The 57,671-nt window shown below is 43.1% G+C and carries 40 protein-coding genes and 1 tRNA gene (2 of these 41 cut by a window edge); 9 read left to right on the forward strand and 32 right to left on the reverse strand.

Annotation, left to right across the window (positions count from 1 at the left end):
* Positions 1 to 255, forward strand: partial view of an aconitate hydratase AcnA gene (acnA, locus tag PLE34_RS07595; protein WP_324555534.1) — the 3' end only. 2,469 nt of this gene lie to the left of the window's left edge; the window shows 255 of its 2,724 coding nt (coding positions 2,470-2,724); its start codon lies beyond the left edge, outside the window; it ends in the stop codon at positions 253 to 255.
* Positions 256 to 368: 113 nt separating this feature from the next.
* Here the strand turns inward: acnA and PLE34_RS07600 are convergent, their stop codons facing one another.
* The 9 genes from PLE34_RS07600 to PLE34_RS07640 all read right to left on the reverse strand — a co-directional run bounded on the left by PLE34_RS07600 (position 369) and on the right by PLE34_RS07640 (position 14,615).
* A complete protein-coding gene (locus PLE34_RS07600) occupies positions 369 to 668 on the reverse strand; it encodes a GNAT family N-acetyltransferase (RefSeq protein WP_324555536.1) in 300 nt (99 codons plus the stop codon).
* Between the two features lies 1 nt (position 669).
* Positions 670 to 1,866, reverse strand: a complete 1,197-nt coding sequence (locus PLE34_RS07605) for an NAD(P)-binding domain-containing protein (RefSeq protein ID WP_324555538.1) — start codon at positions 1,864 to 1,866, stop codon at positions 670 to 672.
* Between the two features lie 36 nt (positions 1,867 to 1,902).
* Positions 1,903 to 2,883 carry a YVTN family beta-propeller repeat protein gene (locus PLE34_RS07610; protein ID WP_324555540.1) on the reverse strand — a complete coding sequence of 327 codons (981 nt, stop codon included), beginning with the start codon at positions 2,881 to 2,883 and terminating at the stop codon, positions 1,903 to 1,905.
* 475 nt (positions 2,884 to 3,358) lie between these two features.
* Entirely contained in the window at positions 3,359 to 5,506 is a 2,148-nt protein-coding gene (locus PLE34_RS07615; protein ID WP_324555542.1) for a pyrroloquinoline quinone-dependent dehydrogenase, read from the reverse strand.
* Positions 5,507 to 5,548: 42 nt separating this feature from the next.
* Positions 5,549 to 7,051, reverse strand: a complete 1,503-nt coding sequence (locus PLE34_RS07620) for a DUF6298 domain-containing protein (RefSeq protein ID WP_324555545.1) — start codon at positions 7,049 to 7,051, stop codon at positions 5,549 to 5,551.
* A 149-nt stretch (positions 7,052 to 7,200) separates the two neighbouring features.
* Positions 7,201 to 8,967, reverse strand: a complete 1,767-nt coding sequence (locus PLE34_RS07625; RefSeq protein ID WP_324555547.1) for a RagB/SusD family nutrient uptake outer membrane protein — start codon at positions 8,965 to 8,967, stop codon at positions 7,201 to 7,203.
* Positions 8,968 to 8,991: 24 nt separating this feature from the next.
* The gene (locus tag PLE34_RS07630; RefSeq protein ID WP_324555549.1) at positions 8,992 to 12,312 is read right to left on the reverse strand and encodes a TonB-dependent receptor; all 3,321 of its coding nucleotides are present in this window, start codon (positions 12,310 to 12,312) and stop codon (positions 8,992 to 8,994) included.
* A 342-nt stretch (positions 12,313 to 12,654) separates the two neighbouring features.
* Positions 12,655 to 13,959, reverse strand: coding sequence for a FecR family protein (locus PLE34_RS07635; protein WP_324555551.1), 1,305 nt, complete (start codon positions 13,957 to 13,959; stop codon positions 12,655 to 12,657).
* Between the two features lie 71 nt (positions 13,960 to 14,030).
* Positions 14,031 to 14,615, reverse strand: coding sequence for an RNA polymerase sigma-70 factor (locus PLE34_RS07640; RefSeq protein ID WP_324555553.1), 585 nt, complete (start codon positions 14,613 to 14,615; stop codon positions 14,031 to 14,033).
* A 271-nt stretch (positions 14,616 to 14,886) separates the two neighbouring features.
* Between PLE34_RS07640 and PLE34_RS07645 the strand changes: the two genes are divergently transcribed.
* The 3 genes from PLE34_RS07645 to PLE34_RS07655 all read left to right on the forward strand — a co-directional run bounded on the left by PLE34_RS07645 (position 14,887) and on the right by PLE34_RS07655 (position 16,126).
* Positions 14,887 to 14,957, forward strand: a tRNA-Gln gene (locus tag PLE34_RS07645).
* Positions 14,958 to 15,345: 388 nt separating this feature from the next.
* Positions 15,346 to 15,795 carry a pyridoxamine 5'-phosphate oxidase family protein gene (locus tag PLE34_RS07650; protein ID WP_324555555.1) on the forward strand — a complete coding sequence of 150 codons (450 nt, stop codon included), beginning with the start codon at positions 15,346 to 15,348 and terminating at the stop codon, positions 15,793 to 15,795.
* A gap of 28 nt (positions 15,796 to 15,823) precedes the next feature.
* Positions 15,824 to 16,126 (forward strand): hypothetical protein, encoded by a 303-nt coding sequence (locus PLE34_RS07655; protein ID WP_324555557.1) that lies wholly within the window; start codon positions 15,824 to 15,826, stop codon positions 16,124 to 16,126.
* 74 nt (positions 16,127 to 16,200) lie between these two features.
* Here the strand turns inward: PLE34_RS07655 and PLE34_RS07660 are convergent, their stop codons facing one another.
* Positions 16,201 to 16,692, reverse strand: a complete 492-nt coding sequence (locus tag PLE34_RS07660) for a hypothetical protein (protein ID WP_324555559.1) — start codon at positions 16,690 to 16,692, stop codon at positions 16,201 to 16,203.
* Between the two features lie 8 nt (positions 16,693 to 16,700).
* Positions 16,701 to 17,078: an SRPBCC domain-containing protein gene (locus tag PLE34_RS07665; protein WP_324555561.1), complete on the reverse strand. Its 378-nt coding sequence runs from the start codon at positions 17,076 to 17,078 to the stop codon at positions 16,701 to 16,703.
* A gap of 204 nt (positions 17,079 to 17,282) precedes the next feature.
* Between PLE34_RS07665 and PLE34_RS07670 the strand changes: the two genes are divergently transcribed.
* Positions 17,283 to 17,543: a hypothetical protein gene (locus tag PLE34_RS07670; RefSeq protein ID WP_324555563.1), complete on the forward strand. Its 261-nt coding sequence runs from the start codon at positions 17,283 to 17,285 to the stop codon at positions 17,541 to 17,543.
* 67 nt (positions 17,544 to 17,610) lie between these two features.
* On the opposite strand, the gene PLE34_RS07675 is transcribed toward PLE34_RS07670, so the two are convergent.
* Positions 17,611 to 18,777, reverse strand: coding sequence for a sialidase family protein (locus PLE34_RS07675; RefSeq protein ID WP_324555565.1), 1,167 nt, complete (start codon positions 18,775 to 18,777; stop codon positions 17,611 to 17,613).
* Between the two features lie 156 nt (positions 18,778 to 18,933).
* On the opposite strand from PLE34_RS07675, the gene PLE34_RS07680 reads away from it, so the two are divergent.
* Together PLE34_RS07680 and PLE34_RS07685 are read left to right on the forward strand one after the other, a co-directional pair.
* Positions 18,934 to 21,585 (forward strand): DUF7133 domain-containing protein, encoded by a 2,652-nt coding sequence (locus PLE34_RS07680; RefSeq protein WP_324555567.1) that lies wholly within the window; start codon positions 18,934 to 18,936, stop codon positions 21,583 to 21,585.
* A gap of 62 nt (positions 21,586 to 21,647) precedes the next feature.
* Complete coding sequence (locus PLE34_RS07685) at positions 21,648 to 24,017, forward strand: right-handed parallel beta-helix repeat-containing protein (protein ID WP_324555569.1); 2,370 nt, start codon at positions 21,648 to 21,650, stop codon at positions 24,015 to 24,017.
* A 30-nt stretch (positions 24,018 to 24,047) separates the two neighbouring features.
* Here the strand turns inward: PLE34_RS07685 and PLE34_RS07690 are convergent, their stop codons facing one another.
* From PLE34_RS07690 to PLE34_RS07745, 12 genes are all read right to left on the reverse strand, one after another.
* The gene (locus tag PLE34_RS07690) at positions 24,048 to 25,106 is read right to left on the reverse strand and encodes a Gfo/Idh/MocA family protein (RefSeq protein ID WP_324555571.1); all 1,059 of its coding nucleotides are present in this window, start codon (positions 25,104 to 25,106) and stop codon (positions 24,048 to 24,050) included.
* 10 nt (positions 25,107 to 25,116) lie between these two features.
* Complete coding sequence (locus PLE34_RS07695; protein WP_324555573.1) at positions 25,117 to 26,169, reverse strand: L-rhamnose/proton symporter RhaT; 1,053 nt, start codon at positions 26,167 to 26,169, stop codon at positions 25,117 to 25,119.
* A 48-nt stretch (positions 26,170 to 26,217) separates the two neighbouring features.
* Positions 26,218 to 27,063, reverse strand: a complete 846-nt coding sequence (locus PLE34_RS07700; RefSeq protein WP_324555575.1) for an amidohydrolase family protein — start codon at positions 27,061 to 27,063, stop codon at positions 26,218 to 26,220.
* Between the two features lie 61 nt (positions 27,064 to 27,124).
* Positions 27,125 to 28,303 (reverse strand): extracellular solute-binding protein, encoded by a 1,179-nt coding sequence (locus PLE34_RS07705; RefSeq protein WP_324555577.1) that lies wholly within the window; start codon positions 28,301 to 28,303, stop codon positions 27,125 to 27,127.
* A complete protein-coding gene (locus PLE34_RS07710; protein WP_324555579.1) occupies positions 28,303 to 28,746 on the reverse strand; it encodes a MaoC family dehydratase in 444 nt (147 codons plus the stop codon). The genes PLE34_RS07705 and PLE34_RS07710 overlap by 1 nt, the downstream gene beginning before the upstream one ends.
* 79 nt (positions 28,747 to 28,825) lie before the next feature.
* Positions 28,826 to 29,329 carry a MaoC family dehydratase gene (locus tag PLE34_RS07715; protein WP_324555581.1) on the reverse strand — a complete coding sequence of 168 codons (504 nt, stop codon included), beginning with the start codon at positions 29,327 to 29,329 and terminating at the stop codon, positions 28,826 to 28,828.
* An 18-nt stretch (positions 29,330 to 29,347) separates the two neighbouring features.
* The gene (locus tag PLE34_RS07720) at positions 29,348 to 31,579 is read right to left on the reverse strand and encodes a DUF5703 domain-containing protein (protein ID WP_324555583.1); all 2,232 of its coding nucleotides are present in this window, start codon (positions 31,577 to 31,579) and stop codon (positions 29,348 to 29,350) included.
* Positions 31,580 to 31,606: 27 nt separating this feature from the next.
* Complete coding sequence (locus PLE34_RS07725) at positions 31,607 to 32,752, reverse strand: CaiB/BaiF CoA transferase family protein (RefSeq protein WP_324555585.1); 1,146 nt, start codon at positions 32,750 to 32,752, stop codon at positions 31,607 to 31,609.
* Positions 32,749 to 33,891, reverse strand: a complete 1,143-nt coding sequence (locus PLE34_RS07730) for a CaiB/BaiF CoA transferase family protein (RefSeq protein ID WP_324555587.1) — start codon at positions 33,889 to 33,891, stop codon at positions 32,749 to 32,751. The genes PLE34_RS07725 and PLE34_RS07730 overlap by 4 nt, the downstream gene beginning before the upstream one ends.
* A gap of 52 nt (positions 33,892 to 33,943) precedes the next feature.
* Entirely contained in the window at positions 33,944 to 36,331 is a 2,388-nt protein-coding gene (locus tag PLE34_RS07735) for a glycosyl hydrolase family 95 catalytic domain-containing protein (RefSeq protein WP_324555589.1), read from the reverse strand.
* Between the two features lie 196 nt (positions 36,332 to 36,527).
* Positions 36,528 to 38,027 carry a RagB/SusD family nutrient uptake outer membrane protein gene (locus tag PLE34_RS07740; protein ID WP_324555591.1) on the reverse strand — a complete coding sequence of 500 codons (1,500 nt, stop codon included), beginning with the start codon at positions 38,025 to 38,027 and terminating at the stop codon, positions 36,528 to 36,530.
* Positions 38,028 to 38,047: 20 nt separating this feature from the next.
* Positions 38,048 to 41,173 (reverse strand): SusC/RagA family TonB-linked outer membrane protein, encoded by a 3,126-nt coding sequence (locus PLE34_RS07745; protein ID WP_324555593.1) that lies wholly within the window; start codon positions 41,171 to 41,173, stop codon positions 38,048 to 38,050.
* Between the two features lie 263 nt (positions 41,174 to 41,436).
* Between PLE34_RS07745 and PLE34_RS07750 the strand changes: the two genes are divergently transcribed.
* Entirely contained in the window at positions 41,437 to 42,312 is an 876-nt protein-coding gene (locus tag PLE34_RS07750) for an AraC family transcriptional regulator (protein ID WP_324555595.1), read from the forward strand.
* A gap of 113 nt (positions 42,313 to 42,425) precedes the next feature.
* Positions 42,426 to 43,649: an enolase C-terminal domain-like protein gene (locus PLE34_RS07755; protein WP_324555596.1), complete on the forward strand. Its 1,224-nt coding sequence runs from the start codon at positions 42,426 to 42,428 to the stop codon at positions 43,647 to 43,649.
* A 606-nt stretch (positions 43,650 to 44,255) separates the two neighbouring features.
* Here PLE34_RS07755 and PLE34_RS07760 read toward each other — a convergent pair.
* The 8 genes from PLE34_RS07760 to PLE34_RS07795 all read right to left on the reverse strand — a co-directional run.
* Entirely contained in the window at positions 44,256 to 47,525 is a 3,270-nt protein-coding gene (locus tag PLE34_RS07760; RefSeq protein WP_324555600.1) for a DUF8487 domain-containing protein, read from the reverse strand.
* A gap of 356 nt (positions 47,526 to 47,881) precedes the next feature.
* Entirely contained in the window at positions 47,882 to 48,604 is a 723-nt protein-coding gene (locus PLE34_RS07765) for a (Fe-S)-binding protein (RefSeq protein ID WP_324555602.1), read from the reverse strand.
* A gap of 64 nt (positions 48,605 to 48,668) precedes the next feature.
* Complete coding sequence (locus PLE34_RS07770) at positions 48,669 to 50,045, reverse strand: LutB/LldF family L-lactate oxidation iron-sulfur protein (RefSeq protein WP_324555603.1); 1,377 nt, start codon at positions 50,043 to 50,045, stop codon at positions 48,669 to 48,671.
* 29 nt (positions 50,046 to 50,074) lie between these two features.
* Positions 50,075 to 50,530, reverse strand: coding sequence for an L-rhamnose mutarotase (locus PLE34_RS07775; RefSeq protein WP_324555604.1), 456 nt, complete (start codon positions 50,528 to 50,530; stop codon positions 50,075 to 50,077).
* Positions 50,531 to 50,573: 43 nt separating this feature from the next.
* Positions 50,574 to 52,226, reverse strand: coding sequence for a sodium:solute symporter (locus PLE34_RS07780; RefSeq protein ID WP_324555605.1), 1,653 nt, complete (start codon positions 52,224 to 52,226; stop codon positions 50,574 to 50,576).
* A 65-nt stretch (positions 52,227 to 52,291) separates the two neighbouring features.
* Entirely contained in the window at positions 52,292 to 54,646 is a 2,355-nt protein-coding gene (locus PLE34_RS07785; RefSeq protein WP_324555606.1) for an alpha-L-fucosidase, read from the reverse strand.
* Between the two features lie 392 nt (positions 54,647 to 55,038).
* Positions 55,039 to 57,423, reverse strand: a complete 2,385-nt coding sequence (locus tag PLE34_RS07790) for an alpha-L-fucosidase (protein ID WP_324555608.1) — start codon at positions 57,421 to 57,423, stop codon at positions 55,039 to 55,041.
* Between the two features lie 160 nt (positions 57,424 to 57,583).
* Positions 57,584 to 57,671 carry the 3' end of a sulfatase gene (locus PLE34_RS07795; RefSeq protein ID WP_324555610.1) on the reverse strand. Its footprint extends 1,472 nt past the window's final position, so the window shows 88 of its 1,560 coding nt (coding positions 1,473-1,560); the start codon falls outside the window, past its right edge; it ends in the stop codon at positions 57,584 to 57,586.

Below are 57,671 nucleotides of genomic sequence, written 5' to 3' on the forward strand. Positions count from 1 at the left end.
ATGGGGATTTTGCCTTTGGAATTTCCCGAAGGAGAAACCGCGGAAACACTGGGCTTAACAGGAAAGGAAATATTTGATATAACAGGAATATCGGAGAACCTGTATCCCTTTAAAAAAATAAAGGTTACTGCCAAAAAAGATTCCGGTGAAGTAATAACATTTGAAGGAAAAGCCAGATTAGATTCTGCCATTGATGTGGCGTATTTTAAAAATGGGGGTATCCTGCAATATGTGCTGAGAGGGTTTTTGAAATAATTCGAAAAAGCACCAAAAGCCAAAAAGCAAGAACCAAATAAATCTGAAGGCTTAAATCCGAAGCTAATAGCTGATAGCTGTTCGCAGTAAAGGGCTTCACGCTTACATGGTCTTCACTTAAGAAATTCTTTGTTGAGCAATTCTTTTACTTGCGGATGTCGCTTTACATAGGCGCCTACAAACGGACAATAAACCATTACCAGTTTTTTGTTATCAAGGGCATATTGAAAAGCATGTGCGGCTAATGCAGAAGCAAGGCCTTTGCCACGTAGGTGACCGGGCACTACGGTATGCATCAAAGCAATATTAATGCGTTTATAAAACCGGTATTCGAGGTAAGCAGTGTTATCGCCTTCGCCGGTTTCGAACCGCATCAGGTCTTTGTTATCCCTGATATTTATTTTTGTGACCATTTTACAATTGAAGCGTTTCAATTAACTCTTTCGCAGCAATGCGCCCTGCCCGGTTGGCGCCAATGGTAGAAGCAGACGGACCGTAGCCGACTAAATGGATACGTGGATCCTTAGCTACCCGGGTGGCTAATTTCCCATCCATCTCAATTCCTTTTTTATCGTTCTTTAAATGTAAAGAAGCAAAATGATCCAAAGAATGGCGAAAACCGGTATTCCAAAAAATAACATCCGCATCGACGGTGGTGCCATCTTTCCACCGAACACCGGTTTCTGTAATTTCCTCAAACATAGGCTTCCTGTTCAGAACCCCACTATTCAGCATTCCTTCAATAGCGGGCGTTATGGGCAATCCCGTTACGGACACTACTGATTTTGGCGGTAAGCCCTCCCGTACTCTTTTTTCTACCATGGCTACCGCCTCCCGTCCTTTTTCCCGGGTAAATTCATATTTTCTAAAATCCGGGGAGCGGCGGGCTACCCACGTAGTTTGGGTTACTTTAGAAACCTCACCTAATAACTGAACAGCCGAAATTCCTCCACCCACAATAATGACGTGTTTTCCAATAAATTCCTCAGCATTTTTGTATTCGCCTGTATGCAATTGCCTGCCCCGGAATTTTTGCCATCCCGGGTATTTGGGGCAATTCGGTGTTTTCCAGGTACCGGTAGCATTGATAAGCCCGAGGGCGTTAAATTGAATTCCATTTGTTCTTATGATAAACCTTCCATTTCGCTCAATAACTTCATGCACCCGAATGGGACGGATAACAGGAAGTTCAAAAGTTTTCTCATATTGTTCGAAATATTTCGGAATAGCAATATTGGCCTGTAATTCTGTATCCTTTGTATTTATGGCATCCGCAAATTTCATTCCGGGCAGGTCGTTGATACCATTTACATTGCTAAGCCTTAAAGAATCCCAGCGATGTTGCCAGGCTCCACCGGGGCCGAACTCATCATCCAAAACCACAAAACCCTTGCCTGGCTCCAATCCAGCTTTTTTCAGGTGGTAAGCAGCAGACAAACCGGCCTGTCCCGCACCAATCACCACAATATTTACTTTATAAAAAATATCAGGGCGGGTTTGTGAGATTGAAGGCTCACTGTTTTTACTCAATTTTTTTTTATCCTCCATTAACAGATCATTCGGGCAATTTAAAGTCACATCAACGTCTACCAAAACAGCTACAGTCCTCATAAAAAATTATCTTTCCCGCAAGGCGGGGACCTCAAATTACCTTACCCATCCCATACCATCCGGCCCATTGCCGGTTTTAATATCGTCGGTGAACATTAGTGTATCCATATCAAAAACACTCACTATACCGGATCCGCTGCGTGCAACATAAGCTTTTTTACCACCCGGAAGAATGAGTATACCCACCGGTGAAGCCTCCGCTTTAATGCGTTTGATCACGTTGCGCGCGGCGGCGTCTATGATGATCAGCTCTCCGGCGCCATTATCGGACACCAGCACCCTTTTGCCATTGGGCGTAAACTTAACGCGGATAGGCACTTTCCCTACCGCGAAGCTTTGCTTTATGGTATTAGACGCCACATCTATGATATCAATGGTTCCGTCGCCGGTATTACCCACCCATACTTCTTTACCATCTGGTGAAACATCAATCCCTTCGGGCCTGCTGCCCGTTGCAATCTGCATCATTTTACCCGGCGATGAAGGAGTGCCAATATCAATGGAAGTAACGGTATGGGATACCCTGTTTGCCGTATACAAGCGCTTACCATCCGGCGTTAGTACCAGCATGTGCCCGCCATCCTGCCCCGTGCCCGTGAGCCAATCCACTTTATCAGCAGCAAAATCATAGCGGCCTACCGTTCGGGTAAGCTCTGAAATAAAATATATTTTATCACCCTTTGCTTCAATACCATGAGGGCGCAGCAAAGGGCCCAGCTCCACCCTCCGGATCTCTTTACGTGCCGCAATGTCAATAACCGAAAGGCTGTGCCCATGCGTTTGTGCACCATAATTGGCCACAAAGGCCAGTTTGCCATCGGCAGATACCGTCATTTCATGGGGACCTTCGCCGGTGGGTACGGTAGCTATTACTTTTAAGGTTGCCGCATCGGCAATTACCATCGTATTATCGTTCTTATTTAATACCAATAAGGAACCTGTTACCGCCTGCTGTCCTTTGGTATTACAGCAGCATATTAAACAGGTTAATACAGCAAGCGTGATTTTGATATGCATAGCAAAAGTATTGAAGGAGTAAGCAGGATTATTCTAAGATACAAATTTTAGAGGGAAGCGATCTTGATCATTTGCAAAAGGGTGCATTTAAAATTGTCGCCGGTTGGTGGGGACACCAACCGGGGCGGCCTGCCCTGGGCGGTGTCTCCACCGCCCACACGAAGCAAAGCGGTGGGACAATTTTAAATGCACCCTTTGCAAAAAGCAAAACCAACAACCCACTGCCTTTCACCCTAACGAAGCTTGCCTACCGGCAGGCTGGGAAGAGTTTAAGAAAAGAACCCGGAGATTTACTTATTGCCGCGTGATATTTTGAAGAGTCGAAGTAATCCCCCAATGGGAGGGGCGGATTATATTATTGATGGTTTATCGTTGCTTCGAATTTAGAATTTCCGACTTCGGATTTTATCCTGTTACTCCACTTCGCTTCAGGCGGCTTATTTCGGCGCGCATAGTTGTTCTAACTAAATTAATGCTATGGTAATGCAAAAGCCACATACGCATCGCCGGAAGCGGTACCCAGCTTTCCACCACCGCATGCAATAACTATAAACTGTTTGCCATTCACTTCGTACATGGCAGGCGTGGCAAAACCGGCAGCGGGCAAACTGGCTTCCCACAATAGCCGGCCGTTGCTTTTATTAAAAGCCCTGAACTTAGCATCTTTCGTAGCGGCTATGAACAAAAGCCCGGTTTTGGTAACAACAGGACCGCCATAGTTTTCCGTTCCGGTTTCTTTTACGCCCTGTTCCTTAAATACAGGATCTTCGCCGAGCACTGTTTTCCATACATGCTCACCTGTATTCAGGTCAATAGCGGTAAGCGTTCCCCACGGCGGCGCCAAGGCGGGCTTACCGGTTTTAGTTAAAAATTTATCATACCCTGTAAACCGGTAAGGCAACTGCCGGAAGAGATCAGCCGCTGTTTGCTGTATTTCAAATTTGCGTTGATATTCATTTTTCAGATTCAGTACTACCGACACAATGGCTTCTTTTTCTTCCTGTTTCAGATGGCCGAAAGCGGGCATCATCCGTCTTCCGTTATTCATAAATTCAATCAGCGAGGCCTTATCATATTTTTGGTATGCGTTGGTAATACCAGGATAATTACCACCGCCCTTCCGGTCTTTTCCATGACAGGCAGTACAATGTTGCTGGTACAGTCGCTGCCCGGCCTGCAAATAATTTTCGTTGCGGCTTTCTTTCTTTTTAACTTCTTCCATTTTCAATATCCAGGCCATTTCACTGGCATTTACATACAGTATGCCCGTTTCTGGGTCAACCGCCGGGCCGCCCCACTCACCACCACCGTCAAATCCCGGTAATACCACAGTACCCTGCAGGGAACCGGGCATAAACATTTTACCCGTTCGGTAAGACAGTAGGCGGGTTTGCACTTCTTCATATTCCGCTTCTGATAAATAGGGATTAATATCTTTTTCTAAAAAAGACTGCCGCACAAAGGGCGCCGGCTTTTGCGGAATGGGCTGGGTAGGCCACAAACGTTCCCCTGCCAGTTCCGTAGCCGTATCTACCGGTGTTTCCACTACTGGAAATAAAGGTTCGCCTGTATCGCGGTTGAATACAAATACAAAGCCTGTTTTGGTAGTTTGTGCCACGGCATCAATTTTTTTTTCGTTATGCGTTACCGTTAGCAACACCGGCGCTGAAGATGGATCATAATCCCAGGTATCATGATGAATATATTGAAAATGCCAGCGCAACTTTCCGGTTAATGCATCCAGGGCCAGTAAACAATCGGCATACAGGTTAGCACCCAGTCTTTTGCCCCCATAAAAATCCATAGCAGCCGACCCTGTAGGTGCATAGGCAATACCGCGTTCCTGGTCAATGGTCATGCCCATCCAGTTATTAGCGCCCCCGGTCATCTTCCAGGCATCTTTATCTTCCCATGTTTCATGGCCCGGCTCGCCCGGCTGTGGTATAGTATGAAAGATCCATTTCATTTGTCCTGTACGCACATCAAAAGCACGGATATGACCCGGCGCCGCATCCATACCTTCGGAAACCCGCGTACCTGTTAACAAAAGATCTTTATAAATGGTGGGAGCAGACGTTGCGGTAACAAAGAGACCGGCCGCCCGATCGCCCAATCCCTCATGCAAATCCACTTTGCCTTCATTACCAAATGCTGTGATTAGTTTACCCGTGCCGGCATCCACAGCGCAAATAAATTCGCCGACCGTATAAAATAGCCGCTTATCATCTTTGTCATCGCTCCAATATGCAACACCGCGGTTGTTGTTGAGATTGAAATTCGCTTTCTTATCTGAGCCCGCTGTATCGTAAGGAAGAAACGCCCATTTGAGTACGCCGGTTGCAGCATCAAGCGCTAACAATTTAAGTTGTGGCGATACGGCATACATTATACCGTCAACAATAATTGGATTGCATTGAATTTGCGAATGCGCAGCGGTATCCGCGTCCCCTGTGCGGTAAGTCCATGCCACCTGCAGCTGCTGCACATTGGTTGTATCTATTGCTGTAAGGGAAGAATATTTATTTCCGGTGTAATTGCCATTTACCATCGTCCAGCCGGCATATTGATCCGGAGCGTCATTGTTACAACCCGCAGAAGCCAATAAAAACAGACTTATGCTCATAGTATACCTAAAATTGTGCATGCTTGTTTCCATTTAAAACAGTCATTGTTTTTTCTTTAAGTAAAGTACCGCCGGTCCGGTATAAGGCGCTTCAAAATTAGTAAAATAACCACCCGCTACCGGAACCACTCCTTTTACCAGACGGTTCTGTGCAGGAATGAACCATTCTATGTCTACCTCTCCTTTCACGTGCCACAGGTTAATAGTTGCCTTGCCTCCCTGTGGAAAAAAAACCAGGTACTCTTCTCCCGGATTGGCAAGACAATATGTTGTTGTTGATAAATCACTGCGCGGAATCATTTTGGGCAGGTTCATTCTTTCTGCATAATTACGAATATACCCCATGCTTTCTCTCAGCGGTTGATTATCCGGGTAATCCTTATCGTCTTTGGTAATTCCTCCGGCTATAACAATGTAGCTTTCTTCCTTCGGATCGTAAGTTCCTTTCATCGGTCGCCAGGGATCCATAAAAATTACTTGTAATCCCCGGCAAAAACTTTTCCATGCCCAAATATAATTACCTCCATGCCCCCACAAATGATCGGAATCAACAATACACACTTTATCATAATTATTTGCCGGCGGGTTATCACCATAATCCTCTACAAAAGTTGAACCGGGCAGAGACCATCCAGCGGGTTCCCAGGTAGGTGATATATAATCGGCGGGGCTTTCCCATAATTCCTGGTTAAGCATAGGAGGGCTAACCCTGCTGCCTAAACCGATCATATGTTGCTTCGGCATTGTTTTCTCATACGCCCGGATGTAATTAACCATATGATACAACCATTCTGTTGTTCCACCTTCATTAATAATTTCATACAAAACATTATCCAGGTCGTTAACCGTTTCAATTACTTTCCGAACATATGCTTCTTGTCTTGCGAGTGCCTTTTTATTTCCAAGACTATGTAAGGTAGGTTTGCCTTCTTCATCCCTGGTAGTGTTCAATACATCAATACCATTAATGTTGTTGGCTTTATGAAAAGGGTGAGATAGAAAGGGATCTGTATATTTTCTGCCTAATTTATTTTGGCTCCACCCCTGAAACATCATTATTGAAACATATATTCCTCTGTTCCCTGCATCTATCACACGGTTTCTCATTCTCTCAAAATAAGCGTCATCCCATTGATCAAGATCAAACCTGGGTTTTCCGTCATTAGCCGGGCCTTTGCCTGTTCTTTTATATGGCATTGGGCTTATACGCGTCATTACCGGCGACCAGGCTACTTTTTCCGGATGTTCCCAAACCCAAAAACGCATAAAATTATGATTATGTTCCTGCATCATATCCAGATAACCATTCCAGTCAAACAACGGACGCCCGTCATCGGCCTCCATATCCTGGAAATTTTCCCAGGTATGGGAGCCCGTTAGGAGAATAGCCTTACCGGTTTGATTCGTAAAGTACCTGGGATTGGCCGGAAACACCTTTAAAGGTCCATTGAACTTTTTATTTAACTCGACGAACTGTTGCGAATTAACTTCCAGAAAAGAAAAGCAATGAAACAGAACAGCAACAATTACTATGTTTTTTTTCATATACATATGTTTATAAACTGGCGGTATGCCATATAAATCCAATACCATTACTGATGGCTGATAATAGCTGCATACTGTGGTAAAAATAATCAACAGCGCCGGCTCTTTAAACCGGAGTCAGCGCTGTTGAAAAAACGAATGGGAACCACTTAATATCCCGGATTTTCTATCAGATTGGGATTATTATTGATGATACTTTCGGAAAGCGGCTGGTAATAATGCTCCTGTTTGAATACCCGGGTATATCCGTCAGCACTACCTACTTCAAAGCTGAAACGCTGCGCGGCATAATCGTAATAGCCCCTTACACTTTTGAAATTTTTATTTAAGGCGGTCATAGATAATCTCCAGCGATTCAGGTCCCACCACCTGTGTGTTTCAAATGCTAACTCTATTTTACGTTCATGTCGTATATCATCAATAGTTACCGCGGCTAACGGCAGAACCCCGGCTCTTGCTCTTATCTGATTGATGGAGGTAAGCGCATCTCCGGTATGACCAAGTTCAAAAGCCGCTTCAGCATGGTTCAGCAATATCTCACCAAACCGAAAAAGTATCCAGTCCTGGTCAGACTGCAGCGCAGTGGCGCGAACCCTGCTTTCATCCAGGTATTTTTTCAAAAGAAATCCTGTTTTGGTGGCATCCGAACCATTGGCATCTTTACCCACCTGTGCCATGCCATTATATGATTGGCTGCCCGACGACAAACGTTCTTTGACCCCGTCACCATCCGTATCCACATCTATTCCCCAGTACAGCACAATGGAATCGCCCTGCCAGGGTTGTCCATGATAGAATACGCTGGCATGGAACCTTGGATCCTTGTTTTTTAATATCTCTTTCGGATAGCCTGTAATATTCGCCCAGTCAATTGTGCGCGGCGAGCCATCCACCATTTCATAGTCATCAACCATCTCAACAGTTACATTTACCAGATTTCCCCAATCGGTTTTGAAGCTTTCGGGAGAATGGAACATATCCAATGAATGTCCCTGCAGTACACTCACAAATTTTCTCGCCCAGATGATCTCTGCATTGTCTTTTTGAAGAAAGAGCATCTGGTAATTTTTTGCTTTATCGTCAAGATATTCATTAAAGAGCAGAAACTTACCTGATTGAATGAGGGCATTCGATGCATCGAGCGAGGCCTGCCAGTATGCCTGGGCCTCGGCTGAAGGAATGCCTACCAGCCCGTTCAACTGAACCTGTCCGTATTTTGCGATACTTGCAGCATATAACATCGCACGGCTCTTTAATGCAAGCGCCGCATACTTTGTAGCCCGGCCTCTCATTTCTGCCTGATGCTCTTCGGGCAGCATACCAGCAATGGCGTTACATTCATTCAAAATGAAATCATAAATTTCCTTTTCCGTATTACGGGTTACAAAAAGGGCTTCGCCTTCTTCTGCCTTCTGGGGCTCTGTGATCAAAGGGACGCCGCCATAACGTTTGACCTTTTCGAAATACACAAAAGCTCTTAAAAACCGTATCTCTGCACTATACAGTGCCTTTATTTCATCACTCACATTCCCGGTTTCAATCAATTGCAGGAATTCATTACACGCCCTGATGTAGTTATAGTCCCAATAATTCAGCATATTCCCACTGCCATTGAGCAGCCCTTTATTCCAGGTAATTACTTCCCATGCCCAGTCATAGCTCGTTCTGCCTTCATCCGTAACCGTTATTTCCCTGGCAGGGTTTATTCCCCGGCTGAAACTGAATTGCTTAAAAATACCCGTAGTAGGTGCGGCACTGTACAGATTAACTGCATAAGCCTGGATCAGGTTGGGATCGTTCCAAACCTGAGCATCTGAAATAATATCCAGCGGTGCTTTGTCAAGATACTGCTTCCGGCATGAGGCCATGCTTACTACCAAAAGCAGGAACAAAAACTTATATGTTAACTTTTTCATGATCAAAATTTTTAGAGTCTGAACTTAGAAAGTGAGGTTAATGCCTGCGCTCACCGATTTTTGCTGTGGATAATGCCACCCACGATCAGTGCCGGTTTCGGGATCAAAAGGATATACTTTATCAATAGTAACCAGGTTATACCCCGAGATAAAAAGCCGTAACGATTGAATAACCCCTGACTTAGCCAGCCCTGGGAAACTGTACCCAATCTGGAAATTTTTAAGCCTTAGATAATTGGCGTTCTGCAACCAGAAAGTAGATTGATAACCGTTGTTAGTTGCGCCACCGGGCAGTACCCTGGGGAATCTGGCATTTTTATTATCTTCAGACCAGTAGTCTGCGAGATAATCGTATGGAACTGTTCCATTAAAATAAGTCACCTGCGCGCCGTTCGTAAAATAGGCATTGAAATTGGAAGCCCCCTGCCATAGCATGGATAAGTCAAAGCCTTTATAGTTTCCGGATAAATTAAGTCCAAAAATAATTTCCGGAGTTGTGCCCCGCCCGATCACATGATTATCCCTGAAATCAAGAGCACCGTCTCCATTATAATCCGCATACTTTATATCGCCGGGTTTAATGGTGGTATTATTATTCCCATCCTGTATGACCGGCCATTTGTCAATTTCATCCTGCGACTGAAATAGGCCCAACGCTTCATATCCGAACCACCTGTTCTTCCACTGCCCTGAAAGCTGTAAGCGCTCGCGGGTCGCGTCATCCGGATACACAGGCTCATCATAATTGATCCATTTGGCACGTGCCCAGGAAACATTTCCTTCTATCAAATAATTAAAATCGCCCGCCTTATCCCGGTACCTCAGCAATAATTCAAATCCACGGTTGTCGAAACTATTGATATTTTCCTCAGGCAGTGTAGCGCCGAAAGTGGTAGGCAGCGACAGGTACCTTCTTCCCGGAACATCCGTTACTTTTCGATAGAAAACGTCCAGTTCCATTCCTAAACGGCCATTCAAAAAGTCTGCATCTACCCCAAAGTTTGTAGTTGCAGTTTTTTCCCAGGTTAAATCGGGATTGGCTAGGCCTCTTGACACAATACCGTTAGAAATAAGAGGGGTTTCTCCAAACACCGCATTGCCACCAAACCGGTATCCCGTGAGATAATTAAATCGTCCTACATAATCATTTCCGGCAAGACCGTGTGAGAATCTTAATTTCAGGTTACTGATAGCAGCAACATTTTGCATAAAGTTTTCTTCAGAAACTCTCCAGCCCAATAAAATACCCGGGAAGAAGCCCCATCGTTCATCTTCAATAAATTTGGCAGAAGCATCGTACCTAAAAGTAGCTTCCGCAAAGTATTTTCCCGCATACGAATAATTAAACCGCCCGGCATACCCCATTCGGCCATCTTCGTTTGCGGATCCATTATTGTTTTTATTCAGATCCTGCCCGGCAAAAAGCTGGTCAATGGCAGTAGTTATAAACCCTTCACGATAAGCGCTAATGGTGTTATTCTTACTCTGGATAAATTCACCTAACGCCATGGCGTTCAGGGAATGAGCCCCCCATACTTTGTTGTAGTTCAGGAATACCTGATTAGTCATGCCGTCAAATCTCGTCATGGTCTCATTTAATGTATTCCTTTCCATTACACTGGCAACAGTATAGATATCTGTTGCCCTGTCGTAAGTATATAGTGAAAACTGCTTTCTCCAGTCTTTCAGGTAATTATAACCTGGCGAATAGTTCAGGGCAGCCGTAGCAGTCAGTCCCTTTACGAAAGGGATAGCATACTTTAAATTTAACTGGGCGATAAGGTTCTTCCTGTTGTCGTACGAATACCCGCTGATAGCTTTATTTGCCCGTCCGATAGCTTGCGAGCCGGACTGTCCGTAAAAAGGCAATTTGGTTTCATCAGGAAAACGGGCAGGATAGATAGGTTGTGCAAAGAACAGGTTTTCGAATATCTGTTCTGTAGTTGCCCCGGGGTAGTCCCTCTGCTCTATATTCCCACTCAGATCAAGGGAAACAGAAAAATTATCTGATATCTTCGCATCTATGTTCGAGCGCATATTGTATCTTCTGTACTGTGCATCACCGGACCTGAGCATACCATGCTGATCCACATAACCAAGAGAAAAAAAATACTTTACCCGGTCGCTTCCACCGGAAGTATTCAGGTTATACTGGCTGATAGGAGTCCATTTTACAAACAATTCATCCACCCAGTCTGTATTGGGATAAGCAGGATCGGTACCGTTCCTGTATTTTTCAATTTCTTCTTCTGAAAATTTCGGAGCCCGCCCCAGGGACGCCTCGGCATCATTAATAACTTTTGCAAAAGTGGGTGCATCTACAAATTTGGGCAGGCGGGTGGGAGTCTGTACTCCATAGGAAGAGCTGAAATTAAATACCGGCTTGCCGCTGGCTCCCCGCTTGGTGGTAATCACAACTACCCCATTACCTGCCCTTGCGCCGTAAATAGCTGCTGATGCATCTTTCAGGATAGAAATACTTTCAATTTCATTCGGGTCAATTTTATTCATAGATTGCTCTATCCCATCAATAATAACCAGCATATTATCAAAGCCTCGTATACTTATCGTAGCCTCGTCTGCACCGGGCCGACCGCTCCTGTTTACAGCTATCAAACCTGGTAATCTTCCTACCAGTGTGTTTGAAACATTAGCAACGGGTATATCCACTATTTTTTCTCCCTTTACCGTAGCTACTGAGCCGGTAACGTGTGCTTTTTTTTGGGCACCATAAGCCACCACTACAATATCATCAAGTGCCTTGTCTTCTGCCACAAGGATCAGATCTATAACAGACCTTCCGTTTATCGCAACTTCCCGGCTTACATAGCCTACAAAGCTAAATACTAATGTTCCGTTTACATTAGGAACATTCAGCGTATACCTGCCTTCCGAATTTGTAGACGTGCCATTGGATGTTCCTTTTTCCAATACGCTTACACCGGCGAGCGGTAAATCATCAGAGCCTCTTACCAAACCCGAAACAGAGATCAGCGGTATATCTTTTACAGTGAAAAGGGGTGGCGGAGGAATAGCTACAGGCTGTGCCACTGCTTTCCTGCTTATAATAATATTCCTGCTCTTAATCGTGTAATCCAATGGTTGGTCTTTCAATACTTCCCGGAGAAAGCTTTCCAGCGAAATGTTTTTGGCAAACACCGTTACCGGCCGGGTTCCTTTAAGCATCGAAGCTTTGTAAAAAACATTAAAATCCGTTTGTTTTTTAACAACATCAAAAATTTTCTCCAGCGTAATGTCCTTGCCGGAAAAGCTGATGTCCTGTGCCTCTGTTCCTGCCGAAGCATGGAGGAAAGCTGCTGTCATTAAAATGAAAACCATTTTCATGATGAGCATTGTTTTGGTTAAAAGCCGGATCACTGGCTGATTGTCAATCTTGTTGAGCAAAGGATTCAACAACGAAAATGAAACAGCATGCCGATACCGGCTACAAAGTGCTTTTAAATGCATAACTTTGTTTTTTACCCGCGGTTTAATTTTTGATTACCGCGGTTGGGTTAATGAATAAGCAGTCATTCGAACGGTTGTAATAATTTGATTAACCCGAGTTTATTCCGGATCATGCCGCCAGCATGATCCGGTTTTTCTTTCAGGGTAATCTTATTCGAAACCTTGTCTGCCTTATGATGATAAAGACTTCATTTTACTGTAGTTTTCAGTGATCAAATTTTACTGTGTTACAGTCAGTATCCTTCCTTCCAGTTTAAACTTTATCTCCATTTTTCCAAGAATCTCCAGCATGTCCGACAGGTTCAGGTCGCGTGTGAGCTGTCCCCGAAAAACATCTGTTGATACATTCCCCTGGTAACGCACCTGTATATCGTACCAGCGTTCCAGTTGCCGCATGACGGTATGCAGATCGGCGCCATCAAAATTGAACTGCCCGTTTTTCCAGGCCATTACCTGCCTGGTATCGGCGTTTTTCTGTATAAGAATCTGTCGTTCCTTTTGGCTATGTACGCCGGCATTCATTGCATTTCCAGTATTTGCAATTTGCGCCTGCTGACCAGGTTGTAAAAGCTCCGAAACATTGCCATAACTAACCTTAACACTCCCTTCTATGAGTGTAGTCTTCACCAGCGATTCATCGTTATAAGAATTTATATTAAAATGGGTGCCTATAACCTCCACAGTAATATCATTCACCTGAACCCGGAAAGGCTGGCTAATATTTTTCTTTACTTCCATGTATACTTCGCCGGTTATTTCCACCTTCCTTTCACTGCCTGCAAAAGCAGTGGGATACGTAATGGATGATGCGGCATTCAGCCACACTCCCGTACCATCAGGCAGGGTGAGCTGATATTGGCCACCTCTCGGAGTGGTCATCGTATTAAAAAGCACAGGCTGATCTTTAGAGTCAAAAGGTATATAAATGATCTGTCCGTTCTTCAGTTTCTCAATCTTTGTATTTCCCTGTTCAGCAAGCCTGCCATCTGCAGCGCTGTCGAGTATAATCGTAGAACCATCGGCAAGGGTTAAAACGGCTTTATTGCCCCCCGGTGCTATCACCTCTTTTGCAGAAACAGTATGGATTATCGTGTTTTGCTTTAAAAGGGAAGGCCTGAACCAGAAATAACTCGCCGCCCCGATTATCAATACCGCAGCCGCCCCATAACGAAGCCAGCTACGCCTGAAAGCATGAAAGCGGCGTACAGAAGGAGCAGGCTGTTCAAGCGGAACAACAGGAACTGAAGATGGTTGAGGTGTAAGCATGTGCATAGTATCTACACCCATACCCACCGTACTATCCTCCATACTTTCCGACCGGATGATCATTTTCTCAAATAAATGCTCAAGTGCTTTGTGGCTTGACAGCCCCTGATAAGCTTTAGAAGTTAACTTTTGTTCTAATACTTCTTTCACCATTTCAAGGTTAACAGGATCTTTTATCGCCGCTAAAAACGTTTCCAACTCACCGGGGGTGATTTGCTCGTTCAGGAATTTTTCCAGTAATTGTTGAGTGTGTTGCAATGCTAAATATTGATAGGTGTGTTATAAAGACGTAAAACAAAAGAAGAAGGTCCCTGTTAAGAATGAATTTTTTAAAAATTCCATATCCAGATATATACAAGTAAATATCCGGAATGAGACTGAAGGTAATCCCTGATAAATTTTATTGCATTTACCATGTAGTTTTTTACAGTGCGTTTAGACAATCCCATCCTCCCGGCAATTTCTGCATGACTTAATCCCTCAAACCTGCTCAGTTTAAAAACGGATTGCTGCTGTGGGGTAAGCTGGTGAATCGCCTGGTGAATGAGCGCATGAAACTCTTTATACTCAAGTTGTAAAGAAGGATCCTGGTCAGAAACCGTATCTGAAAAATATTGCCTGAAAAAATCGTCCCTTGACCCGGAAAACTCTTTTTTCCGCAACCTGTCAAAAATCAGATTACGCGCAGAAATGTAGAGATAAGATTCAAAATTATTCACAGATAGAAGGTATTGGCGTTTTACCCAGATCTGTGCGAAAATATCCTGAGTTATATCTGCCGAAGTCTCCGGAGATTTGGTAAAATAAAAAACCGTGGAATAAATCTGGTCCCAGTAACGGTTAAACAGCAGCTTATAAGAATCTGCATTACCGTCAGCTATGTGCCGGAGCAATTCCTTTTCATCATATGGCAAATCGGCGAACAATTAAAGTTAGTTTTGGGCTTAAGCGTTTGTTATCAAATACATGTAGGCAGAAAATTCCAACTGCCCTACTCAGGAACAGATGAATTCCACTTTTTTCATAAATCTTTCGGCTGTGAAATTAAAATTATAGAACTTTCCTGTAAACTGACGACTTTAGCTTACAATTCAAAAAAGCAAAGTATATATACAAGGAAAGCAATTTGTAAAATAAAGGGAAAGTTGTAGCTTTGCCGCCCCCTGGTTCTTTTATATAGCACATTGCCCGATAGTATAATGGTAGTACATCAGTCTCTGGATCTGATTGTCTTGGTTCGAATCCAGGTCGGGCAACGGAGCAGGATAAGCCGACGAAAAAGCCGGCTTATCCTTTTCTTGGATCGCTGAAGTCTGAAATTTCAATATCCCCGGATAATATCAACTCCCTTGCTCTCTCCAGTTTTCGTGATTTTGTTCTAGTGTCATTTTTGCTCGCTGCACTTCCTGCAACCGGGCATGAAACTCATTTTTAAATTTTGAAGTCTTGATTTAGAATACGTTGATCTGAAGTTTGAAAAACAACTGTCTAATGACCAGCTTTAAGAAAAGAAACGCTATTTTTTTATCAAAGTATTCGATATACGATTGCACACCAATCCTGAAGCATTGATAGGACTTTCCCTTTTAAAAACAGTATATTTAAGTAATTAAATCTCTTTACACAATTTAAATTTTAAAAGAAATGGAGCAGGATCTAAGTGAAGAACAAATAGAGCGCGTACTGTACGATAATGTTATTGGGCATATGGGTTGTCATGCCAATGAGACGACATATGTTATACCGATCTGTTATGCTTATGATGGAATCTATATATATGGGCGCACGTATGAAGGTTTGAAACTCCAATTGCTTAGAAAAAACCCAAATGTTTGCTTTCAGATAGAAAGTATAGAAAGTATGATCCGATGGAAAAGTGTTATTTGCTGGGGCATATTTGAAGAGCTTACTAATAACGAAAAACGAAATAGAGCCATTGATGTCTTACAAAATCGCATTGTAGCCGTTGTTAACAGCAAAGATTTGCTGCAGTCACAGTACTGGCCTTTTTCTACACCTGAAAGCAAAGGAATTATTTTCTGTATTCATTTACATAAAAAAACGGGACGGTATTCAGATTCAGTAAATTACTAACCATTTTTGTGGCTTGGTAACCCTGAATATGAACAGGAGGATAAGGGAAAGACTTCTGCCAATGAAGATAGTGGAAACCATATTCGATTTTAATCCTTCACCTGATGAGCTTTCAGCCATGCAGATGACTTATAAAGCATTAGATAAGCATACATATATGGAAGACCTGCAACAGCGGGCACTACTTTTTGATACCTCCATTGATTATGAAAGGGTTTCCGATTTGCAGGAACTTGCCAAAATAAGAGGCGATGATGCCGCTTTCAGCAAATTTACCCGTATGCTTGAACAGGACATGGGGGATATCCACGACAGGTTATTTAATGAGTGACAAGGTATGCTGTTTGACGAACGGAATGCAGCATTTGCTGCGGCAGGAGGCATTGCAGAGAATTAAAAATAAGATCAATTTGCTTTCAACTGTTCAAAAGCTTTTATATAATCATATTGCAGATCCTCATGCAGGAATGCGAGCGATTTTTCGATCTTTTTAATTTGATTTGCCAAAAGATTAATCAGCGCCGTACTTTTTTTTATGGGAATACCGGAAGCTTTTAGGGAAATGCAGAAGTATAACAACAGCTCCGTTTCGGCATGTTTAGAGCCGGTATACCTAATATGTTTATTGGTAATGCTTAGTATTTTCTGAATCGTTTTTTTAGCGAAATAGATATTCGAAGAATTGATCTCACTAAATAGCCGGTCAATTTCCCGCTTCACCGCTTCCATATAACCCGGTAAATCGTGGGCTTCAAAAAGAAGGTAAGTGAGTAGCTCCTTGTTTTCTTTTTTAAATTTTGCCAGCCTCAGGCAAAGCGCCAAAACCTGTGCGGGTGGAACAGATTGCAGCTCATCTTTAAGTTCACTAACGGTAGCCGTTTTTATAACAGACTCCATGGGCAAGGTTATTCAAAAAATTCATGGAGCGATTTGAAATAAATGGTATTCCAGCCCTCCGTAATATCATCGAATTCACTGTCGGGAATGTTGCTGTGCTTTAACTCCACCGATGTTCCCTGTGCATGAGGATGCAATAGAATGGTAACAATGGAAGCTTCACCGTCATCGCCAAAATACCATTGCTGTACAATTTTTTTACCCGGTACAAATTCAAGATTCTTTCCTTCAATACTGTCACCCCACAATGAAAATTCCGAACCTGGATCGGCAGACATGGTAGCCGGCTCGCCTGTCCACAGCCTTATGGCCAAAGGATTGGTTAAAGCGTTGTATACTTCTTCGGGCGGAGCGGGAATGATATAATATTTTTTAAATGCTTTCAATGATGCATTGTTTAGTGTAAAAGTAACTCAATATTTATTGCAAGTTCACCCTGATTGCCTGCGACCCCTTTGGGGTCGTATCTAAACTAATTTATAATTCTTTAAACATATGACCACTTTGCGGTCAGCGGATACTTTCCCCTTGTCTTTTTGCATGCCAAATCCTGCATGGTTTACCAACTAAAAAAAATATTATTTTGCAGTATGGAAACCATATTCGATTTTAATCCTTCACCTGATGAGCTTTCAGCCATGCAGATGACTTATAAAGCATTAGATAAGCATACATATATGGAAGACCTGCAACAGCGTGCCCTTCTTTTTGATACCTCCATTGATTATGAAAGAATTTCCGATTTGCAGGAGCTTGCCAAAATAAGAGGCAACGATGCCGCTTTCAGCAAATTTACCCGCATGCTTGAACAGGATATGGGGGATATCCACGACAGGTTGTTTAACGAATAATAATGATGTTCAGCTCCTCCCCTCCGTTTCAAAATTGATAACAATTGCCAGAAGGCACAATACACTATCAATTCTGCTCAAAAGTATCCAGCGTTATCTCTTCAAACACGATGCCTTCATACGGGTTTTTATTACCGGCTTCATACAGGCAGCCCAGGTTGCCATTGGGCAGTTGTACCAGGTTGGAGTACGCCGACGGGCCGGCATGCAATAACTTTTTCAGCTTCCATGACTTTCCTTTACTGTAGCTTATTTTAACGGTCATGGCTACTCTTGAGGCTGCATTTGCAGGATTGGAAAATGCAAGGAACGATTTTTTTCCGGGGTGGGCATACCACAGCAGGCTGCCCTGGCACACAGGCTCCGTAAGCTCCGTATCGGTTTTGGGCGCCGACCAGCTTTCTCCGCCGTTTTTACTGATAGAAACTTTACGATGCCGTGTTGGGCCATAGTTACGCATGTTCAGCATCAGGTTACCGTTGGGTAGTTCGGCTACCGTGCACTCATTAACCATATCCTCCGGCGTTGTGCCGCCTAATACCCAGGTGCTTCCTCCATCATCCGAATAAATGCTATGCGAGAAATATTTTTTGGATGCCGCTTCAATATGATCACAGGGAATAACCAGCCGCCCTTTGTATTTCCCTTTCCGGATCTGTATGCCATTCACCGGGCCGGTAGCGTACCATGTCCAGTCCTCTTTCTTTACATCCTTTGTTATCTCCCTCGGGGCAGACCAGCTACTGCCATCATCAGCAGAGGAAAATACAAATACCCTGCGCGTATCCCGGCTTGTTCCCGCAATAATATCCTTCTCATGATCTGCACCGAGGTTCCAGGTTGAAAGGAGGGTAACAGCACCGGTATTGCTGTTTACCACAGGAGCCGGGTTCCCGCATGTATTAGCGCCGTCATCCCATATGGTTTCCATCGCGCTCCAGGTTTTGCCGCCATCAAAGGAACGTTTTAACACCAGGTCAATATCGCCGGCATCACCACAATTATTCCGCCGCGCTTCTGCAAATGCGAGCAGGGTTCCGCTGGTGGTAGTAACAATAGCGGGTATGCGAAAACACTGGTAGCCGTTCTCTCCGCTTTTGTATATGTAACGGAGTTCCTGCCCCCTGGCAATGGTTGATGGAAATAATAATAGGAGCACAAAAACATATACATTTCCATACTTCCGGGAAAGAAGGAAAAACCGGAGGAATATTTTATCCAAACATTTCATCATGACCCCACATTTAAGGCTTATCAGTTTTTTTGCAACAATGCAGCATCGTTTAGTGAGCAATATAATACAACCAGAAAGAAAATAACAATCACCCGGATTAGTTTTTTTAAAATCGCTAAGAATGCAGTACTTTAAGCCCCTTTTTAACATACTTACATGATGAGAATTATACTAAGCCTCGCCTGTACCCTACTGCTGCTTACTGGCTGCCATACAGGCAAACAACAAGACTGTGAACCCGCGCAAAGAAACAATGCATTAGCATCTATTGATTCGCTGAGCGCCAGCTTAAATTGGCCGGATGAGCTTCAGATCACCGGCTTTGCAGGCCCCGATCTTACTCCCAGTCCTGCCTGCCTTGCTGTAGCCGCTACCGGGGAAGTATATGTTGGAGTGGATATGATCGGTTCACTGGGTAAAGACCCCGGTAAAGGGATGATCATCAGATTAGTGGATTGCAACAATGACGGTATAATAGACAGTCATACGGAATATGCTGCGGTAGACAATCCCCGCGGGATCATATCCCTTGGCAACCGGCTTTTTGTACTGCATACCCAATTCGGCGCAGATAGTGTTGCCACGGGAATGGACCTCGTGGTTTTTGAAGATAAGGATAACAATGGTGTTGCCGATGGACCGGCCAAGCCACTGATCGAACATATCAGCAACCCCACATTTCTTAAAAGCCGCGGTACCGACCATGCCACCAACGGCATCCGTATGGGGATAGATGGATGGATATATATTGCCACTGGCGATTTTGGCTTTCATGATGCGATAGACCGTGACGGTAAAAAATTAACGATGCTGGGCGGAGGTATCGTACGGGTACGCCCCAACGGTACGGAAATGGAAATATATTCACATGGACTGCGCAATATTTACGATGTGGCGATTGACCCTTATATGAACATTTTTACCCGCGACAACACCAACGACGGGGGCGGCTGGAACATCCGTTTCAGTCACCAGCTACAATCGGGAGAATACGGATACCCTGTATTGTTTAAACATTTTACGGAAGAAATTATTCCTGCCATGGTTGACCTTGGAGGCGGCTCCGGTACCGGATCACTTTTTATGGATGACCCTGCCTGGCCGGATAAATATAACAACGTACCCATGATGGCGGACTGGGGAAGAAGTCAGGTATATATCCACAGGGTAACCCCATCAGGGGGAAGTTACACACAGGAGGAGGAAGATTTTATTAAATTACCACAGGTTACCGACCTGGATATTGATGCTTCCGGAAGGCTCTATCTTTCTGCCTGGGATGGGGCCGGCTATTCGGGCAATCCCGACAAAGGATTCGTGGTACGCGCTGTACCCAAAAACTGGGAATACAAGCCCTTCCCCGATCTTAATGCTGCTTCTATAAGCGAACTGCAGTCGCTGTTAAAATCCGGCAGCGCTGCAGCCAGGCTGAGCGCACAACAGGAGTTGCTTAGCCGTTCGGAAAAGAAAGCCGCCAAGACGGCATGGGAACTGGCAACCGATAAAAGCCTTCCGTTGTATGCCCGCGTAGCCGGGATTTATACCTACGCGCAGGCAGCAGGCAAAGATGGTATCAAAAATTTAGTTGGGCTTACCGCGGAAGAGGCGGTGAGGGAATTCGCGCTGCATGCGCTTGCCGACCGGAAACCCTTTTTAGAAGAAGTACCTCCTGAACCTTTTATCAACGGGCTAAAAGATGCTTCACCGCGCGTTCAGATAGCATCTATCATTGGCTTGGGCCGCCTTGGCCGCACAGCGGCGGCGGAGGCATTGCTGCAAATACCGGTTCCCGCATCATTTGTATCTCCTCCTGCGGGAGAAGAAGGACCTCATGCCACTCCCAACACCGCTATCATTCCCGCCCATCTTGCCGTAAAGGCCCTGGTAGAGCTGAATGCGGTGGATGCCTGTGTGGCCGCCATCGGTTCCCAAAATTCCACGCTGGCACTATGGGCCCTGCGCTATATGCACGATCAAAAAGCTGTGGACGGACTGATCGCTGCTTACGGTAAATTGCAGGACGAAGCGTTGAAAGCTCAGATTCTTACTACATTAGGCCGTGTTTATAAAACAGAAGCGCCGTATGATGGTTCCTGGTGGTGGAGTACCCGCCCCGACACACACGGACCTTACTACAAACCCATAACCTGGGCGGCTTCAGATAAAATCAATGCGTTCCTCACGGAGGAATGGAGCAAATCCGATGCGGCCGGAAAAGCTCTTTTTGCCACGCTCAATGGAAAGCTGAGGATGGGCATCACCCAGTTTGGCGGAGAAGAAGAAACTGAATCAGTGCATGAGGCCAAAATTGACCTTAACAAGATCAGGAATCAAAAAGGGCAGATCGGAAAATCATCTATAGAAGATATTATGCTTGCTATGGATAAAATTAAAGGCAACGCCGCTACCGGTAAAAAACTTTTCGTTCAGCAGGGCTGCATTGCCTGCCATAGCATTAATAAAAGCGAACCTATGAAAGGACCATTCATGGGGCAGATCGGTTCCATTATGACACGGAAGCAAATTGCGGAATCCATTCTTAAGCCCAACGCCTCCATTTCCCAGGGCTTTGCAACAGTGCTCGTTACCACTAAAGATGGTAAAAGTCAGATGGGTTTTGTAACAGGTGAATCGGCAGACAGGATTGTGCTGCGCGATATTACCGGAGCCGCACATACCATCAATACCAAAGATATTAAGGGACGTAAGGAGCAGGAAACATCCATGATGCCGCCCGGATTAGCAAACGCTTTATCGTATGAGGAATTTGCATCGCTCATTACGTATTTGTCGCAACAGAAGGGATAAGCAGACGAAGCCCTTGTTACATCATGAATAGTTGAACAAATGTTTAAAAAATCCGGTTCTATATGAATCAGCCCAACAGGAATTCTTTTTCGTGCTTATGCTTTTTGCTCCTGACTTTACCTGCATTAACGCAGGTTAAAATTTATGTAGCGCCTAATGGCAATGACAATAACCCGGGTACAATTTCCCGTCCTTTTAAAACGCCTGAGCACGCCATTGCGCATTCCCTTGGTGATCACAATAAAAACAAAGCGGTATCGGTTGAGCTGCGGCAGGGCGTTTATTACTTAGATAAAACCATTGTAATTAACGCTGCCGGATTTTTGCCGGCCTCGCTGCAAATCAAAGCATATGTCAACGAAAAGGTTACCATCAGCGCGGGCAAACGCCTCAACCTGAAATGGAAACCTTATAAGAACGGAATATATATGGCTACTGTTCCTGCAGGCGCTTCCTTTGAAAGACTCTATGTTAATCAAAAATTGCAACCCCTGGCGCGATACCCGGATTATGATTCCGCTGCCAGAATATTTCATGGAACAGCCCCCGATGCTATCGCTCAGGAAAGGGTAAAACGCTGGAAAAACCCTGAAGGCGGGTATGTACATGCGCTGCACGCATACGAATGGGGCGGATTTCATTATCGTATAACCGGCGTTGATGCCGGAGGAAATGTACAATTAGAAGGCGGGTGGCAGAATAACCGTCCGAATGAAATGCACAAAGCCTACCGTTTTGTTGAAAACATTTTTGAAGAATTGGACGCACCGGGAGAATGGTGGTTAGATAAAGCAAAACACCTGCTCTATTATTATCCACCCAAAGGAGTAAACCTGAACGATGCGCTTATTGAAGTGTCGCACCTGAAAAACAGTATCGAATTAAAAGGAAGCATGAGCAGTCCTTTACGAAATGTGCAGTTACTCAACCTGCATTTTGCACATAATGAAAGGACGTTTATGGATACCAAAGAGCCGCTGCTGCGCAGCGACTGGACGATTTACAGGGGCGGCGCTGTTTTATTAGACGGAACGGAAAACTGCAAAATAGCGGATTGTGTTTTTGAAGGTATCGGAGGCAATGCTATCATGTTCAGCAATTATAATAAAAGGGATACGGTAACCGGGTGTCATATCTATAATACCGACGCTAACGCGGTATGTTTTATTGGGGACACAAAAGCAGTTCGTTCTCCATCTTTCGGGTACGAAAATTATATTCCTTATAACCAGTTGGATAAAACGCCTGGGCCTTTAACCCATAACTTTCCACAGGAATGTATTGTTACCGACAATCTTCTGCACGACCTGGGCGATATTGAAAAACAGGCAACAGGTGTGCAGATAGAAGTGGCCGCATCCATTACCGTTAGCCATAACAGTATTTACCATACTTCGCGTGCAGGAATAAATATCGGCGATGGTTGTTTTGGCGGGCATATACTGGAGTTCAATGATGTATTTAATACCGTTCGGGAAACCGGCGATCATGGTTCCTTTAATTCATGGGGCCGCGACCGTTTCTGGGCGCCCGACAGGAATTATATGGACAGCCTGGTGGCGGTTCACCCTGAGTTGGTCCTGCTTGACGCGCAAAAACAAACCATTATCCGCAACAACCGCTTCCGCTGTGATCATGGCTGGGATATTGACCTCGATGACGGTTCATCCAATTATCATATTTACAATAATCTTTGTTTGAACGGCGGGCTTAAGCTGCGGGAAGGTTTTTACCGGGTAGTGGAAAATAATATCATGATCAATAACTCCTTTCATCCGCATGTATGGTTTAAGAACAGCGGCGATGTATTTGAAAGAAATATTGTAATGAAAAAATATGCACCCATACAGGTTAACGACTGGGGAAAAAGCATTGACTACAATTTATTTCCCGATACTGCTGCATTGCATGACGCGCAGAGCAGGGGAACAGACAAGCACAGCCTGGCAGGAGATCCGTTGTTTGCTGATCCTTCAAAGGGTGATTATACGGTTGCGGCTAATTCTCCCGCGCTTAAAGCGGGGTTCAGGAATTTCCCGATGAATGCCTTCGGTGTAAAAAAGCCTGCTTTAAAAAAAATAGCATTACAGCCGCAATTACCGGTATTGATAACAGATGAAGGATTAGAAAATAAATCCGTTGCGGTATCATTCCTCGGAGGCGCCGTAAAATCTGTTGATGGTTTGGGCGATCGCTCAGCCTACGGACTTCCGGATGAAACAGGCGTCATTGTATTATCAGCAGGAGAAACCAGTCTCTTATCTTTATCAGGATTACGGAACAAAGATGTTATCCGCGCTGCCGGTGGTAAAGCCATTGCAGATGTAAAGCAACTGATAGATGTGTACCAGTCGCTGAACTGGACAGGTCAGATACCGGTTACGGTTATGCGTAATCAGCAATTGGTACACATAATACTTAAAACGAGGTAATGCTGTTTACTATCACTGGTACTTTCCATACTACAATTTTCCTGTAGTATAAGCGGCTTCCACACATTCCATAGTATAAATGCCATCCTCCACCGAGTTGTCTGGTATATACGTGAGGTCCGCTTTTGCTTTCATGATCTCCGCCATAGAGCCTATAAACGCATGGGGAAACCATGAGCCATTAACAGGTAAGACCTCCCATTTAGGCGAAGCACTTTCATCTGATAAAATATATTCAAACTGATCCGGAACGCCTTCAGGATAATTCATCAGTAAGCCCATCCGTATTTTTATAGCGCCTTTTGTTCCTTCTATCTTAATATAGGCATCCTGGTTTTGTAAGCCAAATTCGTGGGCATGATTGGTTAAAATATTTGCCCTGACCATATCTCCATAATCCATAATGATATTGGAACGAACAGAATGCAATGCATTCATTTTGGGATGACCTGTAGTTTTGGCATATATGCCTGAAGGGTTACCAAGAAGGTTCCGCACAAGATCAATGTAGTGAATACTGTGGTATAAAATTTCCACCCGCGAAGCCTTAAAAAGAAAATCCCACAGGTGCCATGGCGTATATACATTCACGTAAATTTCCACATCACAAATATCACCAAGCCATCCTCCGGCAATTATTTTTTTAGCCATAAGCATATAAGGCGCATAGCGGAGCTGGAAATTTATACCGGCCGTTATTTTCTTTTGCCTGCACAGTTCAAGTATGCGCTTGGCCTGCTCCAGGTTCTCTCCCATCGGCTTTTGTAATAATACAAAAGCATTGTCGGGCAGTTGCTCAATTACACTAATCATGGCACTACCCGGTACTGCCACATCATATATAACTTCGGCGCCATTTTTTGAAACAAGTTCATTTATATTATTATACATAACCGGTATTTGAAAATCATGTGCAACTTTTACCGCTTTTTTATGATCAGGATCAAAAACGCCCGTCACGGAAAAATTTGCCAGCCGGTATGCAGGAAGATGCGCGGTTTGCACAATACCACCGGCTCCAATAATAACGATAGGCCATGTTACCGGAAGTTCGGGAATATTATAAACGATATTATTTAATGTATGCATGGCAGTAGGTTTAAAATTGCCCGAGATAATTCCCATAGGTTAAAATTACCACAGACACAATAAGCGTAAAAATCGCAGCAATCAAATAAAACCGTGTTGATTTACCGCTGTTCACCCATTCCTTCAGTAATATTCCAAGTAAGGTGCTTATCAATACAAGCATGATCATGTGAATGGCCCAACTGGTAAATTTATAGGCGCCCATACGCACATGCCCCAACCCGTAAAAGAAAAATTGCGTATACCATAATACACCTGTTATAATAGCAAGGATATAGTTTAAAGATAAGACAGCTTTTCTTCCTGTTGATGCGGAACGCAAAGAGAGATATTCCCTGAATGTTTTTTGTTTTACATGAAGGTAAATACAATATATCATGGTACTGAGGAAAGCGCCTGTATTAGAGAACAGGTATATCACATTTCCCTGGAAATGACCTGCCCCGTATTGGGCTGCCACATCGGCAATGGGTTGTCCCTGGTCTAAAGAAAATCCATATACGGCTGAAAGCACGCCGGCCAAAATGCACAATGGCAAGCCTATTGATAAAGAAAACATCGTTTGGGAACTGCTGCGCTTTGCAAGATCTTTTTCTTTTGAATGTCCTGCCAGTCCGCATAATGCAATACCTATTGCGCCAATAGTAATACCACATATTATCCAACCGCCGCCTGTGCCACTTAATACGGCACCTAATTCGTCACGATAAAGTGGTGGCAGCAATGTACCGAGCACGCAGGAAATACCAACGGAGACGGCATAGGTAAGCGAGAATCCTACATAGCGGATAGCCAGGCCAAAAGCAGTTCCTCCAATACCATACAACGTTCCTAATATAAATGACCTCCACATCGCATCACCCGGGGCTTCAGCTAATACCTGAACCAAATGAGGGATAGTGATCCATGCTACTATAACAGGCAACAGGAGCCAGCAAACAGCAGCCTGCATCAGCCAGTAAGTTTGCCACGACCATGATACGGTTTTTTTTTGCGGCGTATAACAAACCGATGCGGAAAAAGCGCCGATGCCATGTAAAAGAATACCAAAAAGTAAATTCATGTAATTACGGGAATTGGATAATGATGAAGTATTACTGCATCGCAATGATCAGAGCTTATAAAACTGTTCAGCATTTTTATGTAAAACCAGGTGCGCATCAGCTTCCTGTAAAAGGTCTGAGAGGATGTTCCGGTAAACTATCCAGTGATTTTCATAGGAACCCGCGAGCAGGCTCACCGGCCAGTCGCCACCGCAAAAACAGCGGCTGGTTCCAAATAATTCCAATGTATAGGCAATATATGGGCGGATATCATCTGCAGTCCAGCCGGCGGGATTACCCGATGCGGTTCCCAGCCCGGAAATTTTAGCATATACGTTACTGTTACCGGCAATCGTTTTCATCAATTCTCCCCACCTTCCAAATTTTTTCTTTTCCGCAATAGGCGGCTGATTCAAATGATCAAGCACAATTTTAAGATCAGGGATTTTTTCCGAAACCTTTATGGCTGTCAGAAGATGATCATCGTTTATGCCCACCACATCATAAGGTATATGATGCATTGCCAGTATCTGCAGGCTTTCCAGCACTTCACTTTGCAGCAACCATGCAGGATCCTGCTCATTATGAATTAAATGCCTTACGCCTTTAAAATATTTTTCATTTAAAAAATTTTCATTCAGTATCCCGAATGTTTTGGCCGGATCCATCAAAGGCAGCCAGCCCACAACACCTGCAACCTGATCATACTTCCGCGCTGTTTCCAGCATGAATTCGGTATCCTGCATATTATTAGCGGCCTGTACCAGCACCCCCTGTGTAACTTTCGCGGCCGGTAAAGAAGGTAGTAATTCCCCGAATAAATATGTGCGGTTTAATATGCTGGTATCATTTTTCAGCCAGTCGTATGCTGCTCTTTCCAGGTCCCAGATATGGATATGCGTGTCAATAATCATTGCTTCTGTATTACTGTTTAGCCTGTGAGTAGGTTACTGCTATCATGTTTACTATAAGCATTCAATCTTTTGCCTGCTCCTGTGCAATTACAGGCTTCGTTTGCCTGTACAGGTGATTTATTTTCTCCAGCACCTGAGCCGGGTTTCCGCCATGCTTCAGGTAATTCTGTACAGGTATTCCGGCTTCGTCCTGGAAATGCAGATATCCATTATACCGCGGCCGTACATAAGCTCTTTCCAATGCCGGCAGGGTATTTATAAAATAATCATTGGTGTTATGGTTTACATTTTCATCTTCCCACGCTTTTTTGTGTGCGGGTTGGCCTCCGTGTTCTACATATAGTGTTGTCTGAATATTTTCCGATACGATCCATTCTGCAAACTGCAATGCCCGGGATTTATGCTTGCAAAATGCCGATACAGATAATCCCGTACCTCCCAGCGTACTACGTAAACGGCTACCTGCAGTTTCAAATCTAACAAGATCTGTATAATGAAGAAGATATTTTGCATAGCCCTTTCTTGAATAGTTGGAATAGCCATACGCAAAAGGGCAGTACCAGAACTCATCTGAAGAAGACATCATTTCCGCTATGGCAATAGGATTACAATCAAACATTTCCGGGTTTATCCGGCTCCACAATGATCGCATGGCATCCAATGCCTGCAGCCCGGTTTGCTTATCTATAACTTCTTCTTTATTTAAAAAAGGTTCTTTTCCAAAAGCTATACAAAGCATATAGAAGTTCATCAGCAGATCAATAGGAATAGCCGGCACCGCTACCCTGCCCATATCCGCCATTGCAATTACTTCCTCCCATGAGCCGGGTACCGGAATGCCTTGCTGTAACAACAAATCTTTCCGGTAACTGGCAACAGGTGTGGCTGCGTCAATGGCTAAAGCCCACTGATACCCTCCATACTGATAGCTTTGATGGGAATAGCCTGTTGAATATTTCAACTGATCCTGTAAGTAAGTTCCGGACAGGTACTGGTCTAACGGAAGCACACATTGCGTTGCAGCAGCACATCCAACCCAGGGATGATCTATGATCAGCAGATCGTACGCTTCTACCAGTTTTTCTATAGGGAAGTCGGCGAATTCCTGGAGGGTTCTTTTTTTCCAGGTAATATGAACTTCCGGGTAAAGCTCATTAAACCGTTGTGAAGCGGCAACCAACGGCGTATACCCCCTGCTATGCCCCCAGGTTATCCCCTTTAATTCAATCATTCCGGACATCAGGTTAATCTTTTTTGAGCTAACAATATATGTTCACAAGCCATTACAATTTCATTGCACTGGTTGTACACTTCTACCAGCTCAGTAACTAAACCCTGAGCAGGGTTTTTATACTCTTTTTTGCCTTTTACCGTAACTTTTACTTTTATGGTATCGCCAATATGCACAGGCTTTATGAACCGAAGCCTTTCATAGCCGTAGGTAAACGCTACTTCATTGATTTGAGAAGCTGTCATTCCAACGGCTACGCTGAATATGAGCGTACCGTGCGCTATGCGTTGTTTGAATGGTTGGGTTTTGCACCATTCGGCATCCATGTGGTGAGGGAAAAAATCGCCGGTTTGCCCTGCGTGTAATACAATATCTGTTTCCGTAATGGTACGCCCGATGGTATCCCGTACTGTTTGTTCTGTATAATCTTCAAAATATATTTTAGTAAACATAGCAATCAAAGATTTGATATTTGAATTTTTAGATTAGATTTGAGATACTACAAGCTCTATCATTAATCAATATAAAATCTCAAATTTTAAATTGTTCCGGTTCGCGATATTTTACCGTTTGCAGATGCTCGCAATATAACACCAGTTCGCCTTCGTTCTTAAATATTTCATAACAGGCCCTGTATAGCCCCATGTCTTTATATTTCGGTTGCTTGTCCAGATCGGTTTTGATCGTATAGATCGTATCGCCAATAAATACAGGTTTTATAAACCTTAGCTTATCATACCCATAGCTAAATGCATTTACACAATTGGTTGCCACCAGGCCCAACCCGGCGCTAAACACAAATGCTCCTGCCACCAGCCGCCGGCCAAATATACCCTCTTCCTTAGCAAAAATTTCATCTGCCACGTAAGGATGCATATCAAGCATCAAAGCATTAAACTGCATGCTTTCCCCTTCACTTATTGTTCTTCGTATGGAACGTATGCTTGTTCCCGGAACAATATCTTCATAAAACCAGTTTTCTGCATTCCATACCGGGATGTCTTTGTGTTTAGATGCGTCTTTATTCGGGTTCATACAAACAGCATTATTTCATTAACGAAAACCAATAATTATATTCGTGTCATTTGATTCGGGGTACTTTTTTACACTTACCATTTTCCCGTTCTTCCACTCTCCTTCCACCTGCTTATTACCCGGCACATGGAGTTTGAATTTAACATTCCATTCAACAGGCCAGGCAGGAACCAGGTACACATCGTTATTTTCAGCCTGCATCAGCATGCTTTGTATGGTGTTCATATAATTACCTGCATGGCATTGATCCGGCGTATAATCATAATTGGGGCCCCAGAATCCCGGAAAGCGAAACCGCTTGTCGTATGCCAGGCCGTTAATCTTCATAATTTTAGCGGCACTATCTGTTAAGCCAAGCATGGCAGCCTGGATAGCCGTTTGCTGCCACCCTGAATAGGCTCTTTGCTTTTCCTTGAAGGTATTGATGGCAACTTCTGTACCTTTTTTCCCGGGGCCATATATCCGGAACGGAAATACCGGATACAGTTCAGGGTACTCAACATTTATTTTGTTTTTGTAGGACTGTACAGGTAAGATGACCTTCTTACCATCCTTCACAGCGGTTGGTATGGCAGGAAGCTCCTTTTGCAGTTTGGCGCATAATGCCAATGCATCCTCATCTTTTGTAAGTTCCATCACGCTTGCGGTTACAACTATAAGTCCCGCAATATCCGGTGTTGGATTTACAGCATTGATATACGTTTCAAGCGATTGAGCCGGGGTGATCAGGAGCTTTCCTGATGCATCACGATGATAATGCTGATCATAGAACAACAATACTTCTTTAATAAAAGGAATCGTTTTCTCCCGCAGCATTTTCTCATCTCCCGTGTACCTGTAATAATCTAATAAATAGTTCGACATTTCAAGCCCCGTAATGACCAGGTCTTTTATATACGGATTAGTTGAAATTCCCGGCTGCAAATTCGTTCTGTCCCAGCCTATGTCGCCGCCTCTCCATGCGCCCCAGAAATGAGTGGTTTCCAAAAAACGGGCGCCATCATTTTTATGGAATTTTTTAGTCATTTTTTTAGCAACCGGCAACAGGTTTAAATAAAAATCAATGAACGGCTGTATCTGGTCAAAGTCGCCGGAAGCCAGCATAGGATAATACATCAGCCTTGTATTCTGCCACCAGAAAGCGCCGCCCCATAACCTCGCGTCTGCCGACTTTCCGGATACCCTGCCAATCGCCTCATTGTAAGTATCCAGCACCAGTGTAGATCCATTGAATTTTATGGGCAGGTTACCTCTTCCTCCCACCGCATTCACATAACGCTGCAATACATATCCCCTGTTTAACAGAAAGAGCGTATCGTTCAGCTTTTTATCTGCCGTATTAAAATAAACATAACTCCTGTTCCAGAAACCGGACCACCATTTTTTATGAGCAGCCAGCGCAGCAGTTGCTGTAGTCTTATCTGATTTAGCGGCAAGATTTTGAAGTGCATCTATATAGCCTTGCCTGGTATCTGTTTGCTGTACCAGCACAGTTGTTTTGATAATAAAATTTTTCTGCGGTTTAGCAGTATATAAAACCGTATCGTTTAAAGCCTGTAACCCCGTTCCTTTCACAAGTGCACCGGAAGTTCTGTTTTTTAAGGGATTGGCTATTCCTTCATTTAAAAGCCCATTGGCTTTCATTAATTCATTCCAGAATACTTCATTTTTATTTCTGTGAAACCAGATGATACCCCCGCCGGAACTTTTTAAAGCATCATCTGCTTCCATAAAAGGTTTGAAAGGCATTTCATTGTCGCCGTATTCAGTTACATATTCATCCTTGTTCCAATCGCGTGTTTCGGTGCGCCATATATTGTTGGTCACTTTTATTTTAACAGGAACTGCAGATGAACCTGAAACTACTATTTCCGGGCTGTTGGCATCCACGCGGAACTGTATGTCGGCCAAACTGTTTTTTATACGGAAAACACCATCATTCAATAACAACTCTTCTGCATAGTTTTTTCCGTTTACTATGATATTGGGCTCGAACTGAATGGTTAATTTTCCAACTTTTATCAGGTTATCCATTCCATCCCGGCTATCGGTGGTACCCAGGTAAAACTGTAATTTTCCTTCTTTATCCGTCCATACCTGTGAAGATATTTCGCCATTTCCCAGGGGCATGGAGCTCCAGGAATCTTCTCCCCGTTCAGAAAACCGGAGATTAAAATCTTTTACCTGTTGTGCTGAAACGCAAAATGCAAAATGCATTAAAAAGGCAGTAACCAAGATATGTTTAACCATCATTATCAATTTATAAAAAACAATTCCTTATAACTCAAACTCTTTTTCTATAGCTAATGTATGTTCTCCCAATGCCGGCGCCCCCTTAGCTGATTTCAATACTTTTCCGTCTACACGAACGGGGCACCGCGTAGTTTTTATTTTTTTGTTTCCCGAAAATACCTGCTGTTCCATATCCAGCACTGTATAGCCTTCGCTTTTTAATAATGTATTATAATCAAAAACATCCGAACACCATATATCTGCAGGTTCAAGAACATGTAACCATTCTTTAGTTGACTTTGTAAGTAAATGATCTTTCAAGATCAGCTTTATTTCATCCCTTTTATTAAACCATTCGGATGGCTGGTCATAGCTGCACAGCAAATCACATTGCAGAAGCTGTCCCAGCAAGGGAATAGATCCCATAGCCAGTGCTATATATCCATCCGCCGTTTGATACACGCCGTAGGGCGCTGCAATGTATGCGTGCCCGTTATTAACCGCGCTGCGATCGGGTAATGCATAACCATCATTAAAGAAACAGGTTAGCACCTCAAACTGAAAATCTATTAAACTTTCCAGCATACTTACCTGCACCAGCGCTCCTTCCCCTGAATCAAACCGGCTAAACATCGCCGCGAGTATGCCCTGCACCAGGTGGGTGCCTGCCAGTATATCGGCCGCAGCCACGCCCATAGGGGTAGGCTGATCCGTTTGATTACCGCTTAAATAGGTGATGCCCGAAACCGACTGCAATAAAAGATCCTGTCCGGGAAAGCTTTTCCATTCTCCCTTTTCGCCATATCCGCTGATCTCAGCATAGATGATCGCCGGATTAAGCTGCCTCACTGTTTCATACTCCAATCCTATTCTTTCCATTACCCCGGGACGAAAATTATGAATGAGAATATCTGCCTTCCTGATCAGCTTCTTAATTTTCTCCAGCTCTGTTTCTTTTTTAATATCTGCAGCTAAGCTTTCTTTATTCCGGTTGATGGCATGAAATATCGTGGATTCCCCCCCATCAATCTTTACGTCCGATACATATAATGTACGGCACAGGTCACCAATAACAGGACGTTCTATTTTAATTACCCTCGCTCCCATATCGGAGAGGCGTAAGCTGGCATAGGGCCCGGATAAGAACTGGCTGAAATCCAATACCAGTATATCTTCTAATAGTTCACTCATAGTTTTAACGATAATGCAGCCTTGATGTTTTCTGTATGCTGTCCCACTGCCGGCGCTGGTTTATCGGAAAGCAATAATTGACCGTTTATACGCACAGGACAACGGGTAGTTGTGATTGCTTTATCGCTCAACTGTACCTTTTGTTCCATTTGCAATACCTTATACCCCTCCGTTTCTTTTAATTGCCGCCAGTTTAAAACGGGCATCACCCATAAGTCAAGCGGCTGTGTTTTTTTTAGCCAGGATGCGGTAGTACCCGTAAGCAGATGTGTGCTTATTGCTGCCTTTATCTCATCTCTTTTCTCAAAAGCCTCTTTTTCTTCAAATTGCTTCAATGCTTCACAGGCAATGGCCGCGTTCAGCTTATGAAGCGGCATCATGGCAATGGCAATATAGCCGTCTATGGTTTGATAAATGCCGTAAGGTGCGCTGAGCAATGAATGCCCGTTGTTAATGGCAGAGCGTTTATGATGGCGTTTACTCTGAAAATAGGTAGTGAAAAATTCAAACTGAAAGTCAATTAATGTTTCCATGAGACTCAGTTGCAGCAAAGCACCCTGCCCTGTTTTCTTTTTACGAATGAGCGCAGCCAATATGAACTGAACCGCCTGGTTGCCGCACAAATAATCGCCAATCCCCAGTCCGAAAGGAAGCGGGTTATCATGATAATTTCCGGTGGAATGCGTAAGACCTGACAATGATTGAATAAGCAAATCCTGCCCTGGTTTGTTTTTCCATGGACCCTCCTTTCCATAACCGGAGATTTCTGTGTAAATAATACCGGGATTTATTGCTTTTACTGCTTCGTAATGCAATCCTTTTTTTTCCATAATCCCGGGCCTGAAATTGTGCGTGATTATATCTGCCTCCCGGATCAGCAGCTTTATCCATTTCATATCATCCGCATCATTCAGATCAGCGGTAAAACTATCTTTATTGCGATTAATGGTATGAAACAACAGGGAACTTTCACCGGCCCATAAATTCTTAATCGCCAGCTTTCTGCCTGCTTCTCCCTTTTGCGGACGTTCAATTTTTATCACATGCGCTCCCAGGTCCGCCAGGCGAAGGCCAGCGCAGGGTCCGGATAAATATTGACTGAATTCCAATACAACAATGCCTTTTAACGGTAAATGCATAATTGTGTTTTAATAGATTATACTTAGTAAACATCACAGCAGCGAATTACCTTCACGGCTGCAGTATAATGGTTTCACCAGGTGATGTTGCGATCTCAATTATTGCTGACTCAATTTTTTTACTGCCATCCTCATTGCTCAGCGTTCCTTTTTTGCCCCATGGCGATACGATCTTTAATGTGCCGCCTTTTTCGCTGTGAATGCTTACCTGCCTTATTTCTCCATCTTTAAGTGTTGCGCTTACAAGAAAAGCCCCCACTGCACGTAAGTTTTGGAATTGTGCATCTTTTGCTTTATCCCAGTTTGGAAAAAGCCTGATCGTTCCGTTATAGCTCTGCATCAAACATTCATTAATTACTACAGGCAATGCAAAGTTCTCGAACCATATTCCCATAGCTCCCATATAATCATATTTTGTATGGTCTTTATACCGGCCATGTACCTGCATTACTTTATCTGTTGCCGTTCCATTGGGCAATAAAGAATAATGCACATGTCTTTTAAATCTTTCTACATCCAGCATTCCGATACGTGCGGCCTGCAGGTTAATAAATACCAGGTCATTACCTCCTTCATTTTGCTGATTATAGAATGTGTTTTTTAATAATTGCTTAGTGGAATCATCGGAATGCAAACCATGATCTTCGCCGGGAAACACGGTCATGAGTGGCGATGGAACATTGTATACCACCTGGTCGTGCTCTTCCGGAACAGAAACCAGCACTTCACCGTATTTCTTTGAAACGGCGGTAGGATAATCCGGGAAATTAGCCAGTATATCTTTTACATCATTTAGTATGACCTGGTCAGTTGCTTCCGTTTTTAACACGGTTGTCATTTCTTCAAATGCCTTAAAGATGAATTTCGTCAGGGTCAGATCAACCGTACAATCATAATTATATTTAAAGCCGGGCCTTAGCGCATATAGCTCCGGTGGTATCGTTGGAAAAATATGATACTTGTTATCCTTCCAGCGCGCGCCGCCTCTTGCCTCAGGTCTTTTCATGTATGCTACTAAAAATTCAACCGCTTCTTTTATAGGTGTATATGCCCTTGTCTTTAAAAAAGCCGTGTCGGCGGAATACAAATAATGCCACCAAAGCCCCTGTACAGACCATGGTGTTTCGCATATTTCCCAGCCCCAGTGCGGAACAGGGTAGGGATTCATTGTCATCTCTACCGGATAGGCAGAATGGGGGAAATAGGCGCCGGGAAGCTTGTAATAATCCCTGGCCCAAATCCGGCTAACGTCTATCAGGGATTCTATAAGGTTGACATAAGGAATATTCTTTTCAAGATGGTTGCTCGAAAAAGTCATCCAGAATGGCTGTTGTGTATTGTAGTTCATGTGATAATCGCCATGCCATGCAGTACCAATCTTATTGTAGCTCCAGTTGGCAAACAGTCCGGGAGTTGTTGCACCATCCTTTGCAGCGCAATTAAAAAAATAAAGATTCCGGTACCATATTTCTTCGAGGAAATCATCACTCAAACGCACACCCGACTTTGACCAGTACGATTTCCATGACTCATCAGATGATACCCTGGATTTACTGTATGATGCTGCGTCCGGTTTTTGCGGATCTGGTTTCTTGGGCACATCTGTATTTAATCCTTCAGTTAACGATATGCTTGCCATAAATTCATTCCCTTCCTCCAATGCGGCTTCCAGGTTCTGCATCTCTTCATGGTTTCCATCCCAGTTTATCCGGCTTGTTTTCGTTAAAGGGAGATTACTTGTTGCTGTAAGCCTGAACGCCTTGTCCTTCGGATGACCTTTCCGGACATCATATACATCAGGCTCCTGGTAAGGTAACACCTGCCTGAAAGAAAGTGTTCCATCATTCAGGAACTCATCACTGGTATATCCCGGAAACTCCGAAGGAGTGGAAGGATCCGGCATTACCTTCATTCGTTTAAAAATATTGGGAGCCTTTTTCCCCTCCTCATCCACCAGTTGCATCCACAATTTATCTTCCTTCATATCGGTAAACAACTGGAGTTTTATTTTCTTTTTATTGACATCCAGCAAATACACTTCACACAAACCATTTGAAATATCGAGCGAATGCCCCAGCAGCTCTGCGTCTCTCCTGTCGAACCCCAGCAATACAGAACCACAGGGAAAAGGCCTTGGGTAGGGCTGCCGGTAGTTTTCCTGGGCCATAGCGCTGTACTTTTTATACCATGGATCGTCTGTAAGCAGCTTTAAGGTATCTGATATTTTGCTTACTTTGTCAAATACATACTCAAAAGTGCCAATTTCTTTTTTGTTTTTTTCGGCAATGCGTATATCCCATACATTATTATGTCCAAAATAAAGCATTACCCCATCAGGCCTTGTAGTTACAACCACACCCATTCCTCCGTTACCCAGTAAGGCACCCTCAAAAAAATCAACTGCGGGCTTATCATAATGCAGCGTATGTTTTTTTGCCAAATCATAAGATGATATTTCAGGGGATGACTTATTGTTGTTACAGGCTGGCAGGCACAAAACAATTATGCATAGCCACAAAATAGAAGCTTTCATTTTATTATATATAGATAAAGAAAAAAGGAGGCAGCAGTTTTTAGCAGTCTTTTACTAAAAACCACTACCTCCATACGAAGCCCTGTACATTTAAGATAAGGCCTTAATTATAGTTAGGATTTTGCACCAGGTTTTCATTCACATCCATTTCGCTTTGCGGGAAAGGGAATAAATAATGCTTGCTTGCATCAAACGCACGCTGATTTCCTCCCGGGTCTACGAGGGTGGGAATATAAGTTTCAGCCGTTTTCCAGCGTTTAATATCCCAGTATCTTTTACCTTCCAGTCCAAATTCCACTCTTCTTTCATGCCGTATGCGTTCTCTCATTTGGGGCTGCGTCAATCCTGTTGGGATCGGGGGCATATTTACGCCCGGTCTTGCTCTTACTTCATTAATAGCATCGTATACAGATTGATCCGGGCCGGTGGCTTCATTTTTAGCTTCGGCATACATCAGCAATACTTCACTGTATCTCAATAAAACCCAGTCCTGCTCACTTTTTGTACCATAATCAACAGGCAATGCATCCCAGTTCAAGCCTTTTACAGGTTCGAATCCTGTACCGGATTGCGCATTGTAATTGAAACCCATTTCAACACCGGCAGAATTGATTACTTTATCTTCAAAAGCCTTAACGGTCATCAACAAGCGCGGGTCTCTGTTCAGCCTCCAGTTAGCGGTATTGTACAATGGTGAAGATGTAATGGGAAGTCCATCTGTGCATTCATAATCGTCAACAAGCTCAGCACGCGGATTAATTGTTCCATGCCATGCAAACTGAATGTCGGGACCTTCTGCAGAACGGTCCGGATTAAGATACCTTGCCGACATTAAAATTTCAGGATTCCCGCTTTGACCTGTTGCCAGAAATAAGGTTCTGTAATTATCAAAAAGATCAAATTTTCCTTCCTGGATAACGAGGTTGGCTGCTTCTGCAGCAGGTCCCCATTGCTCATTATGCAATAGTACTTTTGCCTTAAGCGCTAAAGCTGTACCTCTAACCGCATGACCGTTATACCCTGTGTTCGGCAGGCTGCTGATGGCTGTTTCCAGATCGGCAAGTATTTGGGTTACCACTTCCGCTTTTGTGCTTTGCTTTACTTTAGCCTCTGCTATAGTAACCAAACTGGTATGCAGCGGAACGCCACCATAAAACTCGGAAAGCGTGAAATAGAACATGGCTCTTAAAAAGAGTACCTCGGCTTTGTACTGGGTCTTAATATTATCCGGAACAGGCGCCCTGTCAACATTTTCGAGGAAAAAATTACAGGAACTGATCCCCCGGTAACATTCATTGTAAATACTGGAAACGATACTACCAGAGGTGGGCTCAATAAGCCCCTGCCCTAAAGCGACCAAACCCGAACCCTGGTTGGCGCAAACATCGCCACCCAGCACATCCCAGAACATGGTATTATGATTAAAGGTAGAAGACAATATCCTGGCATACACGCCGGCAAGCGCCATATCTACTTCATTCTGGTTGCTCCAGAATGTAGGACTTGATAATTGATCGAGGGGATCTTTATCCAGGAATTTGGAACACGAAGTGAGATATATCCCTAAAATTCCTATAGTAAATAGTTTTATATACTTATTCATAACGATAGTCTGATTTTTAATTAAAGTGTGGCTTTAACTCCTGCAGCATATGTGGTTACCTGGGGATATACGCTAAACCGGCAACCCGTACATGATCTTTCAGGATCAGCCCCGGGATAATCGGTAACGGTCAGCAAATTGTCGCCCGAAACATATACACGTAAGCCTTTCAAACCTATTGACCTGGTCACATCATTTGTAAAGGTGTAACCAATAGCTATGTTCTTTAATCGCATATAGGAAGCATCCAGCAACCAGTACGTTGAGGCTGTGCCCGTATTGGGCTTATATTGCGACTGGTAAATAGCAGGTGTGGTATTAGAAGGATTGGACGGTGTCCACATATCTTTAATATAATCTAATGTGGGAGGCGAGCCTTGCACAAAAGGTGTATAACCCCATGCCATATGCGATCCGCCTACGTACAATTTGTTTCCCTGAACACCCTGAAAGAAGGCAGACAGGTCCCAATTTTTCCAGGCAAGATTAATGCTTCCGCCGTAGTAGAATTTAGCATAGGCGCCATCAACCACTACGCGGTCTTTAGAATCAATTACGCCATCATCATTAGCATCCCGGTACCTAAGGTCTCCTGGTTTGGGATTAAACGGATGTACAGGTGCTTTGTCTATTTCATCCTGGCTCTGGAAAATACCATCCCATTCAATAAGATAGTATGCATTAAATGGCAATCCCTCCATTACAATTGTATTTCCATATGTTGGGCTCACAACATCCAGCACTTTATTTTTGAAGGTGGTGAAATTAAAGTTAACATTATAGGATAGCTCACCAATTGTATTCCTGTGACCCAGTTCAAATTCCCAACCGGTATTCTTCATTTTACCATAATTAATAGTGGGGGAATTTAAGCCTACGCTGGCAGGAATGGGAATCTGGTATAGTATATCATCGGTTACTTTATTAAACCAATCTACAGTAAGAGAGATCAGCCCGTTTTTCATGCTAAAATCGGCGCCGAAATCAGTAACTGTAGTGGTTTCCCACTTAAGATTACGGTCTCTCAACGCATTCATTAGTACACCTGGTGCTAATCCGTCAAACGGATAAGAAGTGGTAGACAACAGATCCTGGTATGGATACAATCCTACATTCTGATTACCCAATTTTCCCCATGATGCCCGTAACTTAAGGTTATCTAACCAGCTAAGCGAACGTAAAAAGGATTCTTCCGAAACCCTCCACCCTGCCGATACAGATGGGAATGTACCCCAGCGGGTTTCCGGCGCTATTCTTGAAGTGCCATCTCTGCGCGCATTAACTTCAAACAGGTATTTGCCTTTATAATCATACATCAAACGGCCAAAAAGAGACTGAATGGCCCATTCGTTAGCGGTTCCTCCCGTTGATTGTCCTAAAGCCGCCCCGGCATTAAGCTCAGATATAGTGGTGGTTGGAAAATTAAGCCGCGACCCGCTTAACTCTCTGTAATAATTAGATTCCTGGTTGTAGCCTGCCAATATAGTCAAATCATGATCGCCAAAAGACTTCTGGTAATTTAATGTAGAATAAAGCGTAGTTTCAAAATTCTGGGTCATTAAATCACGTACACCCTGTTGCCAAACAGCATTGTTGTGCGCATAACTGCCATCATCAAAATAATAGTTATTTATGGGACTCTCATGGCGTTTATTAAATTCGCTGTTAAAGCCTATAGCGCCTTTGGTAAGCCAGGTAAGATTTTTAGCCAGTTTTACCTCTGCATATATTTGCGGTCTCATGCTATACAGGTTTATTTTCCTGGATCCGCTGGCTGTAATAGCATCAGGGTTTCTTACGGTCCACTCACCAATGGTATTGCTGTACCTGGCCACAAAACCTGTAGAGCCATCCGGCAAAGTCATGGTTGGTGTATAGTTAGGTCCGGAGTACGCGCTCATTACAAAATCATTATCTCCAAAATTCTCCTGTACAATATCGCGTTTGCTGAGCTGAATATTACCCCCTATTGTTAACCAGTTTTTTACTTTTGTATCAACAGATAATAAGAGGTTGTATTTTTTAAAATCATAAATACTCATAATGCCACCCTGATCCAGGTAACCCATGCTCAGGTTAAACGTGGTTTTTTCATTTCCGCCACTAATACCTATATGGTGGTTATGAGCAAGTGCATTACGGAAAACATGATCTACCCAATCAAAATTCGGATATTTGTCAGGATCATTTCCATTTTTAAAAGCATCAATTGTCGCCTGGCTGAAATGAGGGGTTAAGCCATCTCTCAGGTTTGCTTCATTCCACAAAGTCATATACTCTGCTGAATTCGTTAACAGTTCAGGTAATCTTGTTGCTTTTTGTACCTGGAAATTACCATGGTATTGAATGGTCAGGTCCCTTGCTTTTCCTTTTTTAGTGGTAACCAATATTACACCGTTTGCTGCTCTTGCACCATAAATAGCAGATGATGCTGCATCTTTCAAAACAGAAACGGATTCAATATCATCAGGATTCAAACTGGTCATATCACCCATTACACCATCAATCAATACCAAGGGGCTGCTGCCCGCTCCACTAAAGGTACCTACGCCACGGATGCGCAGTTCCGCATTGTCGGCTCCCGGCTTTCCGGAACCTTGTGTAACCTGCAACCCCGAAATTTTCCCCTGCAAGAGGTTTTGTACATTGGTTGCCGGGCGCTTGGCAAGTTCCGCTCCGCCAATGCTCGCAACGGAGCCGGTTAAATTTATTTTTTTCTGGGTACCATAGCCCACTACTACCACCTGATCCAGTTCCGAATATTCCTTATCGAGCGATACATTATAATCCAGCGCGGCCCCAACGGTTATTTCTTTTTCTGCATATCCTATCGCAGTTATTACAAGTACATCATTTGCTCCCGCCTCAATAGTAAACCTGCCGGAAAGATCGGTTTGGGCACCGCCGGATTTACCTTTAATTTTTATACTTGCGCCTGCAACAGGCGCTCCGTCCTGGTCTTTTACTGTACCGCTAATTTTGCTTTGGCGGATCTCCTCCGGGCTCAATTCGTTGGAAAGATCATCCGCCCTTACGGAACTATTAAAAAAAAGCATTAAAAAGAGCAGCCCTGAATACATAGCAGCTCCTGCGAAGATGGAATGCGTAGCATGTCCATGCTTACAGTTCGTTCTGGTTACAAGCATACCGTTAAATTGTTTGATTTAAGATCAGAAATAGTTATAATGACTGAACAAACCTAACCACTAAATCCTGCGTTCCTGTTGCCGATCTTATTGATTTTGTAAAGTATTTTACCCTATTGTTTAGATTCTATCTCTCAGAAAACACTTATATTGCTTTTCTTAATTAACAAATCTTTGACCGGTGTGAGCAAAACTGTTTTTGTAGAGCTCTTGTACATCCTTAATTCTATACGATAAGTAATAACTTAACATCAACAATTCTTATGAAGCCTGAACTCATTGTAGATGCTCCGATTATTGGTGAGAAAAAAATTTGGGTGAAAAAAATTTATAAACCTTATTTCGATCATCCCTTTCATTTTCATAAGCTATGTGAGCTTACCTGGGTTGAAAACGGTTATGGCAAACTGATCCTCGGTGATTTTGTAGGAAATTTTGCAGAAGGAGAGCTGATCCTGGCCAGTCCGGAACTGCCACATCTCTGGAAATGCGATGCGCTATACTATAAAAAGAAAAAAGATCTGTATACAAAAGCATTAGGGCTTTATTTTCCACTCGAATTTATAAACAGGGTTACCGATGATGCAGGAAGCATCAGTTTATACAACGACTTAATGCACAGGGCAGAAAGAGGCTTAAGATTTCATGGAGAAACAAGGCTGAAGATCATTGAAAAGATTAAGGAAATTGCACAATGCAGCGGGTTGGCTCAGCTGGGCATATTTCTTCAGGTCGTTGATATGCTATCCAAATCAAAGGAATATACTGCATTGGCCAGCATTGGTTACAAAAGTTCAACCAATGAAAACGATATGGAACGCTTTAATGACGTTTACCAGTTTTTGCTGAAGAATTTCAGCAGGGATATTATGCTGGAGGAAGTTTCCCGCATATGCAATATGACACCCAATGCTTTTTGCAGGTATTTTAAGCAGAAGACACAAAAAACGTTTACCCGCTTTTTAAATGAAATAAGGATCGGACATGCCCGAAAATTATTACAGAATGAAAACTATTCTATAAAAGATATCTGCTTCGAGTGCGGCTATAATAACCCGGTAAATTTTTTCTCCTTTTTTAAGCAGATCACAGGGCAAACGCCAAATGGCTTCAGAAAAAAGATGCACAATTTGAAATAAAATGCTGCAATTGTTTCCTGATCATACTTCGGATGATAATAAAAAACATAGTTTTGGTTCCGTTTATGTTTTTTAACTCTGCATCATAAAACAAGTCCATACCCATCAATTGTATGATCACGCACATTCAAATATCTGATGCCCGTTTTCCATTGGCTAAAGGGGCTGGTAGTGATGCCATGCACCGGGATCCTGTTTATTCCTACGCTGTTACCACACTTAAGGATGACACTGGACTTAGCGGCACAGGACTTGCATTTACCATTGGTGAAGGCAATGAACTGGTATGCAAAGCCGCGCAGTTTTACGCCGAAAAATTAAAGGGAAAAGACATTGAGGATCTGATGTCAGACTTCGGCAATATCTTCCGTCAATTCTCGAACGATCAGCAGTACCGCTGGCTCGGACCTCATAAAGGAGTTGTTCACCTCGGATTGGCTTCCGTCACAAATGCCTGCTACGACCTTTGGGCAAAAAAGCGAAAGGTTCCGCTTTGGAAACTACTTACAGACCTGAGCCCGAATCAGATCATAAATACACTGGATCTTTCTTACCTGGAAAATATATTGACAAAAGAAGAGGCACTCGGGCTGATAAAGAAAAATGAAATGGGCAAGGATAACCGTAAAGCCATTCTTCAGCAAGGTTATCCCGGTTATGATACTTCCGTGGGATGGTTTAGTTATTCCGATGAACAGGTTAAAGAAAACGTGCAAAAAGCAGTTGCAGCGGGCTTTAACGCGATTAAGCTAAAGGTTGGATCAAAAGATCCGGATAGGGATGTTTCCAGGTCGCATATGGTAAGAAAAGCCGCAGGCGACCAGATCAAGATTATGCTCGATGCCAATCAGCAGTGGACACTACCACAAGCTTTAAAAATTTGCGGGGAATTGCAGTCAATGAACCCTTACTGGATTGAGGAACCCACCCATCCTGACGATGTGCTGGCGCATAAGGTACTTGCTGAAGCGATCGCTCCAACCCCTTTAGCCCTGGGCGAGCATGTACCCAACGGCATTATGTTCAAGAATTATCTCCAGAGTAACTGTGCAGGATTTATACAGGTTGACGCTTTAAGAGTAGGCGGGGTAAGTGAATTTATCACCGTTAGTCTGATGTGCAGAAAATTAGGGATACCGGTTGTACCTCATGTTGGTGATATGGGCCAATTGCATCAGCACCTGGTGCTTTTTAATCATATTGTTTTGGGGCATGACGCGTTATTTCTGGAACACATTCCCCATCTTAAAAAGCATTTTATCCATCCGGCTCAAATCGTTGATGGTAAATACAAAACGCCGGAGGTTGCCGGCAGCAGTTGCGATCTTTATTTTTAACAACGCCTATTCCTGCTGTAAAGGGAGCATCTGCAATGATTAAAGCGAAGACAGATTTCTCCCTGCCTGCGGTAAGCAGACCGCGTTGGAATGATTGTAGCCATTTTTTTCTTCCTACCCGTCTGCAGAGGGGACGATGTACGGCCGTTTGCCGTTCCCTTCGATTAGACAGCAGTACTACTGTGAATCCGACTACAGCATACTTACCATCATCGTTGATGAGTTGGTAAGTTTAGCCAGGTTCAGGAGTGCCGTAAGTTGAGAAAGCATAGCGTTCTACCGCTGAAGTTACAGTAGTAAAAAAGCTTAATCAGGGCGTATTCCCGAAAACGGGCGGTATTCGTTTTCGGGTGGCTTTTGGTTACTTTTTCCATAAAAAGTGACAAGGAAAAAAGTCTAATCTAAAAACACAATTTGCAACTGGCTGACAAACAGCAACTTTACTAAGATGTCATTGGCACGTGTCTCCACGAGCCGGAAAGGTGAGCGAAAGTATGTGTATTCCTGCATCAGATATGTCCAGGTTCATTACCGGCTGTAATTTGCCGGTGAGCAAAGGCGCAGCGCTGGGATACAGAAGGATTTATTAAAAACTCCTCCGCTTCTTTATTCTTCCACCATTATCACCATCCTGTCAATCTCCATAGGATGGAGGTTGTCTGATGTGACCCGGATATATAGCTTACCGTCATTAGTATCCTCACGCATCACTAATATTTTTATCCACTTGCCTTCAGCTGGTATATCCCCGGTGTCTATCTCGCGGCCTTCAACATTTACAGTTCCTTTATGTACTAATCTTTTAGGGTTTATAAAATGCAGATATACATATCCCTTTACGCCTTGCGGCGGAGCAATATTTATACTCATCGTTTTACCCAGCCAGCCATGTAACCCTTCTTTTTTGTAAGCCCCGGCGCCATTAACAGTATAGCTGAACCCTTTATCTATTGTAACCTTATCAAACTTTGCTTTCCAGGCATTGCTTTTTTCACCGGCATTAGCCCCTGCTTCTACATAAAGCGAGGCATCTTTAAAGGTACCGGATACCGGTGCTTCGCTAATTGCAACGGGAACACTTACTACAATTTGTTTTAATTTATCCACAGGTAAATCACCTGCCGGGCTAAACGCTTCACTTTTCATGTACTCTGTTAAACTATAATACAATTGATTTGCTATCGCATTTCCAGGCTGGTTGAGGTTATACCCGCAAACCAGCAACTTTCCGTTACCCACTTTCGTTTCAAAAATACTTCCGAGTTTTTCATTAAAATGAAAATCAGATATGGGCTGCGCCAGTGGCTTAAAACCGCCAGGCATATCTGATAGTTTAAAATACTTTGCCCCGGCTGAAATGGGGTACCATTGCCAGTTGGAAAAATAGCGGGTTGGAAAATGTTTGAACGCAGCACTTTTTTCATTGATCAGCAAACCTAATGTTGCATTGTTTTGTCCCGGGAAAAAACTGGAAGACCAGAACAACGGGAAAAAATGTACCGGATGCGATGTAGCTTTTGTGCCCACTTCATGAGCTAATAATAATACTTTGCCCCCCACCGATAAAACACTATCTGTTTTATTATTCCATTGACTTGTAACATATATACCGGCAGGGGTAATTTCTTCATGTAAGGGATATATAAAAAACTGCCAGCTATTGCTATAGGAATTATCTTCAAAAAATAACCGAAAAGTATATTGTGCGGCCTCATTTGAAAAAATAGCGCAAGGCAGCAGCAGGCTATCAGCGAACGTGAGTTGCCCTTGTGGAAACTGGTTTCGTTTAGCCAATCCTTTTTTTATAACTGTCCCTTTGTCATTGATAAACTCCCAATGTAAGGGTTGCCGCAAGGCCGTTTTATAATAATTTGCCAGTTCTATTGATAAGGCAATCGTATCATTATTAGTATATGTAAAACTTTTAGTGCGTATCAATGGCACTACGGCATTGCTGTGTTCACGAAACTGTTCAGGAGTAGTTATCTTTTTGTCATCCCAAAATGCATCCAGCCAGCCTACCAATGCTTCCCCCTGCCCCTGGTAGTCCTGCATACTCAGTAACTGAAACCCAGCGCTGGATGGGGCTAATAAAATATTTTCGATGAGGTTTTTATACAATAGCTGCTGTAAAGCCCCACTGGCCTTATGAAAATCCTTATCCTGGCTTGCAATACCGTTTTTTTCCGCTATCTTCTTAAAGCCTTCCAGGTTTCGGGCCTTTAAAACACCTTTGTATTTATCTATTTCACTCCATTCCGGATATACAGGGTACTGCCCTACTTCATGAGCCATAATAGGAATAGTAGCTTGTCTGTAATTTTTCTCCAATCCTGCATCGGTTTTGTTAGCGCTGTTTCCATAAGTGCCTCCTATCCCCGGAATTTGGTGTGTTGCGTTATAATCATCAATCGGCATAATCTTTCTGGCTGTAGAAACAGCATATAATCTGCGTGGATCTTCAGCCTTTGCTTTTTTGATCCATGTTTCCATAATATCAAAATCAGAATTACCCAGTTCATTTCCGATACAGAAAAAAACAAAGGAAGGATGGTTGCCATACGCATCTAATATCCGCTTCATTTCCGCCTGCACGAAAGCATCTGCATCGGGGTTCTTTCCCAAGCCATCGGGTAAACCCTTTGTGTACATTTCTGGCCTGTTTTCCGGTGTAGCTGTCATCCACCAGTCTATCCATACTATTTCCGCCTGTATATAAATGCCCACTTTATCTGCCGCGCGAAAGGCAGCTTCAGGCGGGCACCATGAATGGAAACGGACCATGTTTAACCCATATGATTTGTAGATTTTAAAAATTCGCTCCCACTCCGTTTCATCACATGAAGGATACCCCGTGAGCGGAAAATGGACACAATCCAAATTACAACGCATGTATGATATGTTATCATTCACCAATATTTTATGCCGGGTAGTAGTAATTTTCCGAAAACCGATTTTATCTGACCAATACGTAGTTTGCTTACCCTGTTGCAACCGCACATTCACTTCATATAACGCAGGGGTAAATTCATCCCATAGTTGCAGTCCCTTCAAATCCTCTAAGATGATATTGATAGTTTGTTCGCCGGGTTTTGCGTTAATTTTCTGGCTTATTGTTTTTATTAATTTACCAGTCTCTGTTTCCTTAACCTCAGCTTTTATGTACAATGGATTTTGTAAGCCGGATGTGTTTTGCAAAAATGTTTCTAATCGCAGGCTGCGCTTATCTATGTCGGGATAGGTCTTAACGGCGGAAATATTCAGCCCGTCCACTTTATGCAATTCAATACGGCCCACTATGCCATTCCAGATACTTTGGGTGTACGCTGTGTAGCCGTGACCTTTATCTCCGATGTCATGAATAAGATCGTTATTTATACGAATAGTCAGTATATGATTACCGGGAGATAATATACCCAGGTTGTGTATATGGGGAACATATAAAGGCGAAAGCGCAGACAGTTCCTTTCCGTCTATATAAACTTTACTTTCCCACAAAACCCTTTCCAAATAAAGCATAACAGCCTTCCCCTTCCATGATGGTGGTATTTGTATGGTTCTTTGATACCATGCCGGACCAATGTATTTATGAGCCCGGGTTAATATGCCATAGTCAGAACCGGTAGTTGGAATACCGTAACCCGCTTCATCGGTTGTACCGGGCAATTGTATAGATTCTGGTAATGTTGTAGCGGCCCATTTCTCCTTATATCCGGCGCTGTCCGGATCCAAAGCAAACCGCCAGGTGCCAGCCAGTGATATTTTATCCTGTGCCACGCTCTGGTTAATAAGAAAAAAAATGACAAGCAGGATAGATAAAACACGACGATTATCTCTTTGCCATTGTAAATAAACTATTTGTTTTCTCTTTGCCATAGTTTAGGCATTTCTATAAATGATAAATTTTAAATTGTTGTCCGGGTAAAGTGCAAAAAGCCTTTAGTAGCCTGGTTTTGCCTCACCCCAACCCCTCTCCGCCCGGAGAGGGGCTAAAATCCTCTCCCATACTAGCTTTCATTTCCCGCCGTGGTTCGTGTCCGCACTATAACCGTAAACTTAAATAAAAAGAAACCCTCGTGGTGGTACGTGAGACACATACCACGGCGATTGATAGTGGTACGTGAGACACATACCATGGTGATTGGTGGTGGTCACGTACCGCGGTGATTGCCCCGGCACGTGTCTCCACGTGCCGGAAAGGTAAAACTGCAGTTTCCTCGTTTCGCTGCCCGTCATGCTAAGGTCGCTGACAGCACATCGGCAATATGGATGGTTTTCAAAGCCAGCTTATGTTTCCGGATGTACCCATCCAAATGCAGTAAACAGGATAAATCTGTAGAAATAATATATTCAGCTCCCATTTCAATTGCATTTAACACCTTTTGTTCTCCCATTCCAATAGAGATAGGTTCAAACTTCACCGCAAAAGTGCCGCCAAAACCACAACACACTTCGCAATCCGGTGCCTCAATCAATTGCAGTCCTTTCACATGCCGCAGCAATTTTCTTGGAGCATCCTTTATGCCACACTCCCTCAGGGCGCCGCAGGCATCATGATATACAGCCGAAGCTTTAAATTCAGCTCCAAGATCTTCTACATTCAAAACAGTAGTCAAAAATTCCGTAAACTCATATACAGGCAATTGCTGATGATGCATTTCTTTTTCATGTCCGTTATTCTCGAGTACCTTACCATAGTAATTTCTTACAAACCCGATACAGGATCCGCTGGGTGCTACAATGTATTCATTTTCTGAAAAGTCGCGAACAAATTTTTCAGCAACACTCCTGCATTCATCCCAATACCCGGCATTGTATGCGGGTTGCCCGCAGCAGGTTTGTTCCGCATTGTAATGTACCGTACAGCCTGCCTTTTTCAATACCTTTATCATATTAAAAGCAGTTTGTGGATACAACTGATCTACAAAGCAGGGAATAAAAAGACTAACATGCATACACAATAGTATTGATCAAGGGCAGAAGTAAACCACTCACAATCCCTTGTAACTTTTGAAATAATTATTGGCCGGTTGCTTTCCACAGCTCATTAAAAGTTTTGGGAGCAAAGTCCGGAAGGCTCCTGTTATCACCCCAGCTTTTCCGGAAAAGGAGTTTAATCATAAAATTTTTAATCCTGCCATTTGTCATGTTCATCATTGCACGGCTCAGGCAGGCCTTTTTCCATAGCAACCATCCTAATTTTTCACTACGGGAACCGAAATGGGCCTTTACCGACTTATTGCGGTTATACAACAAGAGCTCGTGTAGATTAATATGAACCGGGCACACTTGTGTACAAGCCCCGCAAAGCGATGAAGCATAACTGAGGTGCTTATAAGATTTAAGCCCACTCAGATAAGGGGTTATGACCGAACCGATAGGCCCGCCATAGGTAGCTTTATACGTATGCCCCCCAATATTTTTGAATACCGGACACACATTTAAACAGGCTCCGCAACGTATACAAAACAAACTTTCCCTTGCTGTAACATCGGCAAGTATATTGGTCCTTCCGTTATCCAGCAATATCACATACATATCTTCGGGACCATCTGGTTCATTTTCTTTCTTTGCACCGGAAAAGATGGTATTGTAAACCGTTACCTGCTGTCCTGAACCATGCGTTGCCAATAAAGGCCAGAACAAGGCAAGGTCGCTTACAGACGGCAATATCTTTTCAATACCGGTAATGGCAATATGCGTTTTAGGAAAACTGGTACATAATCTTGCATTCCCTTCATTTTCTGTTACCGCCACAGCGCCGATATCAGCCAGTAAAAAATTTACCCCGGTAATTCCAATATCCGCCTCCACATACTTTTGACGAAGTAGTTGTCTGGTAAATAATGTAAGCTCCTCAGGAGCCAAACCGGGTGGTGCATTTAATTTTTCATGAAATAACAGGGCCACTTCCTCCCTGCTTTTATGCATTGAAGGTGCTACCATATGATAAGGCGCCTCTCCGGACAATTGCTGTATATACTCACCAAGATCCGTTTCCACTACTTCAATACCATGCCGCGATAAAAAAGGATTCAAATGAATTTCTTCTGTAACCATGGACTTACTCTTGACAACACTTTTAGCCTGTTTCTGTTTGCATATTTGTAAAACCGCGTCTAATGCCTGTTGCGGATTTTCTGCCCATATTACTTTGCCTCCCCTTTCTGTAAATTTTTTTTCAAATTCCAGCAGGTATTTATTTAAGTGCTCAATCGTTTCCCATTTTATGTTTTTGGCTCTTTTGCGCGCTGATTCCAGACCCGGGAATACATTTTTCCCTTTCTGAAAAGCAATATCTGATTGCATCAGGCTATAGTTAATTTTCCGCCTGTGCTCCAGGTCAGTCGCTTTTATCCTGCTTTCCTCCTGGAATATTTTTTCCTGTTCATGCATGTGGAATGGTTTAATGGCGTGATCAAAATCTATTCCGTATGAAATACTTCATCCATCGGTGACCATATTTCTCCTGCTGCAGCGGCATCGGACAATGGCTGCTGACAGGGGTCAGTTTCTTTCCACCAACGTTGTGTTACCGCATCGGATGCCATTTTTTTCATGTCCAGCTCATAATTATCTCCTATGTATTCATAATAGCTGAACAAATAGTATTTATCCTCTATTTTCTTAAAATAAATTGAATAGTTACGGATATTACATTCTTTAATTTTTTTTAGTACGCCCTCCCATGTATTGGCATGGAGTTCTTTATAATAAGCTATCTTCTCTGGTTTAAGACCGGTAACCATTCCTATCCGAAGTGGCTCTTTTTTTGTTGCTTCAGTTCGTGTGTCCTGATCTGTTGCAGCAGCGCCCGTTTCACGGCAACTGTAAAAAGATAACGCTGCAAACAACAGGACACAAGATGCATAGTATCGCATTTTCATTCAATTTAAAGGTTTACAAAACGTTGTTATTCCGCTACTATCCAAAAAGCATATACAGCATAACCACACAGGCAACCAATAATGCCGATAGCCATTTATAATTTCCCAATCCTTTCCATCCTTTGCTTTGTAAGGGCTCCCAGGGAGACCGCCAGAATAATGTTTTACTGTCTTCCGTATGCTGTACAGGATACGCAAACGACAGCAGCACCTGCATCACCAGGCATGCGCAAAACAGGTAAAAAGCCATCATCATAAATGGTATCTTACCTATGATGCTTAATGGAAGCAGCTTATTAATAGTAAATACAACTACGCCGAGCAAAGAGCCCATCCATAAAGTATACTGAGCTGATTTGGCTGATGCCTTTTCCCAGAATATTCCCAATAGAAAAACACAGGTAATTGGAGGTGCAATATGTGCAATGATATCATTTAACCCGTTAAACAAGCTCTCATAGCTATTAAGCAACGGCAATAAGGCAACAGAAAATATAAGAGCAACCACCACTGCTATACGCCCCAACTTTACCAACTGCTTATCTTTTACACCAGGTCTAAACCTTTTAATGAGGTCATAACTTACAAGTGTTGAAATGGAGTTCAGCGCTCCTGATACCTGGCTCATTAAACCGGAAAGCAATGCAGCTACTACTATTCCAATTAAACCAGTTGGTAATAATTGGGTGATCATGAGCGTATATATGCCTTTACTGTTCACGACCGCTTCGCCAGACGCAGTAACAGTGGTGATGGAGCTAAGATCTATCAAACCTTTTTGCGCCAACCCATAGGCCATTAAACCCGGCACCACAAAAATAAATACAGGCAGTATTTTAATAAATCCGCAAAAAAGGGAGCCTACCCGTGCGTGGTTCTCGTCTTTCGCTCCCAGAACCCTCTGAACAATAGTTTGATCAGCGCACCAGTACCATATCCCTAATACCGGATACCCAAGCAAAACAGCGTACCAGGGCATCTTGCTGCTATCGCCATGGGGTCTGAGCATTGAAATCTTTTCCATAGCCTGGTGCTCTTCCAGTACCTGAACCAATGAGGTCCAGCCGCCCAGTTTTAACCATGACGCAGCGGTAATAACGATAGCCCCTGCAACCAATACTATGGTTTGAATAGACTCTGTTATTACAACAGCCCTTAAGCCTCCAATGATGGTATACACGGCTACCAATACGGAAATTACCGTAACACTTACGTACATATCAATTCCGAAAAGCGTTTCTAACACAATTCCCCCTGCAAGCAATGAAAAGGCAATATGGATAATAACCGCCGATACAATTGAAATAACAGTAAGCCAGTCACGGCAGGCCGTGTTATACCTTTTTTCCAAAAAAACAGGTAAGGTAGGCACTTTAGACCTGATATAGAAAGGAACAAAAAACAATGCCAGTAAAATAAGGGTAAATGCAGCCATCCATTCAAAGTTGCCATTCAGCAGTCCCGTATCAAACCCTGACTGAGCAAGGCTCACAAGGTGAATACAGGATATATTCGTAGCAAATAAAGCCAATCCTATTACCGGCCATCTTAACGTTTTTCCAGCCAGGAAATACTCATCAGAGGCACTGCTTCTGCTCTTCTTTCTTTTTCGTAAACCAGCCCATAGGCCTACGAAAACAATAATGAGTATATACAAAATACTAATGATCAGATCAGGGGTTTTAATCATCTGGCAAGATTCAAATGTTGGATAAGCACTATAAACAGGAAATTAATCTAACAGGAAATATTTCATCAGCGTTTTGTGTATACAGCAAACTTCCTGATTTTCTTTTCTGCACTACGCTTTGTTATTATCAGCCTCACCTGACTCGTTTCTACAGGTTCAATAGCTTCCAGGCGCCTCCTTCCAATGCTTAGGCCTGAAGTTATCGTTTTCCATTGACCGGCAATATATGCTTCTGTTTTATATTGTTGTATAAATTGTCCGTTGTGGATGTCTTCTTCTATTTCAATCAATCCCACCCTCTTTTTTTCAGACATGTGTAAATGAATGGTATCTCCCACTATGTTTTGATTTGCTTGTGCCAACGGATCAGCGAACATGCTATTTATTTTTTTCCCAAATTCATACAGGCTTTTTACTTCAGCAGGCGGAATTATTCCGCTGGTATCGGGTGTCATATTAATAAGCAGGTTAGCACCACGACCGATAGACTCAAAATAGGTTTTAGTCAGAAAGTCCATATTCCGTAATGTTTTGTCAGAATCCGGAACCCAAAACCACGTGTCGCGTGTATGAAGGCAGGCTTCAGCAGGTAACCATCCTGCATTCTGCGGGCCTACCCAATGAGACAATCCCTCTCCTGGTTTTACTACATTCCATAACGGATACGCAGCCCATCCCTGCTCGCTTCCCGACCAGCGTATATCCGGCCGGGTGCCACCCATAATTACAGCGCCGGGTTGCAAATGCTTTACCATAGCGTGAATGGCATCACCAAATGCCGTACCCAATGGCTTCATCGTTTCAGGATCCATTACATCCCAGCCAAAAGGGTCATAGGCGCCGTCAAACCACAGATATGAAATTTCACCATAGTTGGTCAGCAGCTCTCTCAACTGTTCCAAAAACACCGGGAAATATTTATTGATGTTGCCAACTAACTTTCTTTCTCCCTGAGGATCCGGGGTGCTGGTGCAGCCAAAATGTTTATCGCCTCCGGATACATAAAGCCCCACTCTAACGCCATATTTCCTGCAGGCCTTCACAAATTCACCTACTACATCGCCCTTCCCGTTTTTCCATGACGATTGCTTAACGGAGTAATCGGTTGTTTCAGTAGGCCATAAACAATATCCATTATGATGTTTGGCTGTTAAAACGATATGCTTGGCGCCAAAAGACTGGGCTGTCTTTACCCATTGATCTGCATCCAGCTTAGATGGATTAAATAAATCAGCAACCGGAACGGCAAGCATATCAGATTTGATATAGGTAGCCGGTCCAAAGTGAATGAAAGCTCCGAGCTGCTCCTGCTGATACGTTAATTGTTGCGGAGACGGTTTCGTTTTTATTTCATTGTGAACATTTTGATGTTGCACCCCGCCTGAAGGCGCGATAAGAACCGGCGCCCAATTGCCTTTATGATCGGGCGATACAAAGGTTTGCTTTTGTGTATCCTCAAAAAAATACGCAAATAACTGTGCCGGGGTTCCATCATAGGTAGCCCATTGCAAATCGCCTGCAGTTGTTTGATCACTTCCCGTAAAATACAATATGGTTTGCCCGTTATAATAACACAATTCAACATCAGAGGCATTGCTTTCGGGTATTCCCGGATCAATCAATGGAATATTCCGAATGGAAGGATCGAAGGTTATAAATGGCCGGCTGGCAGGTGCGTCTTCCCAGTTCACCAGGTCCTTTGACCGGGTAATCCGGGTTTCGTAACCCATTTTAATATTTTCAAGATATAAGGTATAATACCATCCACCTTCATAGTATAAGGCAGGCCCGCCAACATATTTATCTTTTCCATAAACAGCGCCGGGAATTTCTTTCCAGTTCACCAGGTCGTCTGATGCAAGATACCTGAACGTAAAGGGCTTCCAGGTGGGATCATTGGTTTCGTACAATAAAATGAATGTATCTTTCCCCCGGGTTACGGCAGTATTGTAAAAGAACTCCCTGGGATTAGCTTTAAATACGGTAACAGGCTTTGTCCATTTTTTTAAATCAGCAGAACTTGTCATTGTAATTTCCGTCATCTGCCGCCACGGTTTTCCCTGCCCGTAATTACCGGCAAAAATATATACCCTGCCGTTGTGTGTTAGTACGGTTCCAAATCCATGATTTTTTAAAGCAACGGATACAATCTTTCCGGTAGCAACATCTTTGATCCGCACTTCATCCTCATGAAACAAATCGCCCGGTTTGGCGCCCTTTACATCCCAGAAACGCTGGTTGCTCTCCATGAGGTATAACCGGTCATTAAAAACAAAAGGAGATGATTCCACCAGCGGCGATCCCAGGCGGCCTTGTTTAACGATGGGATTTGTCCAGGTTGATTGCGCCGATACACAACCTATACTCCACAATAAAATACCCAACAGGGAAGCTCGTTTTGCAAAGATTCCGTTCATCATTTTTTTATTATTATGCTTTCTGATTAATAAAAAGTAAATATCCACTTTCAGAATGAGTTTGTAAATAGAATATCGGGCTTTTTGGCTGGACTATTCTATTTATTCATCACTGCTATCTTTAGTTTTTTAATTACCTATAGAATAGCGCGTAGAATGGTCCTTATGTTTAATCTTAATAACCCTACTGCAAATGAGTAGCGACGCGTTATAAGTCAATACTTACCGATTATAAATTTATAAGCTTTGGGATTTATTAAAGGCTCTTTATCCTCCCTGATCATTTTCCACTTTTCGATTGGTTCATGTTCAATGTTAAACGCTTTTTCAATTACAAATGATTAAACAAAGAAGAAATTATGCTCGCTGTAATCTATTCTATAATGTGAATACTTTTAATCTACCCAAAAAACTGAAAAACTCTTAATAATCGGCTCGGCAGTTGCTTTTACAACAACTAAGCGTATTTTGGTGCATTCAGTAGGTTCAAACTGCTGTATACGTTTATGCCCTATCGATTGTCCATCGCAGATTGTTTTCCATTTATTCTTTATAAAAGCCTCAACTCTATATTCACGAATGCGCTCTCCCTGACGAATGTCTTCCTGAATTATAATATGATTAATTTTTTTTGTACCATATAGTTGGAGTGTAATCCTGTTACCCTTTCCTGAGGTTTTAGCCAATGGGTTTGAAAATCTTCTACGAATTTCATTACCCCATTCTTGCAAACGCTTTACATCTGGTTCAGGTAATAAGCCATCGGCATCAGGTGTTAATCCCATAATCAAAGTAGAGTTTCGCCCAACGGATTTATAGTACATATCCATCAACTTGTCAAGCGACGAAACATGAGATTCACAACCCGGATCCCAAAACCAGTCATGGCCATCATTTGATCCTCGTAGTGGGGCATCGGACATGGCCGGCATCCAGTACCTACCATCCGGATCACCTACTTTAAGTATCTCATAATTATTTTTGGATACTATCGGATTAAATGATTCTCCTGCTCCAAATGCATAAAACGGAAATGTCGCCCAGCACGGATAGTTTACGGTGCCCGACTCTGAGCCTCCCCACCTGACTTCGGCTAATTGCCTGTTATGGTAGAATATACAATCGGGCTGATATTGTTGTACAATCGGCAATACGTCCGGAGCTCCGGAAGCAGGATGATCTGCTCCTCCATCGAACCATATCTCAAACAGGCTTCCATAACGAGTACAGATCTCTTTCACCATGCCTTCAACCATTCTGTTGTACCATTTATGGCGGTTTTCTCGGAACTCGCCCTCTCCATTTAATTTGAAATCATGTACACCAAAAAATGAATTCCATCGAATACCTAAATATATGCCCGGCTTAATACCATACTTGCGGCATGAATTCACGAAATCGCGCACAATATCACCTTTCCCATTTTGAAAATTCAACGCCTTCATGGAATAAGGGTTCACATCCGATTGATACAAAGCAAAACCTGATTCATGAGTTGCCGTTAATAAAGCAAATGTAAAACCAGCATCCTTTGCAGCTTTAACCCATTGGTCAGTATCTAGTTTTGTAGGATTAAATGTCTGATAATCCTTAACCGGGTTGATACGAATATTCTCCTGTATGTATTTTTGCCCATCAAAAATATGCAGTTCGTAATGGAATATCGCTCCAATTTCAGCTTCTTGCCAGGCGAGTTGCCTTTTATTTGGGAGCACTAACTTATCTACCCGTACTGGTAAAAAAGCAATATACGATTCATCATCTTTCTGCACTGTCACACTTACCACCCGCGGATCATCTTGTTCACAATAAACAAATGGCCTTTCTATTTGGCTGGGATGAAGCGTGTCCTTATGTTGATACGGTATTACTTTGGGCATCAACACATATTCTGTTGCTTTCTTCCAGTCGATGCCATCTGTGGAGCTAATCATGCCGATAAAGCTACTCGAAGGGAAAACAGCATAGTAATGCTTTCTTTTTTTGTCGTACCACGTAGATATATCATCGGATCTCATAAAATCAGTCAGCGGTTTTTTCTGCAATTCGAAAGGTCCAACCGGAGAATCGGAAAAGGCTATTAACTGGTTACGGGGTACGTCAGTTATATCTGTTTCAACATCTTCTACGATAAGGCAATAGCCTCTGTCCTCTTTTTGTATAATGTCACTGCTTATTTTTAAGGTTGTGGTTGACCCGGAAATTCCTATAGGTGAATCAGCGCGTTTCCATGGACCATTGGGAGAGTTTGCAACAGCTACACTAATTCGTTGACTATTATGCAATATTCTCCATTTCGGATCGGATGGTCCGGCCTGCAGTATTTTTTTCAGATCACTAAGGGTATATGTTCCATCCCTATAATTAATAGAGCTGTAATAGAGATAATATTTACCATCAAAAAATTTAATCTTTGGATTATGAGTCATGACTGAATCCCATTGTTCTTTGCCACCACCTTGTAATACGGTTTCTTTATATTCCCATGGACCTTCAGCCCTATCGGCAATAGCATGGGCTATTTCAGAAAAAACTATCCAGCCTGAAAAGGAATATTCTTTTTTCCAACGGGAGTAAAAAAGATGGTATTTCCCATCATTACCTTTTATAATGGAAGAACCTGAATGGTAGTAGCCATCCGTTTTAAAAATATTGTCTTCCGTAATGGGTTGTAACTTGTCTTTAAAAAAAAGCACGTCTGGAACACTTTGACCAAATAGCCAAAGAGAATTGACAAAACAGGTTACAAGCAACAGGTATCTTTTGATATAATTGATCATAACTTCGTGTATAACTTATTTTTTAATTTGCTGGCAGGCAATTTCAAGTTACATGCCTCACTTTCATTTACCAGGCAACTGAAAAAAGTCTTTATGAAAAAACCCATGTCCGAGCAATTTGCTTACAATTCTATTGGTAGATCTTGATGATTATTTAGCATTAGTTGATTAACTTATCTGGCCATAGAACCTTTTTATTTGTTTCACGATATGTAGGCATCTGAGCATTCCATTTTTTTAATTTTTTC

Source organism: Agriterribacter sp. (genome assembly GCF_035445465.1).
GTDB lineage: Bacteria > Bacteroidota > Bacteroidia > Chitinophagales > Chitinophagaceae > Agriterribacter.

Coding starts and splice junctions, on each gene's coding strand:
- PLE34_RS07715 (WP_324555581.1), bottom strand. CDS start 29,329: ATGAACCCGAATAAAGACGCATCTAAACACAAAGACATCCCGGTATGG.
- PLE34_RS07770 (WP_324555603.1), bottom strand. CDS start 50,045: ATGCATGAACAGGAAAAAATATTCCAGGAGGAAAGCAGGATAAAAGCG.
- PLE34_RS07650 (WP_324555555.1), top strand. CDS start 15,346: ATGGAGCAGGATCTAAGTGAAGAACAAATAGAGCGCGTACTGTACGAT.
- PLE34_RS07765 (WP_324555602.1), bottom strand. CDS start 48,604: ATGCATGTTAGTCTTTTTATTCCCTGCTTTGTAGATCAGTTGTATCCA.
- PLE34_RS07630 (WP_324555549.1), bottom strand. CDS start 12,312: ATGAAAATGGTTTTCATTTTAATGACAGCAGCTTTCCTCCATGCTTCG.
- PLE34_RS07740 (WP_324555591.1), bottom strand. CDS start 38,027: ATGAATAAGTATATAAAACTATTTACTATAGGAATTTTAGGGATATAT.
- PLE34_RS07655 (WP_324555557.1), top strand. CDS start 15,824: ATGAACAGGAGGATAAGGGAAAGACTTCTGCCAATGAAGATAGTGGAA.
- PLE34_RS07755 (WP_324555596.1), top strand. CDS start 42,426: ATGATCACGCACATTCAAATATCTGATGCCCGTTTTCCATTGGCTAAA.
- PLE34_RS07610 (WP_324555540.1), bottom strand. CDS start 2,883: ATGCATATCAAAATCACGCTTGCTGTATTAACCTGTTTAATATGCTGC.
- PLE34_RS07660 (WP_324555559.1), bottom strand. CDS start 16,692: ATGGAGTCTGTTATAAAAACGGCTACCGTTAGTGAACTTAAAGATGAG.
- PLE34_RS07780 (WP_324555605.1), bottom strand. CDS start 52,226: ATGATTAAAACCCCTGATCTGATCATTAGTATTTTGTATATACTCATT.
- PLE34_RS07760 (WP_324555600.1), bottom strand. CDS start 47,525: ATGGCAAAGAGAAAACAAATAGTTTATTTACAATGGCAAAGAGATAAT.
- PLE34_RS07670 (WP_324555563.1), top strand. CDS start 17,283: ATGGAAACCATATTCGATTTTAATCCTTCACCTGATGAGCTTTCAGCC.
- PLE34_RS07690 (WP_324555571.1), bottom strand. CDS start 25,106: ATGCATACATTAAATAATATCGTTTATAATATTCCCGAACTTCCGGTA.
- PLE34_RS07600 (WP_324555536.1), bottom strand. CDS start 668: ATGGTCACAAAAATAAATATCAGGGATAACAAAGACCTGATGCGGTTC.
- PLE34_RS07700 (WP_324555575.1), bottom strand. CDS start 27,063: ATGATTATTGACACGCATATCCATATCTGGGACCTGGAAAGAGCAGCA.
- PLE34_RS07695 (WP_324555573.1), bottom strand. CDS start 26,169: ATGAATTTACTTTTTGGTATTCTTTTACATGGCATCGGCGCTTTTTCC.
- PLE34_RS07775 (WP_324555604.1), bottom strand. CDS start 50,530: ATGCGATACTATGCATCTTGTGTCCTGTTGTTTGCAGCGTTATCTTTT.
- PLE34_RS07680 (WP_324555567.1), top strand. CDS start 18,934: ATGATGAGAATTATACTAAGCCTCGCCTGTACCCTACTGCTGCTTACT.
- PLE34_RS07720 (WP_324555583.1), bottom strand. CDS start 31,579: ATGGTTAAACATATCTTGGTTACTGCCTTTTTAATGCATTTTGCATTT.
- PLE34_RS07705 (WP_324555577.1), bottom strand. CDS start 28,303: ATGTCCGGAATGATTGAATTAAAGGGGATAACCTGGGGGCATAGCAGG.
- PLE34_RS07725 (WP_324555585.1), bottom strand. CDS start 32,752: ATGAGTGAACTATTAGAAGATATACTGGTATTGGATTTCAGCCAGTTC.
- PLE34_RS07790 (WP_324555608.1), bottom strand. CDS start 57,423: ATGATCAATTATATCAAAAGATACCTGTTGCTTGTAACCTGTTTTGTC.
- PLE34_RS07710 (WP_324555579.1), bottom strand. CDS start 28,746: ATGTTTACTAAAATATATTTTGAAGATTATACAGAACAAACAGTACGG.
- PLE34_RS07625 (WP_324555547.1), bottom strand. CDS start 8,967: ATGAAAAAGTTAACATATAAGTTTTTGTTCCTGCTTTTGGTAGTAAGC.
- PLE34_RS07685 (WP_324555569.1), top strand. CDS start 21,648: ATGAATCAGCCCAACAGGAATTCTTTTTCGTGCTTATGCTTTTTGCTC.
- PLE34_RS07745 (WP_324555593.1), bottom strand. CDS start 41,173: ATGCTTGTAACCAGAACGAACTGTAAGCATGGACATGCTACGCATTCC.
- PLE34_RS07730 (WP_324555587.1), bottom strand. CDS start 33,891: ATGCATTTACCGTTAAAAGGCATTGTTGTATTGGAATTCAGTCAATAT.
- PLE34_RS07750 (WP_324555595.1), top strand. CDS start 41,437: ATGAAGCCTGAACTCATTGTAGATGCTCCGATTATTGGTGAGAAAAAA.
- PLE34_RS07615 (WP_324555542.1), bottom strand. CDS start 5,506: ATGAGCATAAGTCTGTTTTTATTGGCTTCTGCGGGTTGTAACAATGAC.
- PLE34_RS07675 (WP_324555565.1), bottom strand. CDS start 18,777: ATGATGAAATGTTTGGATAAAATATTCCTCCGGTTTTTCCTTCTTTCC.
- PLE34_RS07605 (WP_324555538.1), bottom strand. CDS start 1,866: ATGAGGACTGTAGCTGTTTTGGTAGACGTTGATGTGACTTTAAATTGC.
- PLE34_RS07620 (WP_324555545.1), bottom strand. CDS start 7,051: ATGAAAAAAAACATAGTAATTGTTGCTGTTCTGTTTCATTGCTTTTCT.
- PLE34_RS07785 (WP_324555606.1), bottom strand. CDS start 54,646: ATGATGAACGGAATCTTTGCAAAACGAGCTTCCCTGTTGGGTATTTTA.